The following is a 57,671-nucleotide window of genomic DNA, read 5'->3' on the forward strand; positions in this document are numbered from 1 at the left end:
CTTCTTTCCTTCTCTTCTGGCGAGCCATAACAGATATCCTCCTCTGGAAATTGAGATGTATAGCACTTCCTTATGTTGCCATCTCTGGGCGCTGTTCATTCATGAAATTAATTCTGTGAAACGGCTTAATTTATACACTAGAGGTATTTGTGTTAAAACGGATGTATCCGCGCGCTCGGCGACTCCCGCTTTTTTCATGTGCTGAGGCAGTTTCCTCTAGGGGAACACGGAGTAGATCGTTATTTTCTGTCACTTAATTTGTCCAAAAAAGTTTTCCTCCATACTATCTGGACAAGAACTTATATCTTTAAAACAAAATCTTTTCCGCTCGTTGGTTTAATGACAGCACATCGTTTTTGTGCACTATCGTGGTGTTACCGCCTTCCAGCTACCCCTCTATGAAGGATTAGTCCCTTAGCTGTGACCGATGCAATATAGGGGTTCTCGTATATTAGGAAATTATTCGGTTTGGAGGTTGGACAAAAATTCTGTAAACACTTGTCCATCAAAGTAGCCACGGCAACCAATTCATTGTTGCTATTCAAGCACTCGATTATTTCTGATACAGCACGCTTGTCTCCACCATTGAACTCAAGATTTAATTTAGATAACGCATCTGCATCGCTTATCGTTGCCAATCTTACATTGGGAAGCACTCATTCACCCATTTCTAAAAATATTGATTTTACATTCATATATATTTATAACTTCGTTACCCTTGAAAGAATATCCTTTCAGCTATCATCTTAACCTGCCCTTTAGTTGAAAAAACGGCTGCCAAGCGGCAGCTATTTATTCTTGAACTATCGTTCTCCGTCAGCTTAAGCATTTCTGGCGCCTCTCCCGGTTTACCACGATCATCTGCAACACCTTTCGGGCTTTGACGTTACCGGCGAATAGTTGTGAGGAACCGTCCCCGTCTCCCGTTAACTTAGACGTTCATTACTTTACTCTCGGTATCAAAAATGCTTTTTCTGTCTTCTCAAAACCAATACGTGGGTAATACTCCATTGCAGTTGGTGCAGAAAGTAATAATAAAGAAACCTCTTCCCCTAAGTGTTCCCGTAAACGTTCAACAAGTTCTGTTCCAATACCAGTCTTCTGATATTCCTGACATACCGCTAAATCTGATAAATAACAACAATATGAGAAATCAGTAATACCTCTTGCAATACCTACAAGTTTATCCCCATCCCAAGCAGAAATGTTAACATCGGCATTATCAATCATTCTTTGAATACGTTCAAGGTCATCAGCAGGACGTTTAATTCCAGAACTTTTGAAAACGTCCGAAACATCTGTAGAACAAAGCGAAGTATTAATTTTGTACTCTATTTCCATATGTACACCCCTTATGTGATTTAGTTTATACAACAATATATATAAATTGGAATGAACAAAAGAGCCAATCAAGGTTTTTTTGTTAGTCCATTGATTAATTCACTATTACGGAAATATCGTCTAGTTCTACGATGGACCTTACGTGTCCACAGTCCTCTAAGGAGGTTTTAATTTGGCTTCCTGATCCATTTGGTCCAACTATTTCTAATCGTATTGCCATACAAGCTGTCCCTTTCTCATTTTTGCTGCATAGATGATTTGACCCGTATGATAATGAACCTCTCTCACCATCGCTATCATTAAATTGAGAGCTGTCGTCTCGTTATTTACTTGGCTATATGTAAGAGTCGGTAAATTAAGAAAGGGTTGTGTCATCAATAACTCCGGGTTAGATTGGAGGCGTTCAAGATATTGAATGATAATATCAAAAGCATCCCTGGTCATTTTTATGGCTTGTTCTTTTGACATTTCTAGCCCTTTTTCAAATTCCCTCTCTCTATCTCTTGTGTCGGGAATATCTAAGAGGATTGTTTCAATTCGAGAGTGTACTGCACCACTAATATGCGCAACTAAATTGGCAATACTGTCCGTTGTTGGTGACGAAGTAATATCTTCTTCGGACAATTGCTCAAGTGCTTGAAGAGTCCATTTCTTTTCCGATCTAAACTTAACCAACATACTTTCAATTAACTCAAAGGCGATATCCATTAGCAACCCCCAAAAAATAAGTTTATGTATGATTTCACCAAACAAACATTCTCTGTACAATGGAAATTTAATAATCACTTACCACTGCGGCAATGAATACAGGTTCTTGTCCTTCGACATGTGTAGCGTCATGAACATGCATGAGTTAGGTACCATTGCCCGCTCCCCCATTCCAATCCCCTTCTGTGGCTGAAATTCCGGGAGTGCCTGAAGCGCTTTGGCTGCCCAAATCGTTTCTTGTGGTAAAGCCAAAGTTTAACACCTTACATATTTGCGTTTGAAACCAAGTTGCCCTTTATCTACTGCCTTTTGAATATTTTCGGAAGCGAGTAGAAACTTGCTTTTTGTCTTGTCCCGTTTGACTTCTACTGGACCAACTGCCTTTGCAGTATCGACCTTCGACGCATGCGATTCAATTATCGGTAACTTCTTGTGCAAAATCTGTTTCCGCCAAGGTTACTGCCACTACATAATCGGAAAGTATATAAAAATAAGCCAAATCTATCCAACGCTTAAAATCAGCTCAGCCAAAGGTTGATTTTTTTTGATTTTCTCGGCAATGGGCTTCATTGCGCCGTCACTCCTTTCAATATTTACTCTATAAAAAAGGGTGTTGTTTGTCCGACATTCCATGCACATAGAAGTCGGTAAGAACGTTCAATTATAATTTAATAATAAGTGGATACTATCTTCAACTGTTCATTTTATTGAGCATATCTGCCCGTTAGCTTAATCTCGAACATAAACTACCTTGCCCAAACTGGCAAGGTACGGTGCTTACATATAATGTAACATCAATATTCATTTGGGACATCATGTAAATGAAGATTATCATCTGCGCAGGAAAGTTACCCTTACCTATTACAAGAAAGACCACGTTGGCGTTATGCCTCTGTGGTCTTTCTATATAAGGAAGCTAAGTCCTTAGCATATCAAAAGCTAATTTCTAAGGTTTGCATTTAACTATTCCATCCATTAATAAAACCTTTAACAAAGTCAGCGACGGCATATGCTAATAGCAAAATACAGCTTAATGAGCCTAAACTAATAATGATCTTGTTTTTCTTTTTAATCCCAATTACTAATAGCACTATAGTAACAACTAAAAATAAGATTTCAAAAATCCACATTGCAATACCCCTAATAGTTTATTTTTATTTCTCTTTCAAGCGATTTCTGATAACGTAACTGCATTCCTGACGTCCTAGCGGCTTAAGTTGTTGGGTTAATCTATCGAAGCGATTGACTTTGACCCGGTGGCTCCGCCACTTAGCCGATTGGATGTGTCGCCTAAATTCACTTCTCCGAATATCCTCTCGGCGACCAAGGAGCGTAAGCGACGATGTAGTTATGTTCTGTTATCTGAAGGGAATGCCTTCTTTGAGTCGACTAAACATATTTTTTCTTGTTTCCTTGATTTCCCACTTACCTGAATAAACCACTTCACCTTTATTTTTAAGAACAAATTTTCGGGCTTTATTAAAATCAAATTTTTTAATTAGCGAGTTATCAACTTCATTGCAAATCGTCTCGAATTTTTCTTCTTTTTCTTTCCAAGAAAATTCAGAATCCCATATCTCTACTAATTGACAACCTACAATTGATCTATTTAACAAATCCTTTAATTCATCAGAAATATATGTATAGGGTAAAAGTATGTCTTGATGAGGTAATTTAATTCTAAAAATATGTTGATCTCTTAGGGTTTCTCTGATTAACGATAAGGAATATTCATCATACTCAGCTAAATTATTTCTATCATATCTTTTTACTTTAGAATTAACTGGATCAATGCAGTCAATAATAGTTAGTACATGCAGAATAAAATATTGTTCTCCTACAGCACTTGAAAGTGGTAGAAATTCAAGATTATTTATTTTATTTTGTTCTAAAATATCTTTTACTTTTCTACTGACAACTAACGCTCCACTGTATCTGCTTAAAATATCAGCTGGCTTACCTACATCGTTAATTTGAACGTTGTAAGAAGACCATTCATGAATTACTTGTATTATATTGCATTCCTTTCAGATAACGTATGCGTATCTGCGACGTGACCCGGCCATAGATAGCTCTTATCTTAGGCCGGGTCATGTGCTGTCTGAGTTTACTTCCATGATTTCACTCTCGACAACCAAGGGGCAAATGCCCCGCAGCGTTAGATAGAGTATTATAAGATGTTGCTACCTTCTTCGAAACTACTCTCGTATTACTTTTTTTATTTCACTTTGTAATAGTACGGTCCACACATTGATTCGTGGGTATGTACATAAGTCCAAGTGAAGTCTCTGTCAAATATATATATGTCTTGCTCAGAATCAAAATCCTCAGCGACTACATTATTTGCGTTTTTGTATAACATTACATAGGGGGAGTCTTGATACATCACATATATTTCACTTTTAGTTACTTCATTAAATTCTTTTCTTGCTGTTTCTTTTATTGAACAGACTTGTTTTTCATAACTGAAAATATGCCACCTGTATTGATTATAATAAATAGACTCTTTTACTTCTTCGCTAATATTCCATGCGAATGTACGATCCCATAAATCAATAATGTCTTGCGATTCTTCAAATAATTCTGAAATGATAACACCTTTTTCAGTTAAATTTTTCTTAAATAGATATTTCTTTTGAATTCTTTTAACATACCAATAAACTTCATTCAACTCTTCTTCAGGCAAATTCTCTAAGATTCGATTAATTTCATCTTCTTTAATCATATAAACCTCCGTTGACTTAGTGTTTCTTATGTGTCTTTTGCTTTTTATCGAAATTGCAGCAATTTCTCATAACGTTGCGCATTCCTGACGTCCAATCGGCTTAAGGCACGGAGTGCCGGGTCGTCAGACTTAGCCAATTGGATGTGTCGCCTGTTTCCACTTCTCCAAAAATCCTCTTGGCGACCAAGGAGCCTTAGCGACGCAGCAGGAATGTTCTGTCAGATGACGCCAGTACCTTCTTCGAATCGCCTTCAAAGTGATCTTAAATTTGTTGTTTAGACTTTAGATAATCTTGAATTTGTTCCTTATGGTATTGGTCATGAGATATAAAAAATTCTGTTAAATAAGACTTTATAGTGAATCCCCGATCTCCCGAATAAACAACCAAAAATTTATTATCTTCCAACTCACTTACCTTAGAAACTCATTCAAATCAGAAATTAATTGTTGTTTCATGTTCTTCCCTCTGGAGAATTAGTCAGGGATATTATATCACAATAATAGGAATATATGTTCCATTCCATATACTTGTTCTTCTACAATTACTTGCACTGGTTTCATCTAACGTATTATCTGCGAAGGGTGTCGCAGATCCCCCTTACCATATCTATATTCACGACAGACTTTATTACATTTTGGAAAACTATTCCCTTCTAATCATCATAAACATTTCTATTTACCTTACCATATAATCCATACTATGGATGTTTCTATTAAAGTAAAATGCCCGTTAGTTGAAAAAGGACTGCCGATGATGCTGGCAGCCTGTTGACATTGCGCTATAGTGTCCCATTAGTTCAATACGGTCGATTGTTCATTTGATCCTTGAGTGTCTTCGTCAATTTTGTATTCTAAAATATCTCCAGGCTGACATTCTAAAGTCTTACAAATCGCCTCTAAAGTTGATAATCGAATCGCTTTTGCCTTTCCATTTTTCAATATAGAAATATTAGCCATCGTTATTCCAACCCTCTCAGAAAGTTCTGTAACACTCATTTTCCTTTTAGCCAACATCACATCAATATTGATTATAATGGCCATGTTATTCACCTCAGACTATTAAGTCATTTTCTGATTTTATATCGATAGCTTCTTGTAAAAGCCTTTGAAGAACAGCAGCAAAGACTGCAATCACCATTGAAGCAAAAATAACGACCAAACCAATTAATATCATACCTGGGGCGTCGTCTTTCTCCGCCATGAGATAAAAAAGTGGCATCCCTACCACATACAAGATACTGATTGTGATTGCACAATATTTTATATTCTTTAAAGCTTTTACAGATAGTTCCGAGAAAGCTTTATTCTTGTCAATATAGCTTACAAGTTTAAAAGCTTGATACAGAGCAAAATAAAAAGGTATCGCTGTTGCATACAGATCGATTAACACGAGATATTTCATATAAGCCATATCTGGATACAATTCTGTAGCAAAATTCGCTATCTCAGGCACCACAAAGATGCACAAAGCAAGAATCGGAATACCAATAAGAATAATAGCTATTTTTAAAAAGTTTGTTGACACCCGTTTCATACAAAGCACCTCACTTAGTTAATGTTAATTTGAATTTAACACAAAATTTATCGTTTTACAATATATTTAGATTGTTAAAAGGTATATTATTATTGTTTTGTTTATTCCCTTTAATTTTTATACAGAGATAAAAGTATTTCTCATTGCAAAGAAACTAAAACTATTCAATTTATGACTAGTTCAACTATCCTGCCCGTTAGTTGAACAAAGGGCTACCTCTCGGCAGCCCTGTCATTATTGAACTATAGTGTCCCGTTAACTTAACAAAAAACGTAATTTGATATTGGAGTATCATAATTAGTGGAATTTATTCCAAATGCATTACGATCTCAAGACCCGTTGGATCACCGAAGGGTCTAATATCTCCTCTAAAGACTAAACTAAGTCCTGAAAATTTTTTAATCAATCCCAATCCTTAGAATAGGACCGGATTAAATGAATCATGCTCTCCATGGCTGGAGAAACCCATTTATCTTTATGATAAGTAACAAATGTAGAAATCGTGCATTGATCATCTTTAATAATTTCCCCGTTAAATAACCTATTATCTAATTCCCTTTTTACATTGAAATAAGGAAGCATAGAAATACCAAGTCCATTCATAACACATTCCTTAATAGGTTCTACACTGCTAAAATCTACACTTCCCTCAACTTCAATAATTTTTGTAAAGTACATGAGGACATTTCAATTCTCTCCAATTTATTATTTTAAAAGTATGCTTTTCAAGCCTGTTTCTTCTCCTTGGAAAAAACACAATTGAATTGTAATCGTAATCAAAGTTGGGCTTTGGCCTAATCGTCCCCCGGCATCAATATTTCAATACTTACTCCACATTTTTTTCAAATTTAACACTACTCACAGATTTTAACGTCGGTTTCATTTTGGAACAGCAAAAAAGCTTCTTATATGTGTCTAATTTACTCACCTTAAAATACCTAATAAATAGAAATTATTCTCCCAAAATATTTATTTCCGTCTCCAAATAAATATTAAATTTATCGTGTACTCTTTTTTTTATTAATTTTATTAATTCTAAATAATCCTCGGCGGTAGCATTATTTGCATTAATGATAAAACCCGCATGCTTAGTAGAGATTTCAGCTCCCCCAATTCGAGTTCCTTGTAAGTTACATTCTTGAATGAGTTTTCCTACATAATGTCCCTCTGGACGTTTAAATACACTTCCGCAAGAGGGATACTCGAGAGGTTGTTTAGCTTCTCTTTTAAAAGTTAATTCCTTCATTTTACTGGAAATTACATCCTTGTTCCCTTTTTCGAGTTTAAACTCGACCTCAAGTATTATATATTTATCCCTTCTGAAGATACTATTTCTATAACCAAGTTTCATTTCTTCTCGGGTTATATTCATAATTTCTCCATTTTTAGTCATAAGACTCGCACTTTCGACAACATCGGCAATCTGACCGCCATAAGCACCCGCATTCATATATAAGGCGCCTCCTGTACTACCTGGTATTCCACATGCAAACTCTAGACCAGTTAAGGTGTTATCCAAAGCGATCCTTGAGACATCTATAATATTGGCGCCGCTTTGCGCAATAATCTTGTCCTCGCTGACTTTAATTTGATGGAAATGGCTCAGAGAAATAGTTATTCCTCTTATTCCACTATCTTTAATGATTATATTTGATCCTTTTCCAATAACAGTCAGAGGTATTTGATGTATTTTTCCAATTTCCACGATTTTTATAATTTCTTCTTTCGCTGTTGGATGGATAAGCATGTCTGCTTTACCACCTATTCTTACATAAGTATAGTCTTTTAATGGCTCATTTAATTTTAACTTTTCCAAAGGTATTTGATTATCAAAAATATTCATGAAATTCTCTCCTTGAAGTACTCACGTGTAGAATTTAAATGAAAAGCTTCTTCTGGAGTGGTTCTATATGGTCTCTAAAAGTTTTGTGTGTTGCGAATTTATAGTGCCCAACGTTTGAAAAAGCCATGATTGCACTATCGGCGAATAGAAAAGCTCCTTCTTTATATTTTCAATATGAGATTTTATTTGAAAATATACCGTCTTCATTACAATCAATTTGAAGAAGTTCGTCCTGCAAAATCCAAGCATCAGTTTTTTCTATAAAGAAATTAAATCCTCCAATAGATTTAACTAAAGTTGGATCGATCGGTGTAGCACTTACATTTATACCAATAGAGAATGCTTCTGAACCTCCACCTACATATTTTGCATAAATTCTTACATATTGGCCCTCTTTTAAATCCCAGTCATTTTTAAAAGAATAGATAGCTTTTTCAGACACCACAAATAACATAATTAATCTACTCCCCTTTCCAAATTTTAATCACATTTTTTAACTTCACCACGATAATTTGCCATTCTGAAACTAGCTCCACATCCACATGAAGCTCTTACATTAGGGTTATCCAAGGTGAAACCGCCTAACATACCGCTTTCTTCATAGTCAATTTGAAGACCTTCAATATATTTAATACTATTAGTGTGAACCAATATACTAAATTCACCTTTATTTAATAAGATATCACCTTCTGTTTTCTTCTCATCCACTATAAGAGTATAGGATAAACCACTGCATCCCCCCTCTTCAACGCCTACTCTAAGGAAAGAACGGGCATTAGCACTTGATAAGATTTCGACGATTTTTTCTGATGCTGCTTCACTGACCTGTATCATCGTAGTAATTCCTCCTTGGAACGTCATTTTTGGTTAGCCAATAAACGGTTTAAAGTTGATTAAAAATATTTTGTCATCAGGGATTCATCAGTTACCGTATCTCTATCGATTTCCTAATTCTTGTATTACGTCCACGACCCTGGTCTGCCGAGTCCCAACGTCCTTGCAAATATGCAATGACGCACCAACTCAGTGTAGCGCTCGCTACAATTAATCCGACCTGAGAAGGAGTAATACCTTTCACATCTATTAAAGCCAATACCAAGAAATTTTGTGTGCTGGTATAGGCAGAGAAGCGGCACCTAAAGCCTGCATGGCCCGTGACCCTATCTGGTATACATATCGCCTGCTGTTGCGGCAGCGATCAGCCGACGATAAACAAAAGAAGTGCGAAAGTGAACGGTTGTCAATCAATGATTCGACCGACGACCAAGGTGCCGATAATCTGCACAAGCAGATAAGTACTGAATATCCAACCAAATAGGTCAAGGCCGTTCAAGTCGCCAGCAATGGAAGGGGCAATTGTCGTTACCGATAGGCCTTCGAATCCAACTGCCATCACCGACAGTATAATTCCTATGGACAGTGCAAAATAACGTGGGCTGAAAATGCTTTGAGGATAGACGACATGAAATGTGACCTCCAATAAATTTTTTTATGTATACACCATATCTGGATACTTAGTAAACATAAATGTTTATAAAGTTAAAGCTACAGTTCGACTTTGACTTTGTCAACATTTTTATTTAAAATGTAGACAGTGATGTAGATTTAGTTGCTTAGTAAGGAGGTTCACCATGAGCCGAAATCTAACGAATAAGGAAAGTACCCGGAGAGCGATCATTGATCTGCTAAAGCAGCAGGGGGAATGGATGTTGTGGCACTATCCTCCAAATTTTCGCTATCAGGAATGGCTATTCGTCAACATTTAAATGCTCTGAAAGAAGAAGGGTTGGTTAGACCCACGGGTCGACCAACAAAGCTATGGAGATTAAATCCCGAGGCTGATCAGTTTTCCAAGCGGATATTCTGAGTTATCAGTCAGTCTGATCAATTCGATGAGAGAGGCTTTCGGAAACGAGAGGCTAGACAAGCTGCTGGCTGTCCGGAATAAGAATATGCAAGAGCAATATCTACAGCACCTTGGTGACGCATCTGGCGTTAGAGAGAAGCTGGGGAAACTAGCCGATATTCTAACAAACGAAGGCTATATGGCCGAGGTCAAGGATCAAGGCGATGGCAGTCTCTTGTTTATTGAGAAGCATTGTCCGATCTGTGAAGCTGCTGTTGCATGTACCGGGTTATGTAAGAATGAGTTACATTTATTTAAAACCATTCTTGGAAATAATGTTCATATCGGGGTCCCGACAATATTTTAACGAAATTATACGCTAAGCCCTGAATTTCTGCTTTTATTGACGTTATTACTTAGTCAATTATATTGATTGTATCTTTCATGGTTATTTTCGGGACTGGAATTCCCATTATTTGAGATGGTCAATTCTTAGATACTATTAAACACCGAAATGATAATACACGGTCAGTAATATGATTATTGATAGTTGTCTGTTATCGACAGATGCTACTTATGAAAAGCTTAGATTAGCAACTTATCGTTAATTCAAATATATGTTTCAAAGCTACTTTAGTATCGTAAAGGATTGATTTAAAGTGTCAAAAAAAAATGTGTACAGGTTAGTCTTCACCATAATAGTTATCTTCCTTATTTTAATTGTCTATTCAGCGTTTAGTATTTGGTCATTCAGTGACAAAGTTCAATTAGTTAAGACTGATGTGGCTGTGGTACTTGGTGCTGCGGCTTGGGATGATGAACCGTCACCTGTTTTACGAGAAAGGGTAAATCATTCTATTTGGCTTTATGAGAATGGTTATGTAGATAAAATAATATTTACTGGTGGTAAGGGGAAGGGTGATAAGTTTGCAGAGTCAGAGGTTGCAAGGGAGTATGCTATTAACAACAATGTCAATTCGGAAGATATTTTGATTGAAACCAAATCAAAAGTCACAGAGGAGAACCTCAGATACGCATATGACATTGCAACTGAGAAAAATTTTGAAACTTTTACTATCATAAGTGACCCATTGCATATGAAAAGAGCCATTTTAATGGCAAAAAATACTGGAATGGAAGCATATTCATCACCTACCCAAAGTTCCGTATATAAGACATTGAACAGTAAAATTCCATTCTTCTTTCGAGAGTTGTTTTTCTATATCGGTTATATTGTCAGTCTCCCATTTAGGTAATTACATTTAAGAAAAGGACCTTAGCTTCTAGTTCTTTTCTTTTGATTTAATATCAACATTATTATTTAACAGAGCCAATTTAAAAAACCACCCCTTCAGGAATGGTTTATTTTCTACGTTTCTTCATCTCAGTTCTGAACGCTGTTCTTCGAGCTCTAGCGGTTTCACTTCTATATTCATTATTTGTTGCTACTTTGTTGTGACCCAATTGCTCAGCTACATACATTCTCATTAATTTATCAAATTGAAACTTCAATTCGATTACCTGCTCACCATTAACACGAACAACCTTCTGATAATATTTCATTTCCCCATCTTTTGTCTTACGTGATTTACGCTCTACCTTCGGAACATAGGGTTCAAACGTTCATGGCTTGATACTTGCTCCATGATTTTATTGGCTAAATCCAATTTTGTTGTTTCGCCTTTTTCAAATTGATTTGAATAAATCCTTCTCCAGTTTTTCCATGTATGGTTTTCTCAGGTCATGTACACCACTATAACCAATTTCCCCTAATCTACAGCACTCTTTAACCATCTCTCTCACATCATCCGTTAGTTGAACAAGGGCTACTTCTCGGCAGCCCTCTCATTATTGAACTATAGTGTCCCGTTAGCTTAATCATCACACCAAATTCTTTGAATAATTGGCTTGGTACCATTAAATCTACACCTGTATTTTATGTAAATTATTTTGTATCTATTTCCACTCTTCATCTAGAATAGCGTAAAAATATTCGTCCCACCATTCTGTACCCTTTTTAAAATTGGCAGGCATACACTTCTTAAAATGAGCTTCTCTTCTCATACCAATCTTCTCCATAATACGATAAGAAGGAATATTCTGTGGCTGACAAGTAGCGATTATTCGATGGATGTTCTCTTTTTCAAAAGCGTACTTAACAATTGCCCGTGCAGCTTCCGTCGCAAACCCTTTATTGTAGTAATTCGGATGTAACACCCAACCAACCTCATAAGTATTCTCGCCATACCATTGATGAAAAACCATATGACCAATAAGAACATTTCCATCATTTAATATTACAGCGAATTTTTCAGCATTTTCATTCATGTTATTATTCACAAAATCTTTCGCATCTTGTTCTGTAAATATCCCGTCGGGTAAATATTTCATAACATTACTGTCAGATGTATATTCAAGAACAGCTCGCCAGTCCGTTGATTGAAACATACGTATTGATAATCTTTCTGTTCTTAAGAGCATTCATGTTCCCCCCCTGTTAATGATTATGAAAACAGTCAAAAGATCTAAGTTAACCTCCCATTAGCACATCTCCTCGGACATCGATAGTTAATTCAGCTAGAAACATCCATCTGTATCATTTTACAATATTATCATGTTTATGGATGGTACAAAACAATTATAGGAATTTTACCCAATCTGCCATCTTAAATATGCTTCATCACGGATAACTGCCCGTTAGCTTAATCATCATCGGCCACCGGAACATATTCTTGGCCTATTTCGGTTAGCGGTACAGATTCTTGTCATCCGACAGATGCCGTGTTGTCGGGTACAATTGATTCGAACCTACTTGAAAAAAAACGCTAATAAGCGGTATTTAATGAGATATTATTGTTGTCACCCGAAATTTGTAAACGTCCCGGGCTTGACTTCGTGGCTAACGGTACAAGTTCATGTCCTCTTACACCTCCCCTTTCCTTCTATTAATATATTCTTATAAACCAACAATCTCCGTTTCAGAATAGCAAAAAAACTCATCTGCAATTCATTATTGCAAATGAGTTTTCCTCACGGACTGACATCTAGCTTTGTATTAAAATATAGCTTGTTTCAATCATTCTAATTTAATTATTTTCCTCAAGGAATTGGTGAATTGCCATCATTTCTTGTTTATTCAACTCACGAATACGATTGAAAATTGGAATATCTGCAACAGCCTCAATATTTAAGCTTTCAGGAACAACATCACTTACTTTGCCAGTTAGCCATGTTTGCACGTCCATGCCATCGACGATTTCCTTACGCCCTTCATCATTGATGCCACTTGCATAACAACTAACACATGGTACCGATAATTTATACACGCCATCATGGAGCCCATCTTCCGAAATTACTTTCTTCCCTTTACAGAATGGACATGGATGGCTTGCTTTAATCTTATTAATTAGGGTGACAATTTTTTTGTAACCAAACGCTTCATAGACATAGGTTAGTTTTTTGTATTTTCCATTGGTGAAATACTTATCAATGATGTTTTCTCTCGTTTCAGTGATATTGGCAAAATCACAGATGGTGATCCGATTATTCATGCTGATGGATTCGATACTGCGAGCTATACTGCCCCAGAATGGCAGGACATTTTGTAAAACCATTTCATAGTGCGAAAAGCTTGCCAGCTCTAGTTCAAGCATTTTCAGAGCGACTTGTGTTTCCCTAGGCAATAGAGAGACATCTTCTGTCAAAACCATATCGCCGCCGACGATGGCTTTCATTTTTTCTAGTACCTGTAATTTACCAATGGTTTTAATGACTTGATCAAGAGGCTGCCCAATAATCTCACGAATATCCGTGTCGCCAAATTTTAGCTTTTTATGATGATTTAGTACGGTTCCTTGACAGATTGGACAGGTAATCATTTCTTTGGATTCTTTTATATGCTCTTTAATAATCGATTTCGATATAACCATATAGCGCCCAATGATGAAATTAAAGCCTTCCCAAATCCTCGATGCCTTGCCTGCTTTATCATAGAATGACTTTTCCCAATACCCGTATAAAAAGGTATGCTTTTCTGCTTCTGTCATCTCGTTATAACTTTTGCTTATATCCTGACCGAGCTCATTCTTAATCTCATCAAAGATGAATTGTAATTTTGGAAATTGATAGAATTTTAAAATCTCCATCGCATCTGGATGCAATAAGCCATCCCAGAATGGCACGGTTTTGTCCTGAATAACAACATCAAAATCAAATTTTTCAATCACCCGGCGGCCCGAGCAGCATGGACAATGATTGTCTTGATAATAGAAATCGAAGCTATTCGTATCTTTATTGGTTGGATGCGCCGCCACAATATGGTTGATCATGCCACCCATTTCATAGAGAAAACTATATTGACTATACAAGTGCCGTTCCAGATCAATGGCGATGATGGGTGCAATGGTTTCAGATTCATATTCACCATAAATCAAACGAGCCATTGAAGATAAACTTTTTAAGATGCCACCCTTATAGACGTTTTCTGCATTTTTAAAATAGGCAATCTGATTTTCTTTTATATAGTTAATTCCATTTTCTGACTTTCGTGTTGAAGAAATTTGCGATGGAGCCACATTATCTGCACTGTTTTGCCCACGATAATAATCATCATGACTGACAACATCAAGATGCTCCACAGGTGCAAGCTGTCTTTTACCAAAATCAACAATAAAATCAGAGTTTTCTAGCATATATGAATTATGTTCAATCATTATTATGGAGACAGATTCATCCTGCAAAATGACCCTAATGCTATCAATGAATTGATTTAAAATATTTTGTGATAAACCTTTTGAAGGCTCGTCAAAAATAAATAGCGTATGTGGGTTTCTTGAGTTGACAAACAGCTCAGAAACTAAATGGACACATTGAAATTCACCAGTCGATAAAGACTGTGTTTTTCTTTCCAACGTCAAATAACCAAGTCCAAGTTTGATCAATAAGCTTAAGCGTTTATGAGCGATGTCTTCATTTGGCAGTTCATCAATAATATCTTCAATCGAGCGCTCGAAAATATCATCAATATCTTCACTATATTTTGTGAGTTTCCTCTTAATATCAAGAAAAGTAGCAACGGTTGACCGACTGGTAATCGATTGGTTTCGATCTTGACCTACTATTACCAGTTTATCTTTGGGATATCGCTTCAGAAAATCTTTGGACATACACTCATTGACCAGTGTAGATTTACCACATCCAGATTCACCCGTAAAAGTTACAAGTCTATTTTTAGGAATCTGAATTTCAGCCATTTGAATATTACGACAGTAAAGATCATGAAATTGGTAATATTCTGTTGGTGTTGCCTGATTTCGTTCCCCATTGATTGGCCCAGGACGTGGTGATTCTTCAACAATTTTCCCGCCGTATTTACCACTTCCAAATCCAAAAAACAAGTGCTTATCCGCTGTATCGAGCACCGTGTCAGAATGGTCAATGAGCCAAATTTGATTCTTATATCCCAATTGTTTAATCTCTGCTAAAATTTTCAATAGGGTTTGGTGATCAAGACCCACGGAGATTTCATCAATGATAATAACCGTATTTTCACTTGTTGCCATAAACTCTGCCAAGTAAAGTCGTGTTAACTCCCCACCTGACAATGTACCCATAATGCGATTTAATGTTAAATAACCAATATTCATATTGATTATATTTGTTAGAATTTGTTGTTTACCTTCACTAATCTTTAGAACATCTGCCAGTGAAACAATGGTTTCAATGCTTAAGTCGTTGATATCGGAAATACTCTGTGCTTGATCCAATAATTCAATTTTATATTGTTCAGCTTCTTGATTATAGCGCTTCCCCTTACACTTTTTACACTCGACATTTTTAGTAGTTCCGCGGCCTTTACAATCTGGACACCAGCCTAATTCATTATTAAATGAAAAAACTTCTGGTGAAAGATTATATTTTTCAGCAACAGTAACACGAATCTCTGTAAACACGCCAGTATGTGTGCCAATGGTTGAACGTGGATTTGAAGAAATTGATGATCTACCTAGAAAAAGTACAAGTGGCATTTCTTCCATCTTAATGGCACTGAAGTTGGTTTCCATAATATTGGGAAATAAATACTGATATTCAGCCTTTGGCAATAAGGAAACGAGACGCTTCTTGGATTCTTCACCAATGGTCTGACAAAAAGTTGTTTTACCAGATCCAGACAAACCAGCAATTCCTAACGATTCATCAACTGGTAGTACTGCATCTAATTTGTTAATATTGTTCGCAATTAATTGATTTATTTTCATAGTGATATCCTTTCCATTCTCCAGCAATTAGTGGTCCTTTTTTCAACGCAACCCCACAAAATATTTACTTAACTCTCAGTATACTATAAGAGCTTCTACAACCATCCTGCCACGTTTGCTAAATTATAATTATTACAAAATTTGTTATTTGACTCATCCTTTATTCCATTAAAAATGACGCTTTCCGTGTTCCAGAAAAGCGCCCGATTGTAGAAGAATGGTTTATTTGTATCAAACGATTAATATTATTAAGGTCCTGAAAAGCAGGCATCCTAGAGGATGAAGAAATCATTTTAACAGTTCTGTTAACACTTTTTCGAGCTGACTACCCATGTTCGTCCAAGCATATTTAGCTCCCTCGATGGCTCCCTCGCGGGCTTTTGTTTCTTCACTAAATCCAGTTTGATCGAGATGTAGATGGGTAGTTCCATCTGAACCTTTTTTCAAAGTCCATGTAACAGTAGTGCTTTCTCCCGCACTTGCCCAAGTGTAAGATAATGTATGAGGCTCGTCCACTTCGAGTACCTCGCTATCTACAATTCCGTCCCACCATTCATTTGGCTCAGCTCGGAATTGAAATTTATGTCCTACGATTGGTTTAAAGTCATTTTTCCATATCCATTTCGCAAGAGTATCCGAATCCGTTAAAGCGTTCCACACCTGCTCGATTGAACTTGTAAATTGAAAATCTAATGATACATCTGGTTTCATTTTTTTTCCTCCAATAAAAGATTTAATTTCACCATTCTTTCTTTCCAGAATCCTTCGTAAAAAGATACCCAATCTTTAATTTCTTGGAGCGGAGTGGCATTCAACCGATACCTCGTTTCTCTACCAACCTTTCGAGCAATTACGAGATTAGCATCTTTAAGGATAGCCAAATGCTTAGAAACTGCTGTACGCCCCATTTGAAAATGAACCGTTATCTCATGTAGGGGTAATTCTTCAACATCTGACAACATTCGAAGTAGTTTTCGCCTTGTTGGATCAGCAACAGCGTCGTAAACATCCCTCACTTGATTTTTTTCGTTCAAAATCCCCCCAACCTTTTCATTAATATTTCCTGCAATGTCACCGGTTATACTTCATAATAATCTAATAGGACACCATTTGTTGTCATATTGATTATAGGACACCAAATGGTGACATGTCAAACTCCTATTTCACTCCATTATCTGGCACTTTCGATAAATACTTGACCATTGTTTACTTATATTTTTTCTCATGGCATCTCAACAATTCGTAATATTTTCGTTCCTGGTATATTCTAAGACTGGTTTTTCGGCTCAATTCCAAAATAAGTGCTTGCATTAAGCAATGAAGCCGCTACGTAGATGGATCGTTCTTACGATCGCTGTTGTCCCCAAATTTTTTATGAATCAACTTTTAAAGTGGATGAAATTCGGGGACAGTTTATGCTTCCGATGCGAGCTTTCCTGTGGAAAGCTTGCGGGCAAACGCTTCGCTTCTTCAGATCGATTCCATCCCCTCCGCTACTTTGCTCTTTATGTCAAGAACTGATTATAAGATTGAGTCAAAGTTCCTTATGTTTTTTGCGAGATGATATCCAAACCGATTGTAGGCTCATCAAGGAATACGAATCAGTTCCATCTTCATTCGTTGTCCAAATGAGAGCCGTCTCACCTGCATATGCATACAATCTTAAATATTCATTAACTCAACTAACTCTGTCAGTTTTTTTATAATCCTTCATGTCGATGTCATACAAATATTTGATCAGCAAGAAAGATTCACTCGCGAGAAGATTCCACCATAGCTGATTTTTCTGGCCCATAATAAAGGAAGTCAATAATTACATCAAAAATATACTTAGCGCATCAGTGTGGTGTCCAAGTGGGGAAAAGGACGCTGTGATATAATACTTCACAAAATATAGCAATGCTTGTGGAAGGTGATTTTTTGAAGATTGATAGGTTGATAAGTATGATTAGTGTATTAACAAATAAAGAACGAGTTACTATACAAGAATTAGCGGATAAATTTGAAGTATCTAAGCGTACAATATTTCGTGACTTAGATACATTAAACATGGCTGGAATTCCAATTGTTTCTTTTCCTGGGATTGGAGGCGGAGTTTCAGTATCAGAGGGATATAAGTTAAATAGAAGTATTTTATCAGAAGAGGATATTAAAAACCTATATGTCGGATTACATGGATTGAGAAGCATTGGAAATGAAGGCTCAATCCAGTATTTAATAAACAAAATTTTGCCAAAAGATGAAAGTTTGATAATTGCTGAAAGTGATATCATTGCTGAAAGTGATATCATCATTGATCTTTCATCATGGTTTGAAGAAAGTGAAATGCAAAAATAGGTAAAAAAATTACATACCGCAATTTTGAATAGGCAGTGCATTGAACTGGACTATATTACGATGCACGTTCAATCCAAGAGAATTGTTGAGCCCCATAAACTTGTTTTCAAGCAGACATATTGGTATCTATATGCTTTTTGTCTAGAGAAAAATGATTTTCGCTTATTTAAATTATCCCGAATATGTTCCTATGAGGTATTGGATAGCACATTTTCATATGCTTATCTTAGTGGGTGGAACTTCATGGCTGAAAAGTGAGAATGATGATGTGAAGCAAGTAGTTGATTTGTGTGTGGAACAAGGAATTCCGGTTGCGGCGATATGTGATGCGAGTACGTTTTTGGCGGATAACGGATATTTAGATGATATCGAGCACACAGGCAATTCACTCCCCTATTTAGAGGAATATGCGCCTGGCTATAAAGGCTCGAAGCACTTTATTGAAAAGCAAGTGGTTTCGAAAGAAAGATTCATTACGGCTAACGGAACATCCGCGGTTGAGTTTGCTAAAGAAATTCTTTCATATTTGCAGGTCATGCCTGAAGACCAACTAGAAGAGTGGTATCACATGTTTAAAGTCGGCTTTTATAAATAAAGGTCGATAGTTACTAGTAAGTAAAAAAATGCTCATGATTGATTCGTGTATACACTAGGGAATCAATCATGAGTTATGGTGTGGACTAATGTTGGCTTACAAATTCAAAAATCTCATCAACAGCCTGTACATACCCAACTGATTTGCGTAAGGATTGTTGCATATTTTCTGCAGCTTTCTTGTAAGAATAGACACTTAACACATGATCTGCGGCTTCGCGCAGTTGCTGCGCAGTCAAGCCTTGCATATGTAATGTAATGCCCGCTCCGATATTGGTGACTTGTCCCGCAATGATCGGCTGATCCGCGCTTTGGGGGATTACAATGAGCGGTATCCCGTAATAGAGACCTTCATGGGCACTATTCATTCCACCATGTGTAATAAATAATTTAGCGTATTGCAATACATCTGTTTGCGGAACATAGTTTTTTACGATGAAGTTTTTAGGAATTTCCCCTAAATCAGAAATTCGGGTTTTATTCCCTATGGACATGACGATCGTATGATCCGTGTTAGCAAATGCCTCAAAACACAGCTTATAGAAATCGATTGTATGGTTAAAAACTGTACCGAGTGATATGTAAATTGGGCTTTTCTCCTTGAATGCAGTAAAATCGAAGTTCTCTTGAGTTAATCGTGAAGAGATGGATGGACCTACAAACTTATACGTTTGGTCGAATACTTCTTCCTCAGGTAGGAACTCCCTTGTTGTATACACGATGGTAAGTGTTGCAGGATTACAAAACACTTCGTAAGGAGAATGGATCTCCACATGATAGGTTTCCCTCACCTTTTCCGTTAGGCTTAGAAATGTATCGTTGATAGGTTTAACGATTTCTGCTGGGACTTCTACATGAAATTGTTCCAACATGCTATCGAATGAAGCTTTTGTCTGGGCAAAAGAAGTACAGGAGTTGATTGCAGGCAGCTTCAGCATTTGAGCAAGTAAACGTCCACAACCAAACATGGAATCATGAATGATATAATCAAAATGCTCTCCTTCGATCTGTTCAAGCACGCTTGGTATCACGATATCTGCCGTAAGTAATAGACCGTTGATTCTTTCGAGTACATAATTTCGTCCACCTGAAATAAAGGCTTTAATAAATTTTTGATCGTCAAATGTTCGTACTGTAGCTCCCGTCTTTTCAATTCGCTCCCGAAAAGCTTCTATACAAAAGTATACGACCTCTTCTCCACGCGAAATAAGCTCTTGCACAACTCCAATCGTGGGATTGATATGTCCCTCTGAGCCGCCATTTATAAATAAAACACGCGCCATTTCCATCACTCCTTAGGGTTACGGTTGACATACATTGTGCCAGAGTAAGCCTACTCCCATCCGGCATAATTCTTCACTATCGATGTAATTAGTGCAAATCCTATGTATGAAAGGAAGTAAAAAAATCTCCCCAAATGAATGGGGAGATTTTAATTTCAGAAATGATTAGTAAGTAATGGAGGTATACGGATATAACGTTGTACCCCAAATCGATACTTTGATATTGTTAGTTAACGGTACATTCGTTTCATCAATAATATTTCTCCACCATTCCCAAGCAAGACCTGTGCATTCTCTTGCAAAGATTTTGATGTTCTTGGCATTAGGCGGAATTGGAATCTCTGTCGAGAAATGCGCTGTTTTATCACGCCAGTTTCCTTCCCAACCTTTACGAGTCACGATCTCTTGTCCATTTTCATCAAAAGTGAATTCATCCCAAGATACTTCGAACTGAGCTACATATGCACCACTATGATCAAGGGTTATTTTACCCTTCGTGTATTCTGTCATTTTCGTCTCGATGTATTCTGTATTGTTGTGAACCGCAGCAATGGAATTGTCCTTCAAGAAGACACTAGTATAGGAAATCGGGTAACCAGGGTTTTTGCTGCTAAATTGTGCATTGTCTTTGATTACATTTTGGATGACATTGAAGTCTTTAGAGACGACCTGGTTATGTGTTTGTGCGTCGCCGCCTAATACAACCGCAGTAAACGAACTGTTTTCATAAATATCTTTGTACTGACCGCTCGTTTGTACACTAGGGTTATTGAGCAATAATTTAAATGCCGTTTGTACGTCATTGCTCTTGGAGGTCGTCTCCAATTTAACGTAAATGGTTCGGCCGTAAGCTACGTTAGATACCATCAGCGGCGGAGTCTCATTGCTTACCCCTTTGCGGACTAACTCAGCAAAAGTCACACTGTCATCGAACAAGTCCGATGGATTGTTAGGCAGCCCCGCACTTACGGTATAAAAGATTTGCTTATAAGCAGCAACCATCACTTTTTTCTCGCCGCTTGCGACCGCGTTAAAGTCGATTCCAAGCGTACCGTTAAGCACTTGAGCATTCACATTCAGTGCACTTGAAATTTGATTTTTGCTGTAAACCATAGATTCAGCGTACTGTATTCTTGCTGGCAGCGTATGCGTGCTGGAATACTTCTCGCCCCAAGTCGACACGAGCTGATCAACGGCACTAGAAACACTGCTGTAAGTTGGATTCTGAACGGTAATTGTATTTTCGTTCTTCAGCCCAGGCAGATCAATGCTAATGTCTAACGGTTTTCTTGCAGCCATAACCAGACTAGGCTGATTATCCGCAAAATCCTGATTTGCAAGCTGTATGGCGCCTGGATAAGTACGATTCGTGATCGAATCAATGATTGAAATATCTACGGGTGACGTTGTGAGTGATTTTTTGTCCCGTTCAACCACGATAAATTTACCATTGGACTGAATGCCTTCTTTTGGAACAAAACTACTGATTTGATCCCCTTTTACGGCCAAAACTTCATTGCGATTATAAGTTAGGCCTGCGATCCCAGCGTCAATATCATTGGGTTCGTTTGTTGCAGCAAAGGAAATACTCGAAAAAGCGAACATATGTAAACTAACTAATAGACTTACGAGTACTTTTGTTCCTTTCATATGTTTTGATTTCTTCATATAGACCCCTCCTTTTATATAAATTATATCGGTATTTTGGTATAAAATTATTATATTTATATGACAAAGAGCTCCGTATTTTATAACACAAGATATTTATAGCATATTCCCCGATGGCTTTACCCTAATTGAAATTACACGCATAGGTCATCGATCATCACTCCTGTAATGAAACGAATTTACGTGCTATCAAACTATTGAAGTCCTTCATATAAAGGAAATTGAGACGTAATCTCACGTACACTTCCCAATATTTGATCTTTAACCGTCGGACTCTTGGGATTTTTAAAGGCAAGTCCAATAAGCTGGGCAATTTCTTTCATTTCCTTGCGTCCTAATCCTCTTGATGTCATAGCAGGGGTCCCGAAGCGAATGCCACTCGTTACTAACGGGCTTGCCGTATCATGAGGAATTGCGTTTTTATTAGCCGTAATCCCCACTTCATCGAGTAATGTTTCAGCTTCTTTGCCCGTGAGTCCAATCGTACGCAAATCAACCAAAACAATATGATTATCTGTTCCTCCCGATACAACGGTTAACCCTTCATTCATTAGTGTTTCTGCTAATACGTTAGCATTTTCAATAGTTTTTTCCATATACGTTTTGAAATCCGGTTGCAATGCTTCGCCTAGCGCAACCGCTTTTGCCGCGATGACATGCATAAGCGGGCCGCCTTGTGACCCGGGGAATATCGCTTTATCAATGGCTTGCGCCCATGGTTTACGGCACATGATGACACCGCCTCTTGGTCCTCGCAACGTTTTATGCGTTGTCGTCGTAACAAAGTGTGCGTGCGGCACCGGGTTAGGGTGCAAACCTGCCGCGACAATTCCCGCAATATGTGCCATATCCACAAAGAAAAGGGCCCCAACTTCGGCCGCAATTTGGGCGAACAACTCAAATTCGATCGTTCGTGGATAGGCGCTGGCGCCAGCAACGATCATGCGCGGATGATGCTTATGAGCGAGTTTTCGCACTTGGTCAAAGTCAATTCGCCCCGTTTGTTCATCGACACCATAAGGAACAAAATTGTAAAATCTTCCGGAAAAATTCACCGGACTCCCGTGTGTAAGATGGCCACCATGGGATAGATTCATGCCCAAAATCGTGTCACCAGGCTTGACTGAAGCAAAATAAACCGCCATATTCGCCTGTGCGCCGGAGTGAGGCTGCACATTGGCATGTTCAGTACCAAAAAGCTCTTTGACACGGTCAATGGCAAGTTCCTCGATCATATCGACATACTCACATCCGCCATAATATCTTCTTCCCGGATACCCCTCAGCGTATTTGTTGGTCAGTACCGTACCAGTGGCTTCTATGACAGCCCGGCTCACAAAATTCTCCGATGCAATCAGTTCTATTTTATCTCGCTGCCGTGCAAGTTCTTGCTGAATAGCGTTGGCCACTGCTTTGTCTTGTTGTTCTAAATATTTCATGAAAATCTTCCTTTCTGTCAGCATATTTCGTTATCGAATTCTAAATGTTTGTCTAATTCTGTCGTGTTGCAAAAGCAACTATTGTCATGATAGTATATCAATCAATGGAGTGTTATTAAATATCCATATTTCAGATTTTAGAGAAATCCATAATCCGAACAGAACTACTTGAGGTGAATGAATGTTAAAAGTAAACCGAGATGACGAGCGTCCCATCTGGCAGCAACTTCTGGACCAAGCGATCCATAATATTACAACCGGAAAATGGCCACCAGGCGAATTGCTGCTCCCATCCCGCGAACTCGCTCTATTGATTGGCGTTTCCCGTTCAACCATACAGATTGTTTACGAGGAGTTATTCAGCCGCGGGTACACCGTAACCTCTCGTCGCGGCGGGACAAGAGTTAGCGAATGGACAATTGCGACTCGTCCTTCAGAGGATGCTGCGACACAAGGACCCGTCCCCCCCGAATTGCCTTTATTAAACGCTGCAATCGGCCATTTACACAGTTGGTTCGGAGACAAAGAAAATCGAAAAGTAGAGATCGATTTCAGTCCCCATGAGCCTTATTTAGACGAACATTTTCAAAAGAATTGGAGGCAATCATTTTTACAGGCCTCCACAGAAACAGACCTGGACAGTTGGGCTTACGGCGACGCCTATGGATTCCTGCCGCTACGAGAACAGATTCAACGTTATTTGTCACTTGAACGGGGCGTTCATGTGAGTATCGATCAAATCATATTAACCTCAGGCGCACAACATAGCATCGATTTGATCGCACAAGCCCTTTTACATGAAGGAGAAACGGTTTCGGTTGAAGATCCCGGCTTCCCTGCTGCCTGGATGGCGATGAAGTATCGACGTATGCAAGTTGTCTCCGTTCCGGTCGACGAGTACGGGCTATGCGTAGACCGCATTCACCCTGGCTCCAAACTGGTCTATGTTACGCCATCGCACCAGTGTGCGGTTGGAGTTATTATGTCGGAGCCTCGTAAGCAACAATTGTTACACATGGCTGCCGGGCAGCGGTTTTGGATTGTTGAGGATGATTACGACAGTGAATTTCGATATCGCGGTGACCCACTTCCAACCTTGTTCAGTCAGCGACCTCAGAACACGTTGTATATGATGAGTTTTTCCAAAATGGTTGCTCCTGGTATTCGGATATCGGCAATCGTTGGTCCCAAAGAGGCCATTCGTCAGCTTGCTCAAGTCCATGAATTAACCTATCGTCATCTTCCGATTATGGAGCAATTAACGCTTACTCATTTTATCGAACATGGTTATTTCATGCGCCATATGAGACGAGTTCGAAATGTATATCGGCGCAGACACGAAGCCATGACGAAGGCTATCATCACGACAGGTCTGAGTGAGCACTTCACATTAAGCGGCGTTGAAACGGGGTTGCATATGCTTCTTGAAGCTGATAAATCATTTGACGAAGAAGCCGTGACGAACCTAGCACTCGAAAAAGGAATCCGTGTTTATCCGCTTAGCACGTATTGTTTGGAAAGCGATCGAAAAGGATGGGTACTGGGTTTTGCTAAAGTAGATGAAGCAGCCATTGAAGAAGGCATTTATCGTCTGGCGGAGATGCTTTTATAATTCAAGCATCCCCGCCAGAGTTTGGTCTTTATTGCAGCTTAAATCGTGCTGCCATCCAGTTCACTCAGCACATGACCTAGTATGTCGACCGCTTGATCTATTTCATCGTCAGCGTGCATATTCAGGCAAAACGCACATCCATTCCGTTGTGAAGCTCTACCTCCCCGTATATCGTTATAATCTTCAATCCTGTTACTGACAGCGTTCCTGCATCCGTTCATGCTCCCGCAGACCGGATATTTCAATTCCTTTCATCGGAGTCCCCAAATTTTTAGATACGCTCGCTATTAACGCATAATCTTCGTAGTGTGTAGTGGCTTCAACAATCGCACGCGCAAATTTCTCAGGGCTGTCCGACTTAAAAATGCCCGATCCTACAAAGACGCCGTCTGCGCCCAAATGCATCATTAGAGCTGCATCGGCTGGCGTAGCCACCCCGCCTGCGGCAAAGTTGACCACCGGCAGCTTACCGGATTCACGAACTTTCAGCAGCAGATCATACGATACGCCATGCAGCTTCGCTTCGTGATACAATTCGTCCTTAGACAGGCCTTGTACTTTGCGAATCTGACCGTTGATCAAGCGTAAGTGACGTACCGCTTCCACAATGTTGCCTGTCCCCGGTTCGCCCTTCGTACGAAGCATGGCGGCACCTTCTTGAATGCGGCGAAGCGCTTCACCAAGGTCTTTTGCACCACAGACGAAAGGAATCGTGAATTCGCTTTTGTTAATATGGAAAACCTCGTCTGCAGGCGTTAACACTTCGCTTTCGTCGATATAATCTACACCTAACGATTCGAGTACTTTGGCTTCCACATAATGGCCGATGCGGGCTTTTGCCATCACCGGTATCGATACAACCTGCATCACCTCTTCCACAATGGTCGGGTCAGCCATACGGGCTACACCGCCAGCTGCACGAATATCGGAAGGCACACGCTCCAGTGCCATAACGGCCGTTGCTCCGGCTGCTTCCGCGACCTTGGCTTGCTCGGCATTCATCACGTCCATGATGACACCGCCTTTTTGCATTTCCGCCATCCCTCTTTTGACCCGCTCTGTACCTGTATTCATTTTCACGCCTCCTATTGTTTTTGTTCGGCTTGTTGTACTCCACTCGGCCTGTATTGCTTTTTATGAAATTTCCCATGAATCAATAGATGTGCTGCCAAACCCGCCAGAAGTCCCCAAAATGCGCCACCGACGCCAAGCAAGGTCACATTCGCGGCTGTTGCTAAAAAAGTAATCAATGCGATCTCACGTCCCTTGGGATCCGTTAAAGCGTTGGCAAGACTACCGCCAATTGTGCCAAGCAATGCCAATCCCGCTAACGTTGCGATAAAGGTAGCAGGAAGAATCAAAAACAGAGCAGCCAACGTCACGCCAAAAATGCCGACAACAATATAGAAAATGCCACAGGCAATGCCTGCAATATAACGTTTTGTCGAATCCTCATGCGCGTCTTTCCCTGTGCAAATCGCTGCTGTAATGGCTGCTACATTAAAAGCGTGTGAGCCGAATGGTGCTGTAAGGAGCGAACCCAAACCCGTTATGGTCAAAATCGGATTCGCGCTCGTCTTGAACCCGTCATTCCGCAATACGAGCATTCCAGGCATGTATTGTCCCGTCAAAGTAATAATAAACAGCGGCAATGCAACACCCAATATAGCAATGTAACGAAAACTCCGGAACGACAAATACCGGTGATGCAATCGCCAATTGGATCGTACTGAAATCCGCTTTCCCCATACAAATCAAATAAATCAGTCCGATGACCAGTATGCCAACAATCGCATAGCGGGATGTAAACCGTCTTAGCACGATATAAGCGGCAAACAGTACAACGACAAGCAATGGGTCAACTTTTGCTCCTCCAAAGGCTGAAATGCCAAACTGCAGTAAAATGCCTGCTAGCAACCCGGAGGCGATGCCTGAAGGAATAAGCCGGACGAAACGTTCAAACATACCCGATAATCCTAAAACAATAAATCCTATAGCAGAGATAATGTAAGCACCAATTGCTTCTGGATAAGGGGTTACCGCTAATGCCGAAACGAGAAAAGCCACGCCTGGTGTTGACCAAGCCGTAATAATCGGTTCCCGGTATCGATAACTTAGCCATATCCCGGTTACACCCACACCAATGGAGATCGACCAAATCCATGAAGCGGTCATTTCGGGGCTTAAACCCGCGACTTTTGCTGCCTGAAACACGAGAATAAAAGTGCCCCCGTAGTTGACAATGACAGATATTAAAGCGGCTATGGTCGGCGATATCAAATCGCGGCCACGCAGCGAAGTGGATGTTGTGTTCATAAGAATTCTCCTGCCTCTCTCCTAATCGTCCTGGCGCGCGTTTTCGTTCCAGTAATAGCTGTCCGGCAAGTAACGTTGGCCGAATACGCTCGTCCCTACGCGGATGATGGTAGCTCCTTCTTCGATGGCCACCTTGAAATCACCGGACATGCCCATCGAGAGGATATCCATTTCTACACGCGGAAACTTTTTCTCCCTAATCTGTGTTTGAATAGATTTTAATAATCGGAAGCAGTGCCGGGTCTCGTCGTTTGTAGCATTCAGTTTTCCAATCGTCATTAAGCCTTTCACGTTTAACGTTTCGAACTTGGACAATTGTTCCACCAACTCCAGCGTCGTTTCCGGAGGAGTACCAAATTTACTTTCTTCGTAGGACGTGTTGATTTGTACCAGAATATCCATGGTCTTGTTCTCTTTGACGAGCTGATGGTGCAGGACCTGCCCCAATTTCAAGCGGTCCACAGAATGAATGAGCGTAACATATTTGACAACGTCCTTCACTTTATTCGTTTGCAGATGTCCGATAAAATGCCATTCCACCTGATTATACTGCTGCATAAGTGGAAATTTGTCCCGAAGTTCTTGCGCTTTGTTTTCCCCAAATAGAGTCTCACCCGCTTGTATAGCCATTTGCAATTTTTCAAGCGGTACTGTTTTGGTCGCCAACAACAATTGCACGTCCTCTATCTTGCGCCCCGAGGCTTGGCAAGCCAATTCCATCTGCTGCCTCACGGTTTTGAGATTCTCTTCAACTAGATGGCCCATGTCTCCTACCCTCTTTCTGCTCCACGATAAGTCCATAATTACATCCTGTACGCTGACCATAGTTAAGTCCTATTGTCATTCGCTTCTTCAAGTTGAAATCTCATAGTGGCTCCCTTTATCCCTTTCTCCGTCACATTGTTAAATTAGTCAAAGGAGATTTCCCGTACGCGCTTGATTTCCGGTATCGCGTATAAGGAGTCCATCACGTTCTTGGATGCCTTTTTATCGATTTTAAACATCATGACCACCCACTTATGGGATCCGATACCAAAACTTTAAACATCGTCCTTTCCTCCTTCTCTATGTGAAGACTGTACGGCAGTTGAATTGTGGGTTTGTATTTAGTGATGGATTCAGCCTGTATAACATTGCATGGTTGAAGAGCACTATGCTAGTATATCAATTGATGGATTGGTTATATATATCCAAAAACGATGTATTTGAACAATCCAAAAAAGCGCTAATTTCATTTCACATATAAAAGGGGAAATCTAATTGATGAAAATAAATCGCGCCGGCAAAAGGCCTATCTGGCAGCAATTGCTCGATCAGGCCATCGATCATATTACAAATGGCGTTTGGCAGCCAGGTGAACTCCTGACGCCTTCTCGGGAGCTCGCTCAGCAGTTAGGAGTGTCCCGTTCCACCGTGCAAATTGTGTATGAAGAACTGCTAACCCGTGGTTATACGGTGACATCACGCCGCGGTGGAACGCGTGTCAATGGTTGGATTCAGTTCACTGATAAACGGAAAGAAGATGCTCCCCCTCTTGTTCCGCCACAGCTCCCTGAACTGCCTCTACTAGTTGATCTGTCGCAGCAGTGGTTTAGAAGTAAGGATAACTGGGAATCGGTCATCGATTTTAGTCCCTATCAACCTTATATGGATACGCAGTTTCTAAAAACGTGGCGCAAATCGTATTTGAATGCCTCTTCGGAATTAAAGGTATCCTCTTGGTCATACGGTGATGCTTATGGTTTCGAGCCTTTACGGAGGCAGATCCAACGTTATTTATCGCTAGAGCGTGGAATTCATGTTCAAACGAATCAAATCTTGTTGACATCCGGAGCCCAGCATAGTATTGATCTCATCGCACAAGCGCTTTTGACCAAAGGAGACATCGTGACGGTCGAAGATCCCGGCTATCCCGTCGCTTGGATGACGATGAAGTATCGACAAATGAGGATTGCTCCAGTTCCTGTTGATGAGTACGGCCTTGTCGTAGAGAAAGTACCGTCTGAAGCGAAACTCATTTTCGTTACCCCCGCTCACCAATGCGCCGTAGGTGTGATGTTATCGGAACCACGCAGGCAACAGCTTTTGCATAAAGCGGCCCAGCAAAATGCATGGATTGTCGAAGATGATTACGACAGCGAATTTCGATACCGCGGAGATCCGATGCCTACTTTATTTAGCCAACTTCCACAAAATTGTCTCTATTTAATGAGTTTCTCTAAATTGACTGCGCCAGGCATTCGCGTATCCGCTGTTATTGGACCTGCCGAAGCGATTGCCCAACTGGCTCGCGTTCAAGCGTTCACCTATCGTCATCTTCCCGTCATGGAGCAAGTGACATTGGCACACTTCATCGAGCACGGGTATTTTATGCGCCATATGCGACGAGCCAGAAATATCTACCGACGGCGCCACGAACTCACGCAAAAAGCGATTGTGGCAAGTGGTCTCGGCAACAAGTTTACGTTGCGAGGGATTGAAACCGGCTTGCACTTGCTACTGGAAGCAGATGAATCGTTTGATGAGGATACGATGACCCTTCGGGCGCTTCAAGGCGGAGTTCGTGTGCATCAACTCCATTCCTATTGTTTGGAGAGTAAACGCAAAGGGTGGGTATTGGGTTTTGCTAAGGTGGACGAGGGACTAATTGAGGAAGGTATGTACCGACTTGCTGAAACGGTCTTATAGAATGTATGGGGATCCATTCATCAAGGCCATGCCGTAATAAATTTCGTTTCCTTGCTCAAAAGTCAATAATAGAGCCACCGTCTCTGCTATCAGGACTCGTGGCTCTTGGCTATTTGTTCGACTTGATTTTATTATAAGGAGATTCTGATCTGATGGAATTGAAACAATAGGAGTATTTCGCTGTTATATTATTCGTCAAGTATATGAACAATAATGACTCCTCATTGAAAATAAAATTATATATGGGGTTTACTTCATCAAAATTCGCAACAGGTACATGTCCAATGTTGTAGTGATTAATTTTTTTATATACCGAAAAACTCTATTCATATACTATACAATCATGCATTTAAGTCTGTTATGGCAGGAATATGTATTTCTTTTACACATGAAACAGGAGATAGATTAATAACGCATTGGACAATGGATACAATGTCTTGTACAGGAATACGTGTACCTTGATACAACATAATTGACTTTTCTGCACCTTCTTCATAAGGTACATCAGCAGCAAGCTCTCCTGGATTAATACACGTTACAGAGATCAAATCTTTTCTCACATGCTCGCGTAATGCATGTGTAATACCACGTAAGCCAAATTTAGATGTGACAAACGAAACTTGTTCATTATTCGTATGATCTAAACCTGCTGTTGAGCCAATTAAAATAATTTTTCCGTTTTTCGACTGTCTTAAATTAGGTAAAAGCGCCTGAATATAAGTGATAGTGGAAGTTAAATTAATATTAATTAAGTTCGAAATATCTCCAACTTCATCTTTATCAAACGTATAGTCATCTTCAAAACCACGCTTTTCCCATACTCCGACATTATAAATTAATACATCAATAGCAATGTCTTTTAAAGTTTCTTTTAGAGAAGGAATTTGTTGCTGACTAGATAAATCAATTGTGAGCCATTTACGATTTACGCCATCATTAATATCTAAACTACTTGGTCGTGTGCGTGACACCATCCATACTGTATCTCCCTTGGTGGGTAAGCCTTTTACAAATGCATCGCCTAGCCCATGGCTTGCTCCAAATATTATAAAGTTTTTACTCATCCTATCACCCCTTCAAAATATCTATACTTCTTAATTATAATTATTATAAAAACAAAAAACAACTAAAGTGATTACTGAAATGTTGGTTTAAAACAAATTTTGATTATTATAGATTACGAATAATTAAAAGTAGCCTCTTATTCAAGTTCAAGTCTTATTTGAATTAAGAGTTTTATCAATCTTTTTTTAAAAGCTACATTGAATTCTTAAAATAATTAATAGTAGATCTTTATTTTTTTGCACTTTTTCCTAAAATAACTTCTGCTATTTTTTCAGCTCCGCATGTCGTGCTTCTGATAGCCCAAATGAGCATCCATTTTACCTTCTAGCATCTCTTGCAACGTCTCTGCAAACAACTCTTCCAATGCATTTCATCCTGTGCAGATACCAATTTGTTCTCTTTAATGAACTCTCGGAGCTGCTGTTTTGTCCATAAAAAATTCAATTTTTAGATATATTTTTTTACAATTTAATTTCCTTTAAATTTATAAATTTAATTATATCCTTTGATATATTATTAATACTATGACCAGCATCCTTAATATAATTTATGTTAACATCAACAAATAATTTCTCTGCTCTCTCTTTTGTTTCTAATGACTTTAACATTATATCTTTTTTACCTATAAATATTGATATAGGCATTTGAAGTTTTTTTAATTCCTGATCATTGAATATTGGTATTGTTTCACTTCTGTAATTGAAATTTTTCACTATCAATCTTTGATATCTTAAAATTGTATCTGGCATTGGCTTATTCCCATTTATTTTATAATATAATTTATCCTTTCCCTTTTCACCTAAAATCATATGTAGTAAATATTTAAATACAAATGACTTTTTCTGTCCTCCTATTCCTGAGGGTGATATTAACACCAATTTTTCTACCATTTCAGGATAGTCAATTGCAAATTTTAAAGCTATCCATCCTCCTAATGAGATTCCTATAATATTTGCCCTTCTTATATCCAAAGACTCAAATATATCTAATAGCCACTCCGAATGAAAATCTCCTTCTAATAGTAACCTATTTGCCTCACTTTTCCCTGGTTCTCCTAATATATCTATTGCAAACACTCTATATTCTTTTGAATATTCTTCTATATCCTTGAGCCACATAATAGAACTCATTCCGCTTCCATGTAGTAATATAATAGGCGGTCCTGTTTTCGCCCCTGCTTCTATTACAAATGTTTTCCCATATCTTGTATCTACATAATAATGTTTATTATTATGTGAATACTTTTTTAGCATTTCATCATAATATTTTAAAACATCATTTTTCCCTGATTCAGATTTATAAATATCTTTTGTACTCATTATTTATAACCTCCCTTCTACTAACGTAATAGCCACTTTTCTGCATCTTCTACACTATAAAAAACTCTAAAATTATCTCCTTTATTTATTTCTAACACCAATTCCTTAAATCTATCACTAATTGTTCTTTCTTTTTCAATAATAAAAACTACTTTAATGTTATAAATAATAAATTTTTGTAAAGCCATTCCTAATAGCTTTGTTTTTAAATCATAAAAATCCTCTGAAAGAGTATTTCCATCAATAATTAATGAATATATCTTATTCCCAAAGCATGCTGATATAATATCCAAGATATCCTGTTCTGAACATATTTTTATTTCATCACACATAATATAACTTTTATCATTTTTAGTAATAAGTCTATATTTCACCATTATCCTCTCCTCCATTTTCTTTTTTAGTAAGTATTGAAATTATATCTAATATTTCTTTTGTTAGTTCTAAACTTGCCCATAGCATAATTTTTAATCTATTCTCATTCTGACTATACTTCATATTTATGGTATAACCATATATTTTTTCATCCTTACAATTCATTATTGCTAATAACATATTTGAAATTCTTGAATATTCGTCTTTGCTTATTTCTTCTAAATCTATAACACTTGATACTTTTATTTCACTAGTTTTTTCTTTTTTAATATATCTATTTGAAAACTCTATTTCTTCATCGCTACTAAAAACTTCATTCTCCATAATAGATTTTTTATCTCTTGTAAATATATCTAAATCAATTTGTGATATCCTCCACTGTTTACCTACTTTATTAGCTTTAAGTTTTCCTTCTTTTATAAACTTTCTTACTGTTTTATGATGTATATCTAAAATTTCTGCAACTTGATCTATTGTATAAAATCTATTTTCCATTTAACTTTCCTCTTTTCTTGGTTGTATTCTAATTTTACATTCAAATTATATGTTGTCAATCATTTTGTTGTACTTTGTTGCTATTTGTTGGACTTTATTGTATTTTATTTCGTGATTATGAGCTTTATTACGCTTTACTTATGTCTTATATAAGGCTTAACTATAATAAAAAAACAACTGACACAAGTTCAGTTGTCCTTTAGTTACAATGGTTCCACACATTAATGAAGATGAACAAGTTTAACTACAAAAGACCGTGCATTTATTGACGGTCTTTTGTACGCATAATGAATATGAAAAAAATTATTGAACTAACCTAGTGTAAACTCTGCCCTTCATTCCACGCTCTGTAACGGTAAGTTTTCATGTATGCTACTTACAATTCAAAATAGGCAGGAATAATCAAATCAATCCGATATTAGTGTTCCTTCAAACGTAAAGTTTAGCTTTTGTAAAAGTTTTATTGAATTCACGTTTTCGGGTTCAACTTTTGCTTCGATTCGATTCATCTTTAAAAGTGAGAATGCGTAATCTAACAAAGAATAGATAGCTTCTGAAGCATATCCTCTTCCCCAAAATGATTTAGCAATGTCATATCCGATTTCTGCTTTTTAATTTTCAAAATCCAAGGAATTATAACCACAAGAACCTATGATTTCATTTTAATTATGGAGAAACGAATAGCTTTGCTGTCTTGAGAGGTAAATTTTAAGGCCATCCCTCGCAGAATGGCCTTGTGTCTATCCAGCTATGATTTAAAGTGGGTTCGTTTGCGATAAAGCGATCAGCCTCATGTATTGATCATGCTGTTATCTTGATTGCCTTTTCCCTTATTGTTTCTAATCGAATGCAGTATGAATAATAAAATAAACCATAACGGGGTAAACAATAGAGCCGGACGTGTTTCTTCGGCGAACAGCATAATGATGAGAATGAAGATAAACAACGTTAAGACCGCATAATTAATAGCCGGCGTGAACGGTGCTTTGAATTTGGATTTAGCCTGTAAGTCCGGCCGGGTTTTCTCCTCCTTTGGCTATTGGTGATTCATTCATCATGGCACAAAGGTTTTAAATTAAGTTTTGAAACAAAAAAATGAAAAGACGCCCCATCCGACAAGAAGTAGCTTCCTTTCATATTCCGCCAATCTAAGTATCCCTGCTTTCGATCTATAACTTATTTCATCTTAAAGTATGATTTAAGGCAAGTGCAACCTCTTCCTAAAGTAAGGTTCTTAGCATCTTTTAAGTTATCATTCTTGAAAAATTACCTTTACAATTGTTTTCTCATTAGGTTTTGATGAAAAAGATAACTCTGCATGATGCTTCTTAGCAATCTGCTCACATAATGCGAGTCCCAATCCATTTCCCCCTTCTTTTCTACTTCTTGCCGTATCTACTCTATAAAATGCTTCTGTCACCTGAAGGAGCTGCTTCTCTGTCATTCCCTTTCCGTTATCTTCTATTTCAATAATTTTTTTCTCATTTTCAAAATAAGCCCTCATCGTAATTTTACCTTTTGTGCTACATGCCTTTATTGCATTGTCTACTAAGTTCACAACCATACTTTCTATTAAATCTTTATTTCCTTGTATTTCTTTCAACTCATTGTAATATACTAATTCTATTCCTTTTTCTTTGAGCTTAATATTTTCGGTTTGATGAACTTTTTTAAACAACTGTTCTATATCCATTGATACCATTTCTATTTCTTTTTCTTCTCGTATTATTACCAGTTCCAATAAACTTTCCGAAATATTTTTTAACCTTGTACTCTCTGATAAAATATAATTGGTTGCAGCATACTTATCTTCCTCACTTAAATGCGTCTTCTGCATATATTCAGCATATCCATAGATTGCAGTTAATGGCGTTCTTAATTCATGTGCCAAATCATCTATTAATCTCTGCTTTTCTCTCGCATGGTTCTCAAGCTCTTCCATCTGATATTGAATTTTATCCGCCATCGTATTAAAACTTTGTACAACCTCTGCGATTTCTTCGCCACCCCTAATCTCTAGCTTTTCTTTGTATTCCCCGTTGGCAATCTTATTTGAAATACTTGAAATTCTTTCTAGTGGTTCAAAAAGATACTCTAATAAAATAAATAAGCATATACTTAAAACTCCTGAAAATATTATACTTGCAATAAATAAAGAGTTATTCCTCTTTTCCCACTCATTTACTATATCTGTTATGTCTGCATAATAGACTAATGCATATTGACTATACTGCTCTGGTAAGTTCCCAGATATTTGTATGTATTTCCTTCCATTTAGTGTCGCAACATGTATCTCCGTTATATCTTTTTCTACATTCATTTCTTTATCACTTAAAGTTGCTTCTATAGGTAAACTGGAATATATACTCACTTTATCTTTATAAATCTGTAAATAAATTTTTTGAACTTCATAATGCATTTTATACGAATCATAAGAACGAGCAATAGCATCATCTATTTCATAACCTCTATTTTTCATAGCCATTATGTCTTTAGTCATACTATTCACTAAAAAATAATGCTCTCTTAGATAGCTCCCCTTAATGCCTGAAAGGTTATGTTTTGTATTACTAATACAAAACAACATAATCCCAACATTAATAAACAATAGAAATAATACCAAAGTCCATATGTAGGTTTTATTTTTCATACTACACCTCTAACCGATAACCTAGTTTATACACGGTTACAATTCTTTTCTCCAACCCCAACTTTTTTCTAAGCTTCTGAATATGAACATCTACCGTTCTTGTTTCTCCTATGTATTCATATCCCCATACTAACTCTAAAAGCTTCTCTCGTGATAAAGCAATGTTTCTATTTCTTATGAGTACCTCTAATAGCTCAAATTCCTTAGGTGTATATTCAACTACTGTCTCCTTCAAAAAAAGCCTTCTACTATGAAATTCAACCCTAACATTATCTATTACAAATGTATCTTCATCCTTCTTGGTTCGTCTTAATATAGCTTCTACTCTTGCAAAAAGTTCTAACATTTCAAAGGGTTTTGTCAGATAATCATCTGCTCCCATGACAAGCCCCTTTACCCGATCCTCTACGCTTCTTTTAGCCGTTAAAAGAATAGTAGGAGTACCTTTTACTTGTTCCAATACCTCAAACCCATCCATTTCAGGTAACATAATGTCTAATACAATTAAATCAAAACTTTTATTTTTTATCATTTCTACGGCTGTCTCACCATCCATAGCCAAATAGCAGGTATGCCCTACCAACTTTAAGTTTCTCCTTATTAATTCATTAATTGCCTCTTCATCTTCTACTATTAGAATATCTGCCATGCTTTTCACCCCATCATATTAACTAATTATATTAAATAACTAATATCCTTTTACACTTGAAATCTGTACTTATATATACTATTCTATTTCAAAATGTATAAATAATTTAACTTATTATCTCACATTAAAATCTAAATATTAGTATTATTCATTTATTTTACAACTCTATAACAACTTTATAATAGTACCCATATATTTTCCTGTTATTTTTATATTGTCAGTAAATAAGAAATTACAAGGAGGACAATACAATGTCTCGAAAATCATTACTTCCAAGAAGTCTTGCAAAAAACGGTTTCAAAGGTATTAAAGTTATTACTTTTATAGGTGTCGCTTCTCTGATGCTCACACAAGTCATCGTAGCTAGCGAACTAAAAACGGTTACCAAAGTTCCTACTACTTACAATGTCTCTGAACTTTCATACTTAGTGGATAGACAAGTTCCTACTGGCTATGTAAAAGCTAATTATGAGGCTATCTATTCCCCTAATACTCAAAGTAAAACACCTAGTTCTAAAGATTTATCTTTAGAAGAGGCTGCTGAAATAGCTGCCCAAGAAATATTTAAATTTCATGGCGAAAAACTAGATAATCAAACACTTCAAATGACCTATCACCAGTTCCCACAAGCTAGTAGACCTTTTTCTATGTGGCAGGCTAGTGTAGCCATTACACCCTCCTATCTCCTTTCAGTTGACATAGATGGAAGTACAGGTGAACTAAGTTGGATCAGAACCACTGGTGGTCCTACTATAGACAACGAGTTTGATATTGATGCACCTTCAACCAGAAAATTGAGTAAAGAACGACTCGATACTGGTGCTAAACAATTTGCTGAACAATTTACTCTTGATGAGTCGTATGCAAAAGTTCAAGATTTCATCACCAAAACAGGCTATATAGCTGAACCTATTAAATCCATAACATATCAGTGGATCTCTGCTGATGCATTCGCAGTAATTTCACATACCTTTGAAGTCACAACAGCTTCTAATAAAATCCATCTTTTCTCACTCTCTGAAGATCTTACTCAACTGAAAGACTATCACCTTTTAGGAACGTACGGAAACTGAATAATTTTGCAACTATGAATTCATGAATATTTTTCTTGATATGAAGCCCCTGTAGATATGGATGTTACGCCAGAAAAGCTGTATACCTTTTAGGTATACAGCTTTTCTATTTTGTAGCACTTATTTATGATACGGTTCACCGCGTTGTCTGTAACGGCAAGTTTTTAGAAAAGGCCATCCTTTGCGGGATGGCCTTCACTTTACAGAATATCTTTTGCTTTGAACATATCGAAACCTGTAACTGCAGGTTGGAAGACACCGATTTTTCGCAAAAAAAAGAGTCCCGAAATTTTTCAAGACCTTATTCAACATCATATCAAACGGAGAATTATAAGTCTATATTTTTTTGACCACATATGTAAAAATATATTCGTTAGAAGATGTATGGGAGGGAATGAAAATATGATTCCAACATGCTTTTCAGCTTATTGCACGATGATACCCTTATTGAATGAGGTTACTGAATGGTCACTTTTAAGGAAATGGGCTCTTTCAGAAGTTTACAGAGTAAAGTTGAAAACAGGTGAATCACGCATTATTAAATGGGGCGGAAGTGAGATGGCGTGGGAAGCTGAAATTTACCAAAAGTTAGTGCATCCACTGGAAATCAAAGCTCCGCACATCTTTGAATTTATTCAACTGAAGGACAGCGGAGTAATGATCATAGAGGATGCCGGAAAAAGAAATTTGGAACAACAACCGGAACCTGAGTATTTTCTTGAGGCTTCGAGGGAATTAGCAAGACTTAGAGTGAGAGCAACAGCCAACTTAAGGGTGATCCCAAGAAAGACCATTGAAGTATATTCAGTTTCAACGGACGAATTTCTTCAGCTGTTGGATGATTTATTGAAATCGAAAAAGTTAGAAAAAAACAGAGTGTTATTAAAAGTCAAGAGAGTGTTACCTCGTCATTTAGAAAAACTATATCAAATGGTCCCTACTTCACTAGTTCATCATGATTATCATGCAAAAAACCTTTTGATCCAAGACAATGGCATTATGCCGATTGATTGGTCCATTGCTTATTTAAGTCCCCATCTTGGTGACTTATATTGCTTGATTACGGAAGCACAGGCCTGGAGCAATTTATCAAGAGAAGATATGATTTCACCATTCCTTGATGTAACTGATTTTCATATTGATCATCTGAACTGGCAAGTGCGAATCGGCGGTTTATGTTGGCTGATAAAAACATTACGTTGGCTTGTATATGGTGGCACAGAAATAATCCCGGGATCAGAAGCTTGGATACCCGATCTGCTAAATGATGTAGAAAATCTATATCAGGAATTGATTAATGATGTCTAACTCTCTTATGTGTTACTAAAGTATTTGGCAAAAAAGCCTCTAGCACTACTGCCATATTCCTCGCTGGTCAAATAGCGAATTAAAAGCATTCACAGACATATATCATTATAGTGACTCAGTACCAAGACCCCTTTTTCGAGGGGTCATTTTCATTTTCAGGAGGGATGTAAGAATGAGAATCATCAAGACACAGCAGGACATTGACGTTCTGCGCCGCGCCAGAGCACTTCCGGCGGCACTCCTCGATCAGATCGAGGACTACTTCCTGCAACTAAGGGACGAGCTGGAGGACGAAGTTGGGAGCGAGTTTTGCTTGGAAAGGCACGAGTACATCGTCGTTCTCGAAGCGGGAGTAACATTCATGGAGTTCGAACAACCACAAAGAAGCCATTCTCTAAAGAGAATGGCTTCTTTGTGGTGTGGGTAGGAGTGAACTTCGCGCTCATTCAGGACAACGCACTCGCTTCTGTTCGAGCTCTGAAGTTGAGTTGATGTCGAATCTGAATTCGGGCATATTCATCGCTTAGTAATAGCGAGACGGCTTGCTCGCCAATTGCAGTCTGATGATAATCCACACTTGGGAAACCTAATATTTCACTTATTGGCGTATTCTCCTCGCCAATAATCTCGAAATCTTGCGGGTAACTGTAGCCATGCGTTTGGGCGGAAGCTATAATTCCTGCAGCGACTTCATCGCCATTCGTAAAAATCGCATCCGGGACGATCGATTTTCGAAACATGAGGTCGCCAACTCTTTTCCCATCTTGATAGTCGAAGCACTGGTCGAAGAACTGACTTTCATACGCTTCGGTGATGGTTTCTTGATACGCCTGAATACGTAATCGCGTGCTAGGACTCGATTGAAAATCTCTTCCCGATGTGAAATGTATACGCTTATAGCCTTTGTTCTTCAAATAAGTGAAGACTTCGATATACGCTGCAAATCGATCTGGGAACACAGACGGGACAAACTCGACGGGACAAGCCTCGCAGCATACGATTTTTCCCCACTCGGACAAGGCTAAGATCTGCTCAGGATGAAGTGTATGCGAAGTGAGTACGATTCCATCGATCATTTTCTTTTTCAATAACGTAAGATAGCTACTCTCTATGACGTTCTCATAATACGAAGGCAGCAAGAGAACTTGATAATGCAACTCATGCGCTTTCTTCAGAATGCCGTTAATGAGTTCATCATAACAAGAGTTATTGTTATATGGCACAATGACACCAATGGTATTTGTCTTTCCTTTACTTAACTTCACCGCGTTGCCATTCACCGAATAATTCAATTCCTTCATAACCGCCATAACCTTTTCTTGCTTGTCCTTGGCGACATAAGGATACTCATTGAGAACGCGGGATACGGTTGCAATCGAAACACCTGCCATTCTAGCGACATCTTTGATATTCGCCATAAGGATCCCCCTTTTTTTCTACATATTCGGAATCATTGTAACATGCCGATTTCTTTTTTAGAAATATGGTTTTGAATGCTTGACTTGAAACGCATTTCATTCTTTACAATGAAAACATCAGCAGGATGATCCCTATTTCTAGAAGGAGGTTAAGGCATGAGAACCTTTGCGATCGCTTCGTATTCATTGTATTTTCTAGCAGGACTTGTCATTACAACGATCGGTTCTGTGATGCCGCAATTGCTCGCTCACTATGAGCAATCTTATACGATTGGTGGGCAGATGGTATTCGTGAGTGCAGTCGGCTTTATTGTGGGCGTGCCAATTTCGGCATGGCTCATGAAAGTGTTGATGAAGGAAAAATACGTACTCGCGCTCTCTGCGATCGTCGTTGCGATTGCGCAGTTCAGTGTATGGTCACTTCCGCCGTTCGGCTGGGTTGTGGCATTAAATTTCTTGAATAGTGTCGGTGTAGCAGCAATCGAGTGCGTTGTTGCGACATTGATGATGGAAGTATTCGTGGGCCGTCGAGCTGTGGTGATGAGTTATCTAGAGGTCTCGTTCGGGATCGGTGCGCTCTGTATGCCGCTCATCGCTAGTGTATTGATTGCGAATCAGGTTTGGCGGTATTCCTTCCTCGTGACGGCATGTCTTGGAATCATTATGGCGGTCATATGGTGCTTCATATCTTTTACCAAGGAGGAAACGGAAGGCGCGGAATCTTTGGATGCCGGCATTGCACCGCCGCCGATCTTCAAGACCAAGCAGATGAAGCGGTACATTCTCTTCGCATTCGTCTTTTTGATTTTCATGTACAGCGGGATTGAGGGGAGTCTGAATCATTTCATGTCCTCCATCTTCCTGAATCATTTAGAGGTTACCCCTTACTACGCCTCGTTGAGTATTGGCTTGTTCTGGACAGCGATGGTGATTGGCAGGGCTGCTACAGGTTGGATTATTCGAAAAGTAAATTATGCGAGTTATTTGCGCTGGAGTATGTTCGGCACGCTCGTGGTGATCGTCATGTTTGCGTTATGGAGGGATGCTGTCGTCGGCTTTATCCTGGTCATCATGATGGGGTTAACGATGTCTGGTGTGTATTCGATCACGATGGTGTATGCGAATCATACGTTTCCCGGCATGACGCGTCTCGTGACCAGTCTGGTTACAGCTTTTGCCGGGTTCGGAGGCGCGGTCTTCCCTGCACTGATTGGATATTCGATGGACCATTCAGGCACGGTGTCTGCGCTGTGGTATATCGCTGGCTTTGCGGCGATCTATTTGATCATACTGCTGCTAGGTATCGGCAGATTCTACCGTAATCAAGCGGACGTGACCTTAAATTAATGAATAAGAGGAGGACTTGAACATGGATGTACAAATCATTGCCGTAGACATGGATGGCACGTTTCTGAATGACCGCAAGGACTATAATCGAGATCGCTTTCTGGATCAGTATGCGCAGATGAAAAGAAAAGGCATTCGGTTTGTTGTGGCTAGCGGGAATCAATATTACCAGCTGCGGTCGTTTTTTCCTGAAATTGAGCATGAAATTGCTTTTGTTGCGGAGAATGGCGCTTATATTATAGACGGGAAAGAGGAAGTGTTCACAGGTCGAATGTCTGATGAGGCGATTGCGAAGACGCTGGAGCTTCTGAAACACTATCCTTCCTCGAACATTGCATTATGCGGCAAACAAGGTGCTTACATGCGGCATGATGAATCAGATGACTATTATAACTATTCGAAACAATACTACCATCGATTAAAGAGAGTAGAGAATCTAACGTCTATTAAGGATCAATTGTTTAAATTTTCCATTCGTTTTCCACTTGAAGATCTGGATCAAGCACTTGTGAACTTGAACCTTGAGTTAGGTGAGGAAGTTACGGCCGTATCGTGCGGTCATGGGGATGTGGATATTATTGTGACGGGCATTCACAAGGCGCATGGAATTCAGCTTCTTCAGCAAAGATGGCAGATTGCGGACGATAAGACGGCGGCTTTTGGAGATAGTGGCAATGATGTCGAAATGCTAAGGCATGTACATTATAGCTATGCGATGGAAAATGCGAGTGAACTCGTGAAGAGGACGGCAAAATATCAGATCGGTTCGAATAATGCCGAAGCTGTGCTGGATGCGATAGACCTGCTATTATGATAAATAAAAGAAGCCATTCTGATGATGGTCAAGACCCCATTTAGTGGACACTGAAAAAAGACCCTAAGCTGCAAGCTGGTGTCGGTACTCAACCGGCGTCAGCTTCTTTAATTTCCTTTGTGGTCTCTTAAGATAATTATAATTTGAATATATGTCTCAATTCTCCTTTGTGCTTCCTCTAATGTTCGGATATTATAAGGATAAAGTCCTTCCGTTTCAAGTTAGAACATCTCCAAGAGAAAGGGCTGACGCTTCCGTTCACACAAATTCTCCAATCCTCACAATAGGATTGATATTTCTGAGTAAATTCGCATACCCTTTCAGGTGTTCCAAAACTACCGACTCCTCTGTTTCCTTCTTATCTGACACTTAGCTAAAGGTGAAATCCTGCGAATTCATGAGCCTGAATGAGAAAACTAAATCATATTGAGGGAGTTCAACGCCCTTGTACCGTTCTTCATCTATTGGAACTGAGTCGATTATTGTCTATTATACTTTGCTCTTCCAAGTGTGACGGCAGCATTCAATCCAGCCGGTCCTTCGCCAATAATGGTGCAATCGTAAATTATGACATTCACTCCCTTTATAAAGATATTAAAGACTTATTTTATCTATGATTAGCAGGATAAGCGATATCCTCCCTTGACTTCAGAAACAGATTCGATCATCCCTGCTTTCACGAGCCTTGTTAGAATTTTCAAGCTATAAATGAGCAAAAATGGATGAAATAATTTCCACTATCAAATTAAGCAAGTTTAAAACGCTCGCAGATGAGATGAAAAGGGATTCCTTTCTGCCCGCATTCATAAACGAGTCGAAGCCGGTCTTGTTGAATCTCTTTATGTACAGCACGCAAGCTATCACCAAACGGATGAGGCTGATCTAATCCTGTCGTGTAATATAAATGAGTAAAAGCAAGTAGAGCCCACAATCTGGTAATCGCGGCGGTGGAGGAACGAACTTGATAACTGTCAAAACCAAGGTTGCTCTTGGACTGACGGAAAAAGATCTCGATTGGCCAACGTTTGGCGTAATAGTTGGGAATCGTCTCCGTATCCAAAGAGACATCGGTGCATAGAAACGCGCGTAAAGCCTTGGGTTCGCCAAAATCGTGTTCCGGCCAACAGAGCAAAACAACGGCGTTGTCGATCTCGTTCAGTGCTCCTTCATAGCGATAAATCCAGTAGGAAGAGTCGCTACTACCTGCTACTGTACAACTCTCGTTTTAATTACTCTAGTTCCTCTTTTAACTCAATTGGAACTTGTATAGGTGTTCGAGACATGTTCTCCCCCTTGTATACATATTACCGATCGCGGCGAGCTGACCAGGCGCAAAAATGTATACATTACACCCTGGCTGCAGCAGCGCCGGTTCGGCCAGCAAAGTATGATAATTTAATTTTGAGTCGGACTCTCAGTCAGTGGAGTCGGGAGAAATCACATCCCATTTTCCAAACAGCGTTAGACCCGCCGCTTTTGCCAGCGACACAGACGCCAGGTTATCGAGCTGGCATCGGTACTGGGGTTCGTATCCCTGATCACAGGCGTACTTGCTGATTGAACGCACCACTTTGCGGGCGTGACCTTTTCCTCTAAAGGGCGTCAGAGTCAGTACGCCGAGATCCGCAATTTGCGCATTCTCCCAGGGATACATGCTGGCGGCGCTGACCAGGCGGTTTTGCTCAAAAGAGCCGAACACCGCCCAGTGATCCAATTCCACATAAGCGTCATCCAAGTCTTGTTCCGAGGCGGAGGACTGGAACTCGGAGAAAACCGCATCATCTTGCTCTGTTAACCGGCACAAGACACCTTCCAGGTTTTCTTGCAGCAATACGTTCTTATCGGCTTCTGAAAAATAAAAAAGATAATCTGCGCCATGCAGAGTGACTCCCGCTTCATTCAATTTCCGGCGAAAGGTCGGTTCAGACAGGTCTTGTCGTTGATAAAGGCCTAACTTATCGGCCAGCGCAGGCGTCACGACCGCCATAACCCGGCCGTCGGAGGTTTCCAGCACCATGACTCGACGGTCTTCGCTTAGGTCAGGGTTGATGGCGACAGTAAAGACTTCATCGCTATAGAGGACGTCTCCGTTAAAAAATTGCGCACGCCAAAAGTCATTTATCGTTTGTGAAAATAAAGGCATATTTCTTACTCCCCCTAAATTAAAATTCTATATAGTTTCATTTCATCTAGTTCTAGGTAAATATCTCTATCAAAATTTTAACTACTTAATCATATCTCTCCCATCCTTAAGTTAAGGACCATCAAACGTTATGTTGAACATAACTACATTGGGTTTATATTTATATTTTAATAATCGCTAACATATCTTTATTTTCTTTATCCATACCGACTTCAACGAAACCAAAGCTGGTGTATAAGTCTTTCGCTACAGGATTATTTGGGTTGTAACACATCTCGATCTATTCTAATCCACCTGTCTGCTTAATTTCATCAAGGGCTAGCAGCAGAGCTTTGCGCCCGATGCCCTTATATTGATAGTTCTGATCAACCATAAATCGCCAAATTGATATTCTCCGTTTTGTTTCAGGCACCCACATGAAAAATCCGACAGGCTTGCCGTCTAAACAAATTGCGCGTGTTTGATAGGAGGGGTTGAATTTTGACTCAACGAGTGACTACATATTCATGCTGATTATCAGCTACAGTTAGATCACAAACATTCTCATAATTACTTAATACAGCAATAGTCAAACGTTCTTCTAGGAAGCGCATAAAGTGTGAACTGTAGCCAGCCCAGAGTCCAGAATGTTCTAAGTAATGACTATCAAAATCTTCGCCAATAGACAAGCCAAAAGCATAATCTTCATATTCAATAATTATCTCACCAGTTGGAGAAGTTTTTGGTCCTACTCTCCCATTCTTTTAACAAGTTCTTTCCCACCAACAGTACCTGTAGTAAAGTTTTGTCCCTATTTTAATAAGTCCTCAACATTTGTATGAACTGCTCCATCTCCAGTATGTTCCCAAGGGCTTTCCAATATTTCATATGCCCCTTGCTCATTCTTCAAGTAGCCACGAGCAACTGGATAATGGGTAGGATAGCAATCCACGCTTGCTATGTCGTTCATGTTTAAAGGTTCAAAAATACGCTCCTTCGAAAACTCACGAAGACGTTTTTCACTAGCTTTTTCAACTACTAAAGATAATAAAAAAATACACTGTATTACTATACCTAAGTTTTGTTCCGACTGGAAACAATTTGATGATTTTCAAGATGTTCTAGTGATTTTCAGCAGTTAATTTATCCGTATCTGAAATCCTCTCTTCTTCAGCTAAATCCATATAATCTACTAATCCACCAGTGTGATGAATTAGATGTCTTAGAGTCACAGGTTTAGCATATGCACCTAGGGTAGGTATATACTTTAATATTGAATCGTCTAGACTCAGTTTACCATCTTGTTCTAATAACAAGATGGTAAATGATGTAAACTGTTTAGAGAGTGATGCGAGATTAAAAATTGTTTTTGTTGTTATTTGGTAGTTTTTTTTCTATCGATTCTAAACCAGCTGCTCCTTTATAAGTTACGCCATCATCGAAACTCGCAATATAAGTACAACCTGGTTCATTTGGTGAGAACTTGTTAAATAATTGTTTAATCGCTGCATCTGTTGTTTGATTGTGTGTATTATTCATATAAATCACCTCATATCGATATAAGAGAAAAAGTAAAAAGGCAAACCCTGCAAGGTTGTCGTAATCGTATGCACCAATAAGCTTCTCCGCCAGCCCTACCAATCCTAAAACCGGACTTATCCATAATCGTATACAACAAAAAGTATGCTATAAGAACATTAATTTGTTTGTAAAGTAAATTTCGGGTGATCACCAATGTTTTGCTCTAATAACTTAAATGGCTGTTGTTTTAAATAGTGATTGAAGAAGTCCAGTGAGTAATCGTTAATAAGTCGATGAGCCTCTCTTATATCGACTCCTTCCATTTTTTCATATAACGGTGAAAACAAATAAGAATCAGAAAAACCGTAATGCATCATATTTTTAAATTTCATCCAATAATTTTTATTATGTGCAGCATCGTTATTCTTTGTCATGATCGTCTCTATAAATCCGCCGAAATCCGAATTATCCGTGCCCTCATCAGCAGTCATCATCATGAATGGTTTCTTCAATCCGCCTACGGAAATTGAACGTTTACCATACGGAACACCATCCATATTGATAGCTGCTTTAATTCTAGAATCCGCCATTACCATTTGAGTCGTTGCTGCCCCACCGAATGAATGACCAAACATACCTATATTTTGCATATCCATGCGGCCTGTAAAACGATGATCTGGATCAGCTTTGGCCAACTTTTCTACTTGATCCAGTACAAATTTAGCATCTTCCACCCATATTTCATTAGTTTGGTTTAATTGAGCAACTGAATCCGAGTCATCCGATATAAGATTAGCTACTCGCCCATCTGGAAAAACAGAAACCATACTGTTATAGGTGTGATCTATACCTACGACAATATATCCATGACTAACTAACTGTTGGATTTGGAAAGTGTTCTGATTTTTGTGCCCACTGAAACCATGTGAGAAAATAAGTACAGAATAAGTAGATTCCTGATTGGATATCCTCGCATTCTCAATGGCATGTGTTTTAACATATCCAAAAGTTGTAAATAAAAATTTAGGTAGATTCATCATGCTACCGTATGCCTTGGCAAATACATCCGCATTAGAATGGTACTTAACCCCTTCACCTTCAGCTGTAGCATCAGCAGGATACCAGATTTGTACCATTAACTCTCGCTTGTCGCCAGATTCCGGTGTCAGAGTTTCTTCCCGTTGATTATCCCGCCAATCATAGGTTACTGTACCAATTTTGTACGAGCCTGTCGGCTTCTCAAAGGTGAATACTGGAAGTATAAGTGGCAGAGCCACTGCTACGGATGAATAAATCACAGCTAGCGCTGTTAGCGTAATCCTCTTTACAGAGGATGCTTTGTTGGCTACTCTCTTCTCAGGCTTGGATTTCAATCTGCTGGCTAGAATTACTAGTGGGACTACTGTCATCGTATAGGCAGGAATCATTTGCCAACGCATGCCTTCAATAACCCCATGCAGCAATGTAATGATGGCGGAAATACCAAAACCAATAAGCAACTGACGCTGCGATTTGTTCTTAGCGAATATGAACCAACCAAATAGAAAAATATTGAAAACAATCAACAACATTTCAAAAAACCTCATAATTCTATGACCTCCACATGATGCTAGTTTATCCATTTGCTAAATTAAAATAATACATACTCCTGTTGGGGCAGATTCAAGCCTTTGCTAACGAAAATTGAAAATGACAAGACTCCTTTTTTGCCATCCCTTCTATTAACTATTAATAGCATGAGTTAATTCATCAATAAACAGATTTCAAGCGCAATGTATGTACCCCCCTTAACCTCCACTTTGAACTTCGGGAGCTCCTCATTTATAGATACGAATTATTTCATTGCGATTTTAAATTCCGAGCCCGGCGTGCCGATAAATACGATCGATCCGTTTTTAGGCAGCGTTACTTTGTTGCTTTTACTCACAAGGCTATGGTTAATGCATACCCCGTTCTCATCATATACTACGAAAGCGCCCTTTGTTGGCAGTCCGACTGTCATCGTCTTGCCTGCCACTGTTTCTGGAATAGTAAACCAATTAGCGTCTCCATTCGTTGATATCGTCGTTGTGGACTGATTTCCTGCATAGATTCCTTTTACTTTCGCTTCACTCACAAAGGAGTAAGCGTTTATCTTCATATATTCGACGCCGTCTTTTTTATAGAAGAGGACTTCAGTCGTATCCCGGCCGTCTACTCCCGGAATTTGGATCTCACTTGTTGCTGTGTTCGGACCTGTAATCTTGCTGTCCTCCCAATAACCTGGCAAACCATTAGAAACACTAATTTGTATGGTCGGATGGCTAAAGAAATACGTATCGGAGCTGTATTTCTCGTTCACGAGGTAATACGTAACGCCTTCCCGTTGTGCCCAAGCATCGGTGGTTTCCTTTGGCAGTACGTTTTCTTTCAGTTTCTCAGCTGTATATTCCGACACTGCTCTTTGTCCCAGCCCTGGTAGTGTTTTATAGTCTCTTTTCCACAAATACGTGCGTCCATTCTTTTCGCTAACGAAGCTAAGTTTGGTAGTTCCGTCCTTGTTAACAAAAGTACCATCTGAAGTATACACGTACTTCTCTTCCGGATCGGATGTCATGGACAGTTCCCCGTCTTCGGTGATGTCTATCCGGAATTGACTTAGATTACGAGCGTAATAACCTGCTTGTTTCACGACATCTTTAGGCATCTTGGCCTTGACGTGTTCGCCAAATGACTTGTCCGGCTTGATGTCCTTGATCTCTCCCTTTTCCTTGAGCGCGTGTAGCAACAATTGGTGGGCTAGTAATTGATTATTGGAACTAGACCCCTCGGATGTTAACACAGCCGCTGCCATCTTTTTCTCAGGAAGCACGACGAGAGAAGCGTGATACGTAGCTATGTCCCCGCCTTTGGACAACCCCTTTATTCCGTAATCAGTGAATGGGTATGGCTTCACGCTATCCCAGCCGAGCCCATAATAATTTTCGGTATCATCCTTTTCTTCTGGCCAGAGACCTCTCTTGTACTCGTTCTGCTCCATCGCCCGTACTGACCTATCAGACAGGACATCACTTGCTTGTCCCATAAATATTTGCGAAAAACGGACCATATCTTCTGCTGTAGAGAGTATTCCTCCTTCGCCGATCGTATTATCTAGTACATTGGGCAGCTGTCCTTTGTACAGCGGGGAATAGGCCGCAGCTAACTGGTAATCTTCCAGTGCATCCTGGGATGTCTTCGTATGATTCATCTGCAATGGTCCTGTAAAATGTTGATGCAAAAATGATGTGAAGCTCATGCCACTGACTCTTTCTACTAGAATCTCGGCAAGCGTAAAGCCGCTATTGGAGTATACGGAGTATGCTCCAGGGTCTGCCTTCAGAGTCTGCTCAGACAATGTCTGTAAAAAAGTATCATGGTAAAAGGTGTCATTATCTTCGAACAAACTTGAATTCGTAGAGCCAGTGCCTCGCAGACCAGAAGCGTGATTCAATAGCATGCGCGGCGTAATGAGCTTATACCTCTCATCCTTCATCTTGAAGTCGGGTATATACTGGATGACGGGAGTATCCAGATCGATCTTTCCTTGGTCCACTAACTTCATGACCGCTGCGGCTGCAACTACTTTGCTTACCGAGCCGATTCCGTATAACGTATCCTTAGTCAGCGGCTGCTTCCCTTCGGTACCGTCCTTGACTATCTGACCAGACAACGTAATTTTCCCATTGTCAATCAGCGCATATTGAACGCTATTTGTCTCGTGAGATTTGAGCAGAAGCGACGCCTTCTCGGCAGCGGTTGTTTTCAATGTTTGGCTAGCCGCAACCGCAGGGGTGGCTCCACTTACTGCAATCAGAGTCAACGCAAGGGTAGTGGATAGCAACCAAGACAGCTTTTTCTTCATAATAAATCCCTCCTGATGTATTTTACTGCGTTATTTAGTTAACCTAACCCAAGTCAATGTTCAAATAACAAGGTTGTAGCACGACATATTAGTATGAAAAAGAAGGTGGACTCGTTTTACGCTGGGCATTTTAAATTGTTTTAAATTTCGATAGTAGCGGATATTCTTACGTCGATTGTCATACGACTACTTTGTCATTTTATTTGCATATCTTTTAGTAAAATCACCATCCCCATAATTACTTAGTACCGCAATAGTCAAACGTTCTTCCGGAAAACGCATAAAGTGTGAAGTGAATCCAGCCCATTGTCCTGAATGTTCCAAGTAATAACTATCAAATCTTTTGCTAAAAGGCTTTTTCCGCTCGCTTTTTCAACTATTAAAGATAATAAAAAGTATCCTGTATTGCTGTAGTCAAATTTTGTTCCCACTGGGAATTTTTTTTTTATAGTTTTGAAGGTATTCTAGCGATTCTTTCGCGGTTAATTTTTCAGTCTCGTTAACACCCATTGCTCTAGCTAAATACATATAATCAACTAATCCGCCTGTGTGATGAACAAGATGTCTTATTGTCACAGGTTGAACATGTGATCCAAGAGAAGGTACATACTTCAAAATTGAATCATCTAGACTCAATTTACCTTCTTGCTCTAGCAGTAAAATTGCAAATACTGTGAATTGTTTAGAGACTGAAGCAATATTAAAAATTGTTTTTGTCGTTATCGGAAGTTTTTTCTCTATCGAATCCAAACCAACGGCCCCTTTATAAGTTACGCCATCGTCGAAGCTCGCAATATAAGCATAACCGGGTTGATCTAGCGATATTTTATTAAATAATTGTTTAATCGCAGCATCTGTTGTTGGATTGTATGTACTATTCACAGTACCTTTTGGCTATTGATTTTCATTTTTTGTTGAATTAGAAGAAGAGTGACTTTATTCAGAAGTTTGAACAATCGGCGTCGAATTTGTATCCTCTTGTGTTTTTTTTGTCTGAAGAAGGGGAAGATGCTGATAAAGTTAACGAAGACGACAACATAAGCGACACAGTGGATGCAACAATACTTGCTTTTCTAATTTAGATTATATTCTACGACAATAATATTCATTTTTGTTCCCCCTTCCTACAAACGGTAATAATGGATGAGGATAAAGTAGAAAACGGAGTCTTATCCTAGTCTGAATATTGGCTCTCAATACAGAATCCGTGGCTTGTTAACATAGACTTAAGAGTATTATTATCAGTAAAACGACATGCAATTTGGGAAGTAGATTTCTTATATCCCCAATCACGGAAAGTAACCCAGTGCATGATATGATTTCTTTCATCATAAGATTGCGTTCCAGATACCTTCACGTGAAATCCATCCTTATCTATAAATTGCCCCCAAGTTGTTTCTTCTTGGCTTGATAAGTCAGTTCCCATAGGGTTACGTGTTTCAAAGGCAAATATCCCATTAGGTTTTAAATGCATATAAACTGTTTTGAGCAAGCAACTTTGATCTTCATCACTCAGAAATGCTTGAAATGCATTTCCTGTTAAATAAATCATGGAAAAACGCTTCTCCGATTTAAATGTCCGAGCATCCCCATCAAGAAAAATTGCAGACAAACCTTTTGCTTTAGTCCTTGCATATTCAAGCATTGTTGAAGAAATATCAACACCAGTAATATTTATACCAGACTGTGATAAAGGTATTGTTGTTAATCCTGTACCACATGCAAGCTCTAGAACTTCTCCTGGGTTCGAATTAGCAAGTTCAAGATAAAAATTATATTTTAATCTCACCACCAAATTCTAGATCATAATTTACGGGGTCTCGATATTCTTCTAGATTATTGTGCTCGCTTAGCATAGTATCACCCCCCAATAACAAATATCCGGATTCAGCTCACGATAGCTTCTATAACGGACTCTTTAAAGTGCATTCAAAATGGTGCTATAGATTTTTCAACCACTGGTGATACACGTTTAACAAAAAATGTAGATAGGAATCCCAACAGTAAGAAGCATGCCAAGATTGAGAAAGCGAGGATATAATTACCCGTTCGGAGGAGCTGAATGACTAGGATTGGTCCAATGGTAGCACCTGAATTCACTACAACCGAATAAATAGAAATCGCCGCACCTCTTGAGGCTCCGCCTAGTTCACCGACCAGTGAAACCAATGAAGGGATGGCGATTGCAATGCCGGATACAAATACGACGCTCATGACAATAATAAACACCATATTTGCACCAAATCCTAAGAGGATCAATCCGATAGCAGATAGGATGATTGCGCTTCTAAGTATCGGTATCACGCTATATCGCTTAATCAGACCGCTGGAAAAAAGAGACATTAGCATCCCTAAAATCCCTACTGAACGCACATATAAAATCTGTTGATTCGTGAACCCGAAAAGAGAACTGCTTAAAAATTCCCCCAATGCAGTGTACATGCCCACAAAGGAAAGCAGCATGACTAATGCGATTACATAAGCAAACCATAGTGACCTTTGTGCCAGTGTCTTTCTCATTTGATTAAATGCATTCGCAACACTAGTGCCGTTCGGCGGGAGGTTTGGTATAAAGAATAACATTAGTAGTGTTAATAAAAAATAAATCGCTGCCAAAATGATGAACACATACTGCCAACCTAGATGAGAAGTGATGAAGCTACTGTACACTTGCCCGATAATTCCAGCCATCAGAAAACTTGCACTCATGCAACTAACTGCAAATACCCTTTTATTTTGTGGGAACAATTCCATCACATAGGGAAGCACTACGGGAGAAAAAGTAGCTGCAGTCAAGCCTTGTATTCCTCTGAACATAATAACTGAGGATAAACTGCTTTGAAACCCTAGAAAGATAGTAACAATCGTTAACGCAGCTAATCCCCAAAGCATGATTTTTTTTCGGCCAAAACGATCAGATAATGGTCCAAACAGTAAGCATCCAACAGCGAAACATAACGTAAACAAACTACTCGCCCATACTGCTTGCCCTTCTGATACCGAAAATTCTCTTGAAAGTACGGGGATTAAGGGAATTGTGACATAGAAGCTTGACATAATTACCAATCCCGCAAAAAACAATATCAATATAATGAAAGAATTAGGTTGTGCTGTTTTATCTAACTTCTTCATTCATTTTATCTCCTCTTAAAATTTAACAACTCAACTTAACGAAAGCCGCCGATTGGGCCGGCGGCTTTCGTTGGGAGTTTTACGTTGTTTAATTATTTTTATCTGGTATGAACTGTTTTAATGTATCAATATGAACAGCCCCAACAATTTTATCGATCGGCTCACCATTTTTAAGAAGAATCGTAGTTGGAAGGCTCAAAATTCCATAATGAGCGGCAGTATTTGGTTGTTCGTCTACATTGATTTTTAGCACCCTCACTACTTTGCTATACTCCTGATCGAACCTCTCGAGTATAGGTGCAAAAGCGCGGCAAGGTCCGCACCAAGGCGCCCAAAAATTAACTAATGTAAAACCTTCATTTTTCAAATCACTTTCAAAGGTTGTATCCGTAGAGTGACAAATAGTCATGTGTATCTTCCTCCATTTCATAATTTTTCACACATTTTCCACTACCAATGATGAATCGACTGGATATCATCACCTCCTTAAACTTAAACAACACATCTGAAATCGAAAAGCTTTGGTACGTACATCCCCAATCCAACTTTTTTGAGATATTAAAGATTTTTTATATCCGTAATTAACCCTCAGGTGAACTCCCACGATTTGTAAAATCTTCCTCCGTCAAATCCATATTTACGCTCATAGCAGTTTGGCTACCGTCCGCTGCAGCAAAAACCACTTGGGAAGGAGCCACGTACGAAGTATCTCCAGCGATATATAAACCAGGTATTGCGGACCTCCCCTTTCCGTCCGTTTTAATCCCGCCCGAGGCCGTCACTCCACAGCCTAATCGTTCTGCGAACGGAACGCTTTGCACAAATTTAGGAGTCACGAAGCCGCCAGCCCTCGGAATTTGAGTTCCGTCTGCAAAGCGAACATGTTCAAGCTGCCCATTCTGGCCAATGAAAGCTGCAATAGGTAGCTCCATTACCACAATATCCTTTGATTGAAGCTGCTTTTTGTGCTCATCTGACAGAGACGCCTTGCCGTTCGTACAGACAACCAAATTCTCGCTCCAATTGAGAAGCAGTTTAGCCGTATGAAATAGGTTTGGATATTCGGAAACAACAACAAGCGGTTGATCTTGAAGCTCCCAGCCGTCGCAATAGGGACAATTGAACAAGCTTTTCCCGTAAAGCGGATAAAAGCCTTCAATATCTGGATATATCTCCTTTACGCCTGTTGCCAAGATCAGTTTTCGCGCTTGAAGGTGAAGGCCAGCAGAATCAACTAACTCAAATCCGAATTGGGTAGTGTCAACGGAAACAACTTCGTTTTGAAGATGATCGACTAACGGATAACTTTTAACCTCCTCAAGAGCAATTCTGCGGAACTCGGCCGGCGTTACGCCGTCTCTCGTAATAAATCCGTGAGACGCATGTGTAACAGCATTTCTGGGTCGATTGTTGTCAATGATAGCCACGCTTCTTCTTGCCCTTCCAAGGATGAGGGCTGCATTCAACCCGGCCGGTCCTCCACCAATAATGGCGCATTCGTAAATCATGACGCTCAACTCCTTTATATAGACTTTAAAGACTCTTTATATCTATTATTGAACAAAAAATATTTTGATGTATATCAAACTCCTCCCCTCCTTTCAATATAAAATGGCTCAACCTTAAACCTGCGTTTGCTTTTGGACCAGATCCGTCAACTTCGTGTTTTTAAGATGGCTTTCCATTTTCTCTTCTGCTTCCTTCATTACAGCTTGAATCGAGCATTCGTCGCCGTGGACAAAATCACATTCAAATAAGGATGCAGTGCCCTCAATAGCGTGGATAATATCCAAAAATGTAATATCGTCTTTCTTGCGAGATAAGCGATATCCTCCGTTGACTCCGGAAACAGACTCGATCATCCCTGCTTTCACGAGCCTTGTTAAAATTTTGGATAAATAGGTTGGTGAAACACCTTGTAATTCTGCTAACTGCTGAACACCTATCGGCTTAATCGGAGAAGCGTCAAGGAGCGCGAGCATAGTGTGCAAAGCATAATTGGTTGCTTTTGTAAATCTCATGGTAACACCCCATTCAAAGACTTATTGTATCTATAATATCCTCGAAATCACTAATGTGTCAAGTTGAACCTTTTCATAATTTTCGCAATATATGCGGTTCGATGCTCACACTCATTGCCATCGCGTGTAGTGAGCCGCCATAGGATTATAGCCGCTGGTCCGTTCGGGGTTGCTGCCAACCGCTTGAAGAAGCGCAAATTGACTGCGTCATGGCGGACATGGACCGGTAACGGGGAACGGTGGGATAACCGCCGTTTTTCGCTCCCCCCTCGATTGGCGTTAGACTTCTCGGGCTGTTGACGTGCCTGACACACAAGCGCTCACGACAATGACGGTGATTTTTTGCACCGACAAAGTACGTGAGCGCTGACCATTTCGTTCCGCATTTTGGTTATCTATAACGTCTAATTCCACCCCCCGTTTGCCGCTTTAAGCCCAGACGTCAAGGACAGCACGTTTTATTTGGCATCCAATGTAGGTCTTATTACCGTTTCTTCTACCATGGCGCCATTTTTGGTCGTGTGGTACTTGAAGCGGTAATTTTTAGATTGGTTATCCCACTTCACTTCACTAAGTATAGCCCCTTTGAAATTAGCATCTTGATTCAAGACCGTTTTCATCGCTTCTTCCGCCGTTTTTGGCACTTTCGGTTCAATTTCGTTCGCGTCGTCAAATTCCATGACTATCTGGCTTACACGTAAATCAGTTTTGTTTTGCGAAAAGTCGTTACTTAGTTGAACGGTAAAGTTCTTTCCAGTCAACGCATACGTTACAAGATCGCTTAATTTAGCATTCTTGTCATCATAGTGTCGATAAATGATCACTTCTTTGTCAAATGCGTAGGTTATGTTTGGATACAGCTTTTTCAGCTCTTGAAGGGCCTTATCCTGATCCTTTTTACTGATATTATGGAGTGGGAGCTTCTCACTAACAGTTATATACTTAACGTCTTTAGTATCAAATAAGATTCCAAATTTTCCGTCTACCGATTCAACTTCCACAAACTCCGTGTTGACGGCATCATAACTGAACTCGCCAACATCCTGTAACTTGACCTCTTTCCCTGCTACTTGCTTTAACACTTTTTGCAGCTTTGCGGCTACCGTTTGGTCGAGCTGAATCTTCTTCTTCTCTGGTTGCTGCTGATCTTGCGTAGCCTCAGCAGCTTTTGAATCCTGCTCTGCTTGCACGGAAGCCTTTTGCGGTATGCTCGCGGCGTTGCTTTCCTTAGCGTTCACCAACGTCACGCTGCCAAGCGCGAGAATCATTCCCAACCCCAAAATAGACAGACGATAGGATTTTTTGTTGAATTGTTTAATCATTATAAGTCTCCTTTTCATTTCTTTATGTGTCGCGGACAAGCCGGCAAGCCCCGGCTTATGATGGCTGCCTGAAAAATGCTCCAGCACATGAATAATGGTTTGTCCGTATGCACTATTTTGCTGCGGGCCCATCCGGTCCAACACGCATGCATCGCAGGCCATCTCCTGGGCCTGTCTTGCTTTATGTGCGGCAAGCCATATCAATGGATTAAACCAGTGGAGAATAAGGATGATGTGTATCACCCAATTCACTGCCACATCCCGCCGCTGAATATGTGCGAACTCATGCGCCAGAATATATTGAAGCTGCTTCTTCCGCAACGTGACGAGCAGTCTTGGCGAAATGACGACCGCAGGTTCACGAAAACCGACTACGGCAGGTCCGGGAATCCGTTCCGATGCTACAAACCGTACTTTACGATTTATGCCCAATAGCTGCTTCGTCTCTTGAAACGCTGCCGATAAAAATGGCGTTTCGATGGATCGACCTGCACGCAGGGCCCGCTTTAATCGAAGCTGGTCGTATACCGTTTTCGCAGCAAGAAACAATACCCCCGCAAGCCATACCAGCATCAGCCCATTGGTAAAACCCAGTTGCTTGATCTTATTCCACCAGAAGCCGCGCTCCTGCACGGTTCCCGATTCATGGGATAGAGCAGGTATTCCCGAAATTTCGCTTGTTTCCGGTTTTAAATAGCGCTCACCATGAACCGCCGCCTCGCTTGCTCTCCCCGCTTCCCTCCAAACCGAAGGATCTTGGGTCTTCTGATGAATTCCGGGCGCTATGGCTTCCAGAGACAAAACATTGTACAGGCTAAGCGAAGATTCCGGCGCCCAAGGAAGCAGCAGACGAATCGCCACAGGCAGCCAAATCAAATATTTCCATCTAGCTTGTTTTTTAATAGAAACTGCAGGATCAGGACAAGTAGGACCAGGATGCCGGCCATAAATGATCCGCGGATCACC

At 39.4% G+C, this 57,671-nt stretch carries 54 protein-coding genes and 12 pseudogenes (1 of these 66 only partly in view); 14 read left to right on the top strand and 52 right to left on the bottom strand.

Going from position 1 to position 57,671, the window contains the following annotated elements; all coding sequences use genetic code 11:
- From UB51_RS28890 to UB51_RS28895, 16 genes and pseudogenes are all read right to left on the bottom strand, one after another.
- Positions 1 to 28: the beginning of a DUF6254 family protein gene (locus UB51_RS28890; RefSeq protein WP_234405577.1), read on the bottom strand. The gene continues 77 nt to the left of window position 1, outside the view; only the first 28 of its 105 coding nucleotides appear in the window; the start codon lies at positions 26 to 28; the stop codon falls past the left edge of the window.
- Between the two features lie 346 nt (positions 29 to 374).
- Positions 375 to 656, bottom strand: a complete 282-nt coding sequence (locus UB51_RS26340) for a hypothetical protein (RefSeq protein WP_052675817.1) — start codon at positions 654 to 656, stop codon at positions 375 to 377.
- A 286-nt stretch (positions 657 to 942) separates the two neighbouring features.
- Positions 943 to 1,341 (bottom strand): GNAT family N-acetyltransferase, encoded by a 399-nt coding sequence (locus tag UB51_RS08685; protein WP_044876966.1) that lies wholly within the window; start codon positions 1,339 to 1,341, stop codon positions 943 to 945.
- Between the two features lie 204 nt (positions 1,342 to 1,545).
- Entirely contained in the window at positions 1,546 to 2,049 is a 504-nt protein-coding gene (locus UB51_RS08690) for a DUF1572 family protein (protein WP_044876967.1), read from the bottom strand.
- Between the two features lie 78 nt (positions 2,050 to 2,127).
- On the bottom strand, positions 2,128 to 2,301 hold the full coding sequence (locus UB51_RS28195) for a hypothetical protein (protein ID WP_160297242.1): 174 nt from the start codon (positions 2,299 to 2,301) through the stop codon (positions 2,128 to 2,130).
- Between the two features lie 3 nt (positions 2,302 to 2,304).
- A pseudogene (locus UB51_RS27005) lies at positions 2,305 to 2,625 on the bottom strand (DNA alkylation repair protein); the annotation flags it as partial.
- A gap of 782 nt (positions 2,626 to 3,407) precedes the next feature.
- Positions 3,408 to 3,665 (bottom strand): hypothetical protein, encoded by a 258-nt coding sequence (locus UB51_RS08700; RefSeq protein WP_044876968.1) that lies wholly within the window; start codon positions 3,663 to 3,665, stop codon positions 3,408 to 3,410.
- A gap of 3 nt (positions 3,666 to 3,668) precedes the next feature.
- A pseudogene (locus UB51_RS29650) lies at positions 3,669 to 4,064 on the bottom strand (imm11 family protein); the annotation flags it as partial.
- A gap of 203 nt (positions 4,065 to 4,267) precedes the next feature.
- On the bottom strand, positions 4,268 to 4,774 hold the full coding sequence (locus UB51_RS08705; protein ID WP_052675819.1) for a DUF4275 family protein: 507 nt from the start codon (positions 4,772 to 4,774) through the stop codon (positions 4,268 to 4,270).
- A 792-nt stretch (positions 4,775 to 5,566) separates the two neighbouring features.
- A complete protein-coding gene (locus tag UB51_RS08710) occupies positions 5,567 to 5,815 on the bottom strand; it encodes a helix-turn-helix domain-containing protein (protein ID WP_044876969.1) in 249 nt (82 codons plus the stop codon).
- 10 nt (positions 5,816 to 5,825) lie between these two features.
- Positions 5,826 to 6,308 carry a DUF2975 domain-containing protein gene (locus tag UB51_RS08715; RefSeq protein WP_044876970.1) on the bottom strand — a complete coding sequence of 161 codons (483 nt, stop codon included), beginning with the start codon at positions 6,306 to 6,308 and terminating at the stop codon, positions 5,826 to 5,828.
- 402 nt (positions 6,309 to 6,710) lie between these two features.
- Positions 6,711 to 6,986, bottom strand: coding sequence for a LysR family transcriptional regulator substrate-binding protein (locus UB51_RS08720; protein WP_044876971.1), 276 nt, complete (start codon positions 6,984 to 6,986; stop codon positions 6,711 to 6,713).
- 274 nt (positions 6,987 to 7,260) lie between these two features.
- Complete coding sequence (gene murB, locus UB51_RS08725) at positions 7,261 to 8,151, bottom strand: UDP-N-acetylmuramate dehydrogenase (protein ID WP_044876972.1); 891 nt, start codon at positions 8,149 to 8,151, stop codon at positions 7,261 to 7,263.
- Between the two features lie 169 nt (positions 8,152 to 8,320).
- Positions 8,321 to 8,605, bottom strand: a complete 285-nt coding sequence (locus tag UB51_RS08730; RefSeq protein ID WP_044876973.1) for a HesB/YadR/YfhF family protein — start codon at positions 8,603 to 8,605, stop codon at positions 8,321 to 8,323.
- Positions 8,606 to 8,631: 26 nt separating this feature from the next.
- Positions 8,632 to 8,985, bottom strand: coding sequence for a HesB/IscA family protein (locus UB51_RS08735; protein WP_044876974.1), 354 nt, complete (start codon positions 8,983 to 8,985; stop codon positions 8,632 to 8,634).
- A gap of 406 nt (positions 8,986 to 9,391) precedes the next feature.
- Complete coding sequence (locus UB51_RS28895) at positions 9,392 to 9,547, bottom strand: hypothetical protein (protein WP_234405578.1); 156 nt, start codon at positions 9,545 to 9,547, stop codon at positions 9,392 to 9,394.
- A gap of 235 nt (positions 9,548 to 9,782) precedes the next feature.
- Here UB51_RS28895 and UB51_RS29275 point away from each other — a divergent pair, with 235 nt between their 5' ends.
- The 4 genes and pseudogenes from UB51_RS29275 (at position 9,783) to UB51_RS08750 (ending at position 11,253) form a co-directional block, all read left to right on the top strand.
- Positions 9,783 to 9,917: a hypothetical protein gene (locus UB51_RS29275; protein ID WP_267884736.1), complete on the top strand. Its 135-nt coding sequence runs from the start codon at positions 9,783 to 9,785 to the stop codon at positions 9,915 to 9,917.
- 186 nt (positions 9,918 to 10,103) lie between these two features.
- A complete protein-coding gene (locus tag UB51_RS28900) occupies positions 10,104 to 10,364 on the top strand; it encodes a helix-turn-helix transcriptional regulator (protein ID WP_234405579.1) in 261 nt (86 codons plus the stop codon).
- Between the two features lie 100 nt (positions 10,365 to 10,464).
- Positions 10,465 to 10,605 (top strand): annotated as a pseudogene (locus UB51_RS29655) (IS1595 family transposase); the annotation flags it as partial.
- Between the two features lie 51 nt (positions 10,606 to 10,656).
- On the top strand, positions 10,657 to 11,253 hold the full coding sequence (locus UB51_RS08750) for a YdcF family protein (RefSeq protein WP_044876975.1): 597 nt from the start codon (positions 10,657 to 10,659) through the stop codon (positions 11,251 to 11,253).
- A gap of 106 nt (positions 11,254 to 11,359) precedes the next feature.
- On the opposite strand, the gene UB51_RS08755 is transcribed toward UB51_RS08750, so the two are convergent.
- The 5 genes from UB51_RS08755 to UB51_RS08775 form a co-directional block, all read right to left on the bottom strand.
- Positions 11,360 to 11,560, bottom strand: a complete 201-nt coding sequence (locus tag UB51_RS08755; protein WP_044876976.1) for a hypothetical protein — start codon at positions 11,558 to 11,560, stop codon at positions 11,360 to 11,362.
- Between the two features lie 393 nt (positions 11,561 to 11,953).
- Positions 11,954 to 12,478 carry a GNAT family N-acetyltransferase gene (locus tag UB51_RS08760; protein ID WP_044876977.1) on the bottom strand — a complete coding sequence of 175 codons (525 nt, stop codon included), beginning with the start codon at positions 12,476 to 12,478 and terminating at the stop codon, positions 11,954 to 11,956.
- Between the two features lie 605 nt (positions 12,479 to 13,083).
- Positions 13,084 to 16,254 (bottom strand): ATP-binding cassette domain-containing protein, encoded by a 3,171-nt coding sequence (locus tag UB51_RS08765; RefSeq protein ID WP_044879992.1) that lies wholly within the window; start codon positions 16,252 to 16,254, stop codon positions 13,084 to 13,086.
- Positions 16,255 to 16,542: 288 nt separating this feature from the next.
- Positions 16,543 to 16,965, bottom strand: a complete 423-nt coding sequence (locus UB51_RS08770; RefSeq protein WP_044876978.1) for an SRPBCC family protein — start codon at positions 16,963 to 16,965, stop codon at positions 16,543 to 16,545.
- Entirely contained in the window at positions 16,962 to 17,288 is a 327-nt protein-coding gene (locus UB51_RS08775; protein ID WP_044876979.1) for an ArsR/SmtB family transcription factor, read from the bottom strand. Before UB51_RS08775 ends, UB51_RS08770 begins: the two co-directional genes overlap by 4 nt.
- An 865-nt stretch (positions 17,289 to 18,153) precedes the next feature.
- Here UB51_RS08775 and UB51_RS28905 point away from each other — a divergent pair.
- From UB51_RS28905 to UB51_RS08785, 3 genes and pseudogenes are all read left to right on the top strand, one after another.
- Complete coding sequence (locus tag UB51_RS28905; protein WP_267884737.1) at positions 18,154 to 18,591, top strand: helix-turn-helix transcriptional regulator; 438 nt, start codon at positions 18,154 to 18,156, stop codon at positions 18,589 to 18,591.
- A 15-nt stretch (positions 18,592 to 18,606) separates the two neighbouring features.
- Positions 18,607 to 18,849 (top strand): annotated as a pseudogene (locus UB51_RS28910) (helix-turn-helix transcriptional regulator); the annotation flags it as partial.
- A complete protein-coding gene (locus UB51_RS08785) occupies positions 18,809 to 19,186 on the top strand; it encodes a DJ-1/PfpI family protein (RefSeq protein ID WP_234405582.1) in 378 nt (125 codons plus the stop codon). The pseudogene UB51_RS28910 and the gene UB51_RS08785, both read left to right, overlap by 41 nt.
- A gap of 85 nt (positions 19,187 to 19,271) precedes the next feature.
- Here UB51_RS08785 and UB51_RS08790 read toward each other — a convergent pair whose 3' ends face one another.
- The 3 genes from UB51_RS08790 to glyA all read right to left on the bottom strand — a co-directional run bounded on the left by UB51_RS08790 (position 19,272) and on the right by glyA (position 23,575).
- Positions 19,272 to 20,468: a macrolide family glycosyltransferase gene (locus UB51_RS08790; RefSeq protein WP_044876980.1), complete on the bottom strand. Its 1,197-nt coding sequence runs from the start codon at positions 20,466 to 20,468 to the stop codon at positions 19,272 to 19,274.
- A gap of 165 nt (positions 20,469 to 20,633) precedes the next feature.
- Positions 20,634 to 22,136 carry a thiol-activated cytolysin family protein gene (locus UB51_RS08795; RefSeq protein WP_044876981.1) on the bottom strand — a complete coding sequence of 501 codons (1,503 nt, stop codon included), beginning with the start codon at positions 22,134 to 22,136 and terminating at the stop codon, positions 20,634 to 20,636.
- Positions 22,137 to 22,330: 194 nt separating this feature from the next.
- Positions 22,331 to 23,575: a serine hydroxymethyltransferase gene (glyA, locus tag UB51_RS08800; RefSeq protein ID WP_044876982.1), complete on the bottom strand. Its 1,245-nt coding sequence runs from the start codon at positions 23,573 to 23,575 to the stop codon at positions 22,331 to 22,333.
- A 181-nt stretch (positions 23,576 to 23,756) separates the two neighbouring features.
- On the opposite strand from glyA, the gene pdxR (UB51_RS08805) reads away from it, so the two are divergent.
- Positions 23,757 to 25,187: a MocR-like pyridoxine biosynthesis transcription factor PdxR gene (gene pdxR / locus UB51_RS08805; protein WP_044876983.1), complete on the top strand. Its 1,431-nt coding sequence runs from the start codon at positions 23,757 to 23,759 to the stop codon at positions 25,185 to 25,187.
- 192 nt (positions 25,188 to 25,379) lie between these two features.
- On the opposite strand, the gene pdxS is transcribed toward pdxR (UB51_RS08805), so the two are convergent.
- From pdxS to UB51_RS08820, 3 genes and pseudogenes are all read right to left on the bottom strand, one after another.
- Positions 25,380 to 26,261, bottom strand: a complete 882-nt coding sequence (pdxS, locus tag UB51_RS08810) for a pyridoxal 5'-phosphate synthase lyase subunit PdxS (protein WP_044876984.1) — start codon at positions 26,259 to 26,261, stop codon at positions 25,380 to 25,382.
- Between the two features lie 11 nt (positions 26,262 to 26,272).
- Positions 26,273 to 27,503: pseudogene (locus tag UB51_RS29415) on the bottom strand (benzoate/H(+) symporter BenE family transporter).
- Positions 27,504 to 27,524: 21 nt separating this feature from the next.
- On the bottom strand, positions 27,525 to 28,268 hold the full coding sequence (locus UB51_RS08820; RefSeq protein WP_044876985.1) for a YggS family pyridoxal phosphate-dependent enzyme: 744 nt from the start codon (positions 28,266 to 28,268) through the stop codon (positions 27,525 to 27,527).
- 495 nt (positions 28,269 to 28,763) lie between these two features.
- Between UB51_RS08820 and pdxR (UB51_RS08825) the strand changes: the two genes are divergently transcribed.
- Positions 28,764 to 30,191 carry a MocR-like pyridoxine biosynthesis transcription factor PdxR gene (gene pdxR, locus UB51_RS08825; RefSeq protein ID WP_044876986.1) on the top strand — a complete coding sequence of 476 codons (1,428 nt, stop codon included), beginning with the start codon at positions 28,764 to 28,766 and terminating at the stop codon, positions 30,189 to 30,191.
- 341 nt (positions 30,192 to 30,532) lie between these two features.
- Here the strand turns inward: pdxR (UB51_RS08825) and UB51_RS08830 are convergent, their stop codons facing one another.
- The 9 genes and pseudogenes from UB51_RS08830 to UB51_RS08855 form a co-directional block, all read right to left on the bottom strand.
- The gene (locus UB51_RS08830) at positions 30,533 to 31,255 is read right to left on the bottom strand and encodes an SDR family NAD(P)-dependent oxidoreductase (protein WP_044876987.1); all 723 of its coding nucleotides are present in this window, start codon (positions 31,253 to 31,255) and stop codon (positions 30,533 to 30,535) included.
- A 275-nt stretch (positions 31,256 to 31,530) separates the two neighbouring features.
- A pseudogene (locus UB51_RS29660) lies at positions 31,531 to 31,700 on the bottom strand (IS256 family transposase); the annotation flags it as partial.
- A gap of 17 nt (positions 31,701 to 31,717) precedes the next feature.
- Positions 31,718 to 32,575, bottom strand: coding sequence for an alpha/beta fold hydrolase (locus UB51_RS08835; protein WP_044876988.1), 858 nt, complete (start codon positions 32,573 to 32,575; stop codon positions 31,718 to 31,720).
- A gap of 20 nt (positions 32,576 to 32,595) precedes the next feature.
- The gene (locus tag UB51_RS08840) at positions 32,596 to 32,952 is read right to left on the bottom strand and encodes a DUF4180 domain-containing protein (protein ID WP_199924997.1); all 357 of its coding nucleotides are present in this window, start codon (positions 32,950 to 32,952) and stop codon (positions 32,596 to 32,598) included.
- Positions 32,939 to 33,445, bottom strand: coding sequence for a helix-turn-helix domain-containing protein (locus tag UB51_RS08845; RefSeq protein WP_044876989.1), 507 nt, complete (start codon positions 33,443 to 33,445; stop codon positions 32,939 to 32,941). The genes UB51_RS08840 and UB51_RS08845 overlap by 14 nt, the downstream gene beginning before the upstream one ends.
- Positions 33,446 to 33,864: 419 nt before the next feature.
- A pseudogene (locus UB51_RS27020) lies at positions 33,865 to 34,145 on the bottom strand (GNAT family N-acetyltransferase); the annotation flags it as partial.
- A gap of 90 nt (positions 34,146 to 34,235) precedes the next feature.
- Positions 34,236 to 34,469: pseudogene (locus tag UB51_RS28925) on the bottom strand (amino acid permease); the annotation flags it as partial.
- Between the two features lie 228 nt (positions 34,470 to 34,697).
- Positions 34,698 to 36,095, bottom strand: a complete 1,398-nt coding sequence (locus UB51_RS08850; protein ID WP_044876990.1) for a sensor histidine kinase — start codon at positions 36,093 to 36,095, stop codon at positions 34,698 to 34,700.
- A gap of 1 nt (position 36,096) precedes the next feature.
- Positions 36,097 to 36,744: a response regulator transcription factor gene (locus UB51_RS08855; protein ID WP_044876991.1), complete on the bottom strand. Its 648-nt coding sequence runs from the start codon at positions 36,742 to 36,744 to the stop codon at positions 36,097 to 36,099.
- 251 nt (positions 36,745 to 36,995) lie between these two features.
- Here UB51_RS08855 and UB51_RS08860 point away from each other — a divergent pair, with 251 nt between their 5' ends.
- From UB51_RS08860 to UB51_RS08870, 3 genes are all read left to right on the top strand, one after another.
- Positions 36,996 to 37,817 (top strand): hypothetical protein, encoded by an 822-nt coding sequence (locus tag UB51_RS08860; protein WP_044876992.1) that lies wholly within the window; start codon positions 36,996 to 36,998, stop codon positions 37,815 to 37,817.
- Positions 37,818 to 38,219: 402 nt separating this feature from the next.
- Entirely contained in the window at positions 38,220 to 39,125 is a 906-nt protein-coding gene (locus UB51_RS08865) for a phosphotransferase (RefSeq protein ID WP_044876993.1), read from the top strand.
- A gap of 172 nt (positions 39,126 to 39,297) precedes the next feature.
- Positions 39,298 to 39,552: a hypothetical protein gene (locus tag UB51_RS08870; protein ID WP_044876994.1), complete on the top strand. Its 255-nt coding sequence runs from the start codon at positions 39,298 to 39,300 to the stop codon at positions 39,550 to 39,552.
- 19 nt (positions 39,553 to 39,571) lie between these two features.
- Here UB51_RS08870 and UB51_RS08875 read toward each other — a convergent pair whose 3' ends face one another.
- A complete protein-coding gene (locus tag UB51_RS08875; protein WP_044876995.1) occupies positions 39,572 to 40,543 on the bottom strand; it encodes a LacI family DNA-binding transcriptional regulator in 972 nt (323 codons plus the stop codon).
- 156 nt (positions 40,544 to 40,699) lie between these two features.
- On the opposite strand from UB51_RS08875, the gene UB51_RS08880 reads away from it, so the two are divergent.
- Positions 40,700 to 41,890 (top strand): MFS transporter, encoded by a 1,191-nt coding sequence (locus tag UB51_RS08880; protein ID WP_044876996.1) that lies wholly within the window; start codon positions 40,700 to 40,702, stop codon positions 41,888 to 41,890.
- A 22-nt stretch (positions 41,891 to 41,912) separates the two neighbouring features.
- Positions 41,913 to 42,704: a Cof-type HAD-IIB family hydrolase gene (locus UB51_RS08885; protein WP_044876997.1), complete on the top strand. Its 792-nt coding sequence runs from the start codon at positions 41,913 to 41,915 to the stop codon at positions 42,702 to 42,704.
- A 63-nt stretch (positions 42,705 to 42,767) separates the two neighbouring features.
- Here the strand turns inward: UB51_RS08885 and UB51_RS29665 are convergent, their stop codons facing one another.
- The 15 genes and pseudogenes from UB51_RS29665 to UB51_RS27035 all read right to left on the bottom strand — a co-directional run bounded on the left by UB51_RS29665 (position 42,768) and on the right by UB51_RS27035 (position 57,581).
- The gene (locus UB51_RS29665) at positions 42,768 to 42,857 is read right to left on the bottom strand and encodes an IS3 family transposase (protein WP_445322372.1); all 90 of its coding nucleotides are present in this window, start codon (positions 42,855 to 42,857) and stop codon (positions 42,768 to 42,770) included.
- Between the two features lie 470 nt (positions 42,858 to 43,327).
- A pseudogene (locus tag UB51_RS27705) lies at positions 43,328 to 43,411 on the bottom strand (transcriptional regulator); the annotation flags it as partial.
- A gap of 38 nt (positions 43,412 to 43,449) precedes the next feature.
- A pseudogene (locus tag UB51_RS27710) lies at positions 43,450 to 43,896 on the bottom strand (transposase); the annotation flags it as partial.
- A gap of 222 nt (positions 43,897 to 44,118) precedes the next feature.
- On the bottom strand, positions 44,119 to 44,847 hold the full coding sequence (locus UB51_RS08890) for a GNAT family N-acetyltransferase (protein ID WP_044876998.1): 729 nt from the start codon (positions 44,845 to 44,847) through the stop codon (positions 44,119 to 44,121).
- Between the two features lie 280 nt (positions 44,848 to 45,127).
- A complete protein-coding gene (locus tag UB51_RS29670) occupies positions 45,128 to 45,298 on the bottom strand; it encodes a GNAT family N-acetyltransferase (RefSeq protein WP_445322373.1) in 171 nt (56 codons plus the stop codon).
- Positions 45,299 to 45,332: 34 nt separating this feature from the next.
- A pseudogene (locus tag UB51_RS08895) lies at positions 45,333 to 46,365 on the bottom strand (serine hydrolase domain-containing protein).
- A 158-nt stretch (positions 46,366 to 46,523) separates the two neighbouring features.
- Positions 46,524 to 47,933, bottom strand: coding sequence for an alpha/beta hydrolase family protein (locus tag UB51_RS08900; protein WP_044876999.1), 1,410 nt, complete (start codon positions 47,931 to 47,933; stop codon positions 46,524 to 46,526).
- A 248-nt stretch (positions 47,934 to 48,181) separates the two neighbouring features.
- Entirely contained in the window at positions 48,182 to 50,230 is a 2,049-nt protein-coding gene (locus UB51_RS08905; protein ID WP_044877000.1) for a serine hydrolase domain-containing protein, read from the bottom strand.
- A 186-nt stretch (positions 50,231 to 50,416) separates the two neighbouring features.
- A pseudogene (locus UB51_RS08910) lies at positions 50,417 to 51,112 on the bottom strand (serine hydrolase domain-containing protein).
- A 292-nt stretch (positions 51,113 to 51,404) separates the two neighbouring features.
- Positions 51,405 to 52,022: a class I SAM-dependent DNA methyltransferase gene (locus UB51_RS08915; RefSeq protein WP_234405584.1), complete on the bottom strand. Its 618-nt coding sequence runs from the start codon at positions 52,020 to 52,022 to the stop codon at positions 51,405 to 51,407.
- Positions 52,023 to 52,159: 137 nt separating this feature from the next.
- On the bottom strand, positions 52,160 to 53,362 hold the full coding sequence (locus tag UB51_RS08920) for an MFS transporter (protein ID WP_044877001.1): 1,203 nt from the start codon (positions 53,360 to 53,362) through the stop codon (positions 52,160 to 52,162).
- A gap of 88 nt (positions 53,363 to 53,450) precedes the next feature.
- On the bottom strand, positions 53,451 to 53,771 hold the full coding sequence (gene trxA, locus UB51_RS08925; protein WP_044877002.1) for a thioredoxin: 321 nt from the start codon (positions 53,769 to 53,771) through the stop codon (positions 53,451 to 53,453).
- A 172-nt stretch (positions 53,772 to 53,943) separates the two neighbouring features.
- On the bottom strand, positions 53,944 to 54,870 hold the full coding sequence (locus UB51_RS08930) for an NAD(P)/FAD-dependent oxidoreductase (protein ID WP_044877003.1): 927 nt from the start codon (positions 54,868 to 54,870) through the stop codon (positions 53,944 to 53,946).
- Between the two features lie 114 nt (positions 54,871 to 54,984).
- Positions 54,985 to 55,383 (bottom strand): Rrf2 family transcriptional regulator, encoded by a 399-nt coding sequence (locus UB51_RS08935; protein ID WP_044877004.1) that lies wholly within the window; start codon positions 55,381 to 55,383, stop codon positions 54,985 to 54,987.
- A 458-nt stretch (positions 55,384 to 55,841) separates the two neighbouring features.
- Positions 55,842 to 57,581 carry a M56 family metallopeptidase gene (locus UB51_RS27035; RefSeq protein ID WP_234405585.1) on the bottom strand — a complete coding sequence of 580 codons (1,740 nt, stop codon included), beginning with the start codon at positions 57,579 to 57,581 and terminating at the stop codon, positions 55,842 to 55,844.
- Positions 57,582 to 57,671: the final 90 nt, after the last annotated feature.

This window comes from Paenibacillus sp. IHBB 10380, assembly GCF_000949425.1.
GTDB lineage: Bacteria > Bacillota > Bacilli > Paenibacillales > Paenibacillaceae > Paenibacillus_AQ.

Excerpts from the sequence above, each read along its gene's own strand:
- UB51_RS08685 (WP_044876966.1), bottom strand. The coding sequence starts at position 1,341 with ATGGAAATAGAGTACAAAATTAATACTTCGCTTTGTTCTACAGATGTT.
- UB51_RS08690 (WP_044876967.1), bottom strand. The coding sequence starts at position 2,049 with ATGGATATCGCCTTTGAGTTAATTGAAAGTATGTTGGTTAAGTTTAGA.
- UB51_RS08705 (WP_052675819.1), bottom strand. The coding sequence starts at position 4,774 with ATGATTAAAGAAGATGAAATTAATCGAATCTTAGAGAATTTGCCTGAA.
- UB51_RS08710 (WP_044876969.1), bottom strand. The coding sequence starts at position 5,815 with ATGGCCATTATAATCAATATTGATGTGATGTTGGCTAAAAGGAAAATG.
- UB51_RS08715 (WP_044876970.1), bottom strand. The coding sequence starts at position 6,308 with ATGAAACGGGTGTCAACAAACTTTTTAAAAATAGCTATTATTCTTATT.
- UB51_RS08720 (WP_044876971.1), bottom strand. The coding sequence starts at position 6,986 with ATGTACTTTACAAAAATTATTGAAGTTGAGGGAAGTGTAGATTTTAGC.
- murB (WP_044876972.1), bottom strand. The coding sequence starts at position 8,151 with ATGAATATTTTTGATAATCAAATACCTTTGGAAAAGTTAAAATTAAAT.
- UB51_RS08730 (WP_044876973.1), bottom strand. The coding sequence starts at position 8,605 with ATGTTATTTGTGGTGTCTGAAAAAGCTATCTATTCTTTTAAAAATGAC.
- UB51_RS08735 (WP_044876974.1), bottom strand. The coding sequence starts at position 8,985 with ATGATACAGGTCAGTGAAGCAGCATCAGAAAAAATCGTCGAAATCTTA.
- UB51_RS29275 (WP_267884736.1), top strand. The coding sequence starts at position 9,783 with ATGAGCCGAAATCTAACGAATAAGGAAAGTACCCGGAGAGCGATCATT.
- UB51_RS28900 (WP_234405579.1), top strand. The coding sequence starts at position 10,104 with ATGCAAGAGCAATATCTACAGCACCTTGGTGACGCATCTGGCGTTAGA.
- UB51_RS08755 (WP_044876976.1), bottom strand. The coding sequence starts at position 11,560 with ATGAAATATTATCAGAAGGTTGTTCGTGTTAATGGTGAGCAGGTAATC.
- UB51_RS08760 (WP_044876977.1), bottom strand. The coding sequence starts at position 12,478 with ATGCTCTTAAGAACAGAAAGATTATCAATACGTATGTTTCAATCAACG.
- UB51_RS08765 (WP_044879992.1), bottom strand. The coding sequence starts at position 16,254 with ATGAAAATAAATCAATTAATTGCGAACAATATTAACAAATTAGATGCA.
- UB51_RS08770 (WP_044876978.1), bottom strand. The coding sequence starts at position 16,965 with ATGAAACCAGATGTATCATTAGATTTTCAATTTACAAGTTCAATCGAG.
- UB51_RS28905 (WP_267884737.1), top strand. The coding sequence starts at position 18,154 with ATGCTTGTGGAAGGTGATTTTTTGAAGATTGATAGGTTGATAAGTATG.
- UB51_RS08785 (WP_234405582.1), top strand. The coding sequence starts at position 18,809 with ATGCTTATCTTAGTGGGTGGAACTTCATGGCTGAAAAGTGAGAATGAT.
- UB51_RS08790 (WP_044876980.1), bottom strand. The coding sequence starts at position 20,468 with ATGGCGCGTGTTTTATTTATAAATGGCGGCTCAGAGGGACATATCAAT.
- UB51_RS08795 (WP_044876981.1), bottom strand. The coding sequence starts at position 22,136 with ATGAAGAAATCAAAACATATGAAAGGAACAAAAGTACTCGTAAGTCTA.
- glyA (WP_044876982.1), bottom strand. The coding sequence starts at position 23,575 with ATGAAATATTTAGAACAACAAGACAAAGCAGTGGCCAACGCTATTCAG.
- pdxR (WP_044876983.1), top strand. The coding sequence starts at position 23,757 with ATGTTAAAAGTAAACCGAGATGACGAGCGTCCCATCTGGCAGCAACTT.
- pdxS (WP_044876984.1), bottom strand. The coding sequence starts at position 26,261 with ATGAATACAGGTACAGAGCGGGTCAAAAGAGGGATGGCGGAAATGCAA.
- UB51_RS08820 (WP_044876985.1), bottom strand. The coding sequence starts at position 28,268 with ATGGGCCATCTAGTTGAAGAGAATCTCAAAACCGTGAGGCAGCAGATG.
- UB51_RS08830 (WP_044876987.1), bottom strand. The coding sequence starts at position 31,255 with ATGAGTAAAAACTTTATAATATTTGGAGCAAGCCATGGGCTAGGCGAT.
- UB51_RS08835 (WP_044876988.1), bottom strand. The coding sequence starts at position 32,575 with ATGAGTACAAAAGATATTTATAAATCTGAATCAGGGAAAAATGATGTT.
- UB51_RS08840 (WP_199924997.1), bottom strand. The coding sequence starts at position 32,952 with ATGGTGAAATATAGACTTATTACTAAAAATGATAAAAGTTATATTATG.
- UB51_RS08845 (WP_044876989.1), bottom strand. The coding sequence starts at position 33,445 with ATGGAAAATAGATTTTATACAATAGATCAAGTTGCAGAAATTTTAGAT.
- UB51_RS08850 (WP_044876990.1), bottom strand. The coding sequence starts at position 36,095 with ATGAAAAATAAAACCTACATATGGACTTTGGTATTATTTCTATTGTTT.
- UB51_RS08855 (WP_044876991.1), bottom strand. The coding sequence starts at position 36,744 with ATGGCAGATATTCTAATAGTAGAAGATGAAGAGGCAATTAATGAATTA.
- UB51_RS08860 (WP_044876992.1), top strand. The coding sequence starts at position 36,996 with ATGTCTCGAAAATCATTACTTCCAAGAAGTCTTGCAAAAAACGGTTTC.
- UB51_RS08865 (WP_044876993.1), top strand. The coding sequence starts at position 38,220 with ATGATTCCAACATGCTTTTCAGCTTATTGCACGATGATACCCTTATTG.
- UB51_RS08870 (WP_044876994.1), top strand. The coding sequence starts at position 39,298 with ATGAGAATCATCAAGACACAGCAGGACATTGACGTTCTGCGCCGCGCC.
- UB51_RS08875 (WP_044876995.1), bottom strand. The coding sequence starts at position 40,543 with ATGGCGAATATCAAAGATGTCGCTAGAATGGCAGGTGTTTCGATTGCA.
- UB51_RS08880 (WP_044876996.1), top strand. The coding sequence starts at position 40,700 with ATGAGAACCTTTGCGATCGCTTCGTATTCATTGTATTTTCTAGCAGGA.
- UB51_RS08885 (WP_044876997.1), top strand. The coding sequence starts at position 41,913 with ATGGATGTACAAATCATTGCCGTAGACATGGATGGCACGTTTCTGAAT.
- UB51_RS08890 (WP_044876998.1), bottom strand. The coding sequence starts at position 44,847 with ATGCCTTTATTTTCACAAACGATAAATGACTTTTGGCGTGCGCAATTT.
- UB51_RS08900 (WP_044876999.1), bottom strand. The coding sequence starts at position 47,933 with ATGAGGTTTTTTGAAATGTTGTTGATTGTTTTCAATATTTTTCTATTT.
- UB51_RS08905 (WP_044877000.1), bottom strand. The coding sequence starts at position 50,230 with ATGAAGAAAAAGCTGTCTTGGTTGCTATCCACTACCCTTGCGTTGACT.
- UB51_RS08920 (WP_044877001.1), bottom strand. The coding sequence starts at position 53,362 with ATGAAGAAGTTAGATAAAACAGCACAACCTAATTCTTTCATTATATTG.
- trxA (WP_044877002.1), bottom strand. The coding sequence starts at position 53,771 with ATGACTATTTGTCACTCTACGGATACAACCTTTGAAAGTGATTTGAAA.
- UB51_RS08930 (WP_044877003.1), bottom strand. The coding sequence starts at position 54,870 with ATGATTTACGAATGCGCCATTATTGGTGGAGGACCGGCCGGGTTGAAT.
- UB51_RS08935 (WP_044877004.1), bottom strand. The coding sequence starts at position 55,383 with ATGAGATTTACAAAAGCAACCAATTATGCTTTGCACACTATGCTCGCG.